This window comes from Acidovorax facilis (assembly GCF_023913775.1).
In the GTDB taxonomy this organism is placed as follows: domain Bacteria; phylum Pseudomonadota; class Gammaproteobacteria; order Burkholderiales; family Burkholderiaceae_C; genus Acidovorax; species Acidovorax facilis.
Genome location: NZ_JAMXAX010000013.1, coordinates 1 through 56,701, shown reverse-complemented (window position 1 = coordinate 56,701; position 56,701 = coordinate 1). Strand labels below are relative to the sequence as shown.

Here is a 56,701-nt window from a genome sequence, read left to right as displayed (position 1 = left end):
GGCGGTAGTGACGATGACAACAATGGCACGCCGCCGCCTACCGCAGGCGCGTTCAGCATTGGCGGTGTGGTCACGGGCCTGGGCGCTGGCAAGACGGTGACGCTGCAAAACACCGGCAAGGACGACCTGACGATCAATGCCAACGGCAACTTCGTCTTCGTGACGCGCCTGGACAGTGGCATTGCCTATGCCGTCACCGTCAAGACCCAGCCCAGCGGCCAGCGATGCACGGTGACCCAGGGCACGGGCACCGCTACCGCCAACGTCAGCAACGTGCAGGTGCGCTGTGAGAACCTGGCGGCCGCCACCTATACGGTTGGCGGCTCAGTGACTGGTCTGGCGGGTGGCACGTTGGTGCTGCAGAACAACGGGGGCGACGACCTCTCGGTCTCCAGCAACGGCGGCTTCACGTTCGGCACTGCGCTGGCCGGCGGCACGGGCTATGCGGTCACCGTGCGCACGCAGCCTTCCGGCCAGAGCTGCACGGTGCGCAATGGCACCGGCAGCGTGGTCTCTGCCAACGTGGGCTCGGTGGAGGTGAGCTGCGGCACGGTGGTGGCCTTGCCCGAAGGCGACTGGAAGCAGGAGCTGTGCGTAGTGGTGCGGCCCGGCACCTGGGGCCGCTCGCTGTGGCGCATCACCCGCCAGGGGGACAATCGCGTGGCGGGACAGATCGGTGTGGCCACCTATGCTGACGCCAACTGCACGGGCGCTGGCACGGTGGCAGGCCCTCTGACCGGTGTGGGCAATGTGGCGTTCGACCGTAACGGCAGCACGGCTACTCTGACCGCGTTCTGGGGCTTGTGGACCCAGCCGTCAGGCCTGACATCGCGTGCCGTCTGGGCCCGCAAGGGGAGCCGCCTGTGCATCTTTGGCGACCAGATACCCACGGCCTTCCCAACGGCGGTCAGTGTGGAGAGCTACGTGGACACCGTTCTGCCCAACAAGACCTGCTACACGCAAAACTGAGCCTAGGACAACGCCGTGCTTTGCAATTGCGCCAGCGTCACGAACTCCAGCGCGCGCGCATGTGTGCATTCCAGGATCACGGGAGGCGCCACACCCGCCTCGTAGGCCTCCTTCCAGCGCAAGACGCACAGGCACCAACGGTTGTTGGGCTGCAGCCCTGCAAAGCGGGACTCGGGCCGGGGGGTGATGAGGTCGTTGCCCCGCGACAGCGAAAAGTCCAGAAACGCCTGTGTCATGCGTGCGCAGATCACGTGGGTGCCGTGGTCTTGCTCGTCGGTGTTGCAGCAGCCGTCGCGGTAGTAGCCGGTCAGTGGGTCGTAGGAGCAGGGCATCAGCAAGGTGCCCAGAACGTTCAGTGCAGTCATATCGGGTCGCGTAAGTCGCGTGGGTTGTGAGGGGCGGTGAGTGGGCAGACCGTTGGCGTGGGCGCGGGGCGGGTCAGCCAACCTCGCCACGACGGCGCAGCACTACGGTGATCTGCCCGTTGGTCTCGATGGTGGCGCGTTCCACTTCGTGCGCGTGCAGGCAGCCGCCTGCGCGCAGTGCGGCCTCCACGTCGTCGCGGGTCAGCAGCTCCTTGCGCATCAGCGCCTGGTTCAGTTCGCCCTGCTGGATCAGCACCTGGGCCTTGCCGTCCACCCAGCGCCCGATGCGCGGGAAGTGGAACGCCAACCGCGCCAGCGCCACATGCAGCAGCATGAGCGTGCTGGCCGAGATCAGCCCGCCCACCAGCGAGTTGTCGCCAGCGTTCATCGAGTTCTGCACCGCGTTCGACAGGATCAGCAACAGGATCAGGTCAAACGGCTCGTACTGCCCCGTCTGCCGCTTGCCCGACAGGCGCATGAACACCAGCAAGAACAGGTACACCACCACGCCGCGCAGCACAAACTCCCACCACGGCACGCTCATTTGCCACATTGCAAGGTTCCTTGTTGGATGCTTGGGTGGGGGCAGTCTACGGCCTGCGGCTTGCCCCTCATTCGCTGAGCGAAAATCCCGCCAATTCCCCGCACGGCTCCGGCACAGTGCGCCACTCACTGCAGTGGTGGCCGAGTGGGCATCATCTGCCGTCCCCCACCGAAAGTACCGCACCATGCAACGCCGCCAATTTCACCAAACCAGCCTCGTGGCTGCCCTGCTGTGCGCCACCGGCCAGCGGGCCTGGGCCCTGTCGCTGGGTGACCTTACCAATGCCGATGCCGCCAGCGGCCTCAAAGCCGCGCTGGGCCAGGGCGCCCAGGCGGCGGTCGCCCTGCTGGGGCGGCCTGACGGGTTTCTGGGCAACCCCCAGGTGCGCATCGGCCTGCCGGGCTCCCTGGACGACGCCGCCAAGGTCATGAAGTCGCTGGGCCAGGGGCGGCGCATCGACGAGCTGGTCACCTCCATCAACCGCGCCGCCGAAGCCGCCGTGCCCATGGGCAAAGACCTGCTGGTGGGCGCCGTGCAGAAGATGACGGTGACCGATGCCAAGAACATCCTGACCGGCGGCAGCACCTCGGTCACCGCCTTTTTTGCCGACAAGACGCGCACGCCGCTCTCCGAACGCTTCCTGCCCGTGGTGAACCAGGCCACCGAAAAAGTCGGCCTGACCCAGAAGTACAACGCCTTTGCGGGCAAGGCAGCGAGCTTTGGCCTGCTCAAACCCGAGGAGGCCAACCTTGCGCAGTACGTCACCGGCAAGACGCTCGACGGCCTGTACTTCATGATCGGCGAGGAAGAGCGCCGCATCCGTCAGAACCCGGCCGGTGCAGGCAGCGCCATCGCCCGCAAGGTCTTTGGTGCGCTGAGATGAAGCTCCCCCTGAGTCGCTTCGCGCCATCCCCCTCTCTCGCTGCGCGGGAGGGGGACGCACCCAGTGGCCTGGCAAAGCCAGTTCCACGGGTGCACTCGCCTCGCGCAGCGCCCGTTTCCATCGGTGGGGCGCGCGCATCGCCTGCGTGCCTTCCTGCACCCGTCCATGAACCATAACGACCCCTGCCCCTGCGGCCGTACCCAAGCCGCACCCGGCAAAAGCGCCAAGGCTGCGGCCTTGTCCTATGGGGACTGCTGCGGCCGCTACCTCGACCACTGGGACGACGCAGCCGCGCCCGACGCCGAGAGCCTCATGCGGTCACGCTACACCGCCTTTGTCCTCGAACGTGGCGACTACCTGCAGGCCACCTGGCACCCCGGCACCCGGCCAGCGGACCTCGATTTCGACCCCGGCACGAAGTGGCTGGGTCTGGAAGTGCGCAGCCACCGCAGCACGGGCGAAGACCGCGCCGAGGTGGAGTTTGTCGCGCGCTACCGCGTGGGCGGCCGCGCCGTGCGCCTGCACGAGACCAGCCGCTTCGTGCGCGAAGACGGGTGCTGGTTCTATGTGGATGGCGATATCCACTCCTGAAAATTTAATAAAAATGACCTCCAGCGCTTTACCGATAAGCGCGAGCAGCTATGAAATTTGAAGCAATCTTGTTTGACTGCGATGGTGTGCTGGTCGACAGCGAACCCATCACCAACGGCGTGCTGCGCGACATGCTCAACGAAGCGGGCTGGGCCCTGAGCGCCGACGAATGCATGCGCATCTTTATCGGCAAAACGGTGCGCAGCGAGGCCGCCCGCATCGAGGCCCACACCGGCCGCCCGCTGACCGATGCGTGGATGGCCGACTTCTATGCACGGCGCAATGCCGAGCTGGACCAGCGCCTCACGGCCATCGAACACATCCACGGAACCATCGAAAGGGTGCACGCCCACCACGGCGGGCGCATTGCCTGCGCCTCGGGTGCCGACCGGCACAAGGTCGAGATGCAGCTGGCCAAGGTGGGGCTCACGCCGTACTTTGCCGGGCGGGTGTTCAGCGGCCACGAGATGCCCGCCACCAAGCCCGCGCCCGACGTCTATCTGGCGGCGGCTGCGGCCCTGCAGGTGGCGCCCGGGCGCTGCGCCGTGGTGGAAGACACCGTTACGGGCGTGACCGCTGGCGTGGCCGCAGGCGCCACGGTATTTGCCTATGCGCCGCTGGACGATGGCGAGCCCCTGCGTGCCGCAGGCGCAGCGCAGGTGTTTCGCAGCATGGCCGAGTTGCCTGCGCTGTTGGGCTGCTGACACAGGCAAGAAGATTCCCAACAGCCCTGTAACCATGGGAGAAGCGCAATGCCGGGACAACGCATGAAGCAGTGGATGCGGCGATGCGCCGTGGTGGCGGCCCTGGCCCTGCTGGCGGGCTGCTCGTCGGTGCGGCCCTGGATCAACGAACCCCTGAAGCCCGAAGACCAGTCCATCCCCGAGCGCAAGTCCGAGCGCGACCCTACCATCCTGGTGGCCGTCACGCTCTCGGGCGGCGGCGCAAGGGCGGCCGCCTTCGGCTTTGGCGTGCTGACCGAAATGCAGGCCACGCGGTTTGACTGGAACGGGCGCCCCACCACGCTGCTCGACGCCACCGATGTGATCAGCGGCGTCTCGGGCGGCAGCATCGTGGCCGCTTACCTGGCGGCACACGGCATCGAGGGGCTGCCCCGCTTCGAGCAGGACTTTCTGCGCCAGAACTTCCAGAACAGCCTCATCACCCAAGCCCTGCGCCCCGGCAACCTGGTGGACCTGACCTCGCCCTGGTTCGGCCGCACGCACCTGCTCGCGCGGCGGCTGGACGAGCTGTATGGCGGGCGCACCTTTGGCGATGTGGCGCGGCGCCCGCGCCACCCCCAGCTGTTCATCACCGCCACCGACATGTCGTTGGGCACCGGCTTTGAATTCACGTGGGACCAGTTCGCGCTGATCTGCTCCGACCTGCGCAAGGTGCCGCTGTCGTTCGCGGTGGCGGCATCGTCCGCCGTACCGCTGCTGCTGAGCCCCGTCACCCTCAAGAACTACGCCGACCAGTGCCCCCAGTACCAGACCGTGTCCCGCGCTGCCACCCTGGCCGCGGGCGGCGACTACCGCGCGCGCCTGTACCGCGCGCATGAGTTGAGCTATCTGGACGCGCAGCGCCGCCCCTACATACACTTGGTGGATGGCGGCCTGGCTGACAACCTGGGCGTGCAGCGTCTGCTCGACCGGGCCCTGGCCGGTGGCGGACTGCGCGAAACCTTCAGCGAAGTGGGCATCCCCCCCGGCACCATCCGCAAGCTGGTGCTCGTCACCGTCAACGCCGAGCGCGACCCATCCGAGAACATCGACATGAGCGACAAGGTGCCCAACATGGCCCAGGTGGTGGACTCGCTGCTGTTTGGCACCGGCGCCCGCGCCACGCGCGAGACGCAGGAGTTCTTGCGCGACATCACCCAGCAGTGGCGCCAGTCGCTGGCGGCGGGCCCCACCGGCAGCAGCGATGCCTTTGCGCCCGGTGCCGAGGTCCATGTCATTTCCGTCAACCTGCGCGATGCCCACGACGACGTGGCGCGCCGCCGCCTGCTGCAGGTGCCCACGGCGTTCTCCATCACGTCGGAAGAAGTCACAGACCTCATCGAGGCAGGTGGCAGCGTGCTGCGCCACTCGCCGGAGTTCCGCGCACTGGTGCAGTCGCTGGCGCGGCAGGCTCCGACGACACCTTCACCCACGCCCGGACCTGCATCTACACCAGCGAAGTCCGAGTAGCCGCGTGAGCCCGGCTAGCCCCCACCTCCGCATCACGGCTTGGTGTCGGGGGCCGGGGTGGTGGGCACGTCCTGGTCTTGGGCCGCCTCCGTCTGTGCGGCCATCGCCCGCTGGTAGCCGGGTCGCTGTTGCAGCCGCTGCCAGTAGGCCTGCGTGGCCGGGCCAAATTGTTCGTTCAGCCCCAGGTGCTGCGCCAGCAGCAGCGCATACCCCACCGCCACATCCGCCGCCGTAAAGCGGCCCGCGCACAGATAGTCGCTGCGGCCGTGGGTCATCGCGGTTTCTACCGCGCGCAGCCGGGCCAGGAACCAGCGGCTGTAGTCCTCCACCACCTGCGGCAGCTTGCGCTCTGCGGTCTCAAACCGGCCATAGCGCAGCACCAGCGTCTGCGGAAAAGTCAGCGTCGCATCGCTCATGTGCAGCCAGTTCAGGTACGCGCCATACGCCGGGTGTGTGGGCGCCACATCCAGCCCCGCGTCGGGGTGCGTGGCGGCCAGGTACTGGCACATGGCCGCCGATTCGGTCATGCGCACATCGCCCTGCACCAGCAGCGGCACCGTGCCCAGCGGATTCTCGTCCAGAAACCACCGGGCCTTGGCGCGGGGCGGGAAGGGCAGCATGTGGAGCTGGTAGGGCAGTTGCAGCTCTTCGAGCATCCACAGGGGACGGAAGGAGCGGGCGCTGATGCAGTGGTGGAGGTGGAGCATGAAGGCAAGCGGCAAGCGGCAAGAGGGCGGGCGGGAGCGCTGGTCAGTGTAGTGGTGGCTGGCTGCGGACGCAGCCCCGTGGCAGCCATGCAGGGTGCAGATCGCGCCATTGGGCCACTTCCTATCACGCTGGGCTCGCTTGGCGCCGAAACTCCGCCGGCGACTGCCCCGTCCACCCCCGGAACGCCCGGATAAAACTCTTCTCGTTCTCAAACCCCGCTGCCTCCGCCACCTGCTTGATGGGCCGCTGTGTGCGGTGCAGCAGCTCCACCGCGCGGGTGCGGCGAACCTCGTCTTTCAAGCCCTGCAGCGTGGCGCCTTCTTCCTTCAACTGCCGGTGCAGCGTGCGTGGCGAGACATGCAGCAGCGCGGCCAGCGATTCGGCGCTGTGCTGGGGCAGGGCGTGGGCCGGCTGGCCGGGCAGGGGCGCGGCCAGCAGCTGGCGCACGCGCTGCACCAGCAGGCGGTCGCGGCGGTAGTGCAGCACCGTCAGGGGCAGGGCGTGCTGCAGCATCTGGCGCAGGGCCTGTTCGTCGCGGCGCAGGGGCAGGTGCAGGTAGCGGGCGTCGAAGTGAATGGCGGTGCGCGGCGCGTGGAAGGTGACGGGGCCTCGGAACAGCACGGCATACGCATCGGCGTGCGGGGGCGCATCAAAGGCAAATTCTGCGGCAATGAGCGGAATGCGCGAGTCCACCATCCAGCACGCCAGGCCATGCGCATTGCGCAGCACGGATACCAGGCAGAACTCGCGCAGCGCGCCCAGGTCGCGGGCCTCGGTGATGGCCAGGGTGGCAGTGTCGCCCTGGGTGGTGAGATGCAGGGCAATGTCGTCCGCCAGCAGGCCGTGGTGGCGGCACCAGCGGGCCAGGGCCACCTGCAGCGTGGGCGAGCTGATGCTGGCACGCGCCAGCATGCCGTAGCTGCCCCAGGGCAGGCGGCGGCTGAACCAGCCCAGGGCTTCGTCGTCCAGTTCCTGCATGGCGGCGTCGGAGATCTGCTCCATCTGCCAGGCGGTGATGCGGGCGCTGTCGTCGGGCAGCAGCTGCGGCGCAATCTGTGCCTGGGCCAGGGCACGTTCCGGGCTCAGGCCGCGCTGCTCGTACGCCAGAACAATGGCACGCACAAAGGCGATGGGCGTGGCTGCAGGTGCGATGGGCGTGGCGGCGAAGGCAGATGGTGTGGCTGGGAGACGGTGGTCGGTGGGGGCGGTGGTCTTCACGCCACAGAGTGTGCCAGCCATGGCACGATTTGCAACCATTGTGTCCACCCGCCAGGGGTTCAGGCTTCTATGCTTACGGATCGCCCGCCCGCATGTTCTTGCGGCGCAGGCCGCATGACAGAGCCGAGGAGACAAACCCGTGACGAGTGCAGCCGCAACGAACTTCGCACCGCTGGTGGACAGCCACGCCCGTGGCGCCACCGACGTTCCCCTGATCGAGCAGACCATCGGCGCCTTTTTTGCCGATATGGTGGCCCGCCAGCCCGACCGCGAGGCGCTGGTCAGCGTGCACCAGGGCCGCCGCACCACCTACGCCCAGCTGCAGACCGAGGCGCACCGGCTGGCGAGTGCGCTGCTGGGCATGGGGCTCACGCCCGGCGACCGCGTGGGCATCTGGTCGCACAACAACGCCGAATGGGTGCTGATGCAGCTGGCCACCGCGCAGGTGGGCCTGGTGCTGGTCAACATCAACCCGGCCTACCGCACGTCCGAGGTGGAATACGCGCTCAACAAGGTGGGCTGCAAGCTGCTGGTGACCATGGCGCGCTTCAAGACCAGCGACTACCTGGGCATGCTGCGCGAGCTGGCGCCCGAGTGGCAGCACCAGCAGCCCGGCCAGCTGGGCTCCGTGAAGCTGCCCCACCTGAACACCGTAGTGTGGATCGATGAGGCGGGGCAGGGCGCCGACGAACCGGGCCTGATGCGTTTTACCGACCTGCTGGCACGCGGCAACGCAGCCGACCCGCGCCTGGCGCAGATCGCAGCCACGTTGAAGGCCACCGACCCCATCAACATCCAGTTCACCAGCGGCACCACCGGCTTCCCCAAGGGCGCCACGCTCACGCACCGCAACATCCTGAACAACGGTTTCTTCATTGGCGAGTGCATGAAGCTCACGCCCGAAGACCGCCTGTGCATCCCCGTGCCGCTGTACCACTGCTTCGGCATGGTGCTGGGCAACCTGGCCTGCCTGACGCACGGTGCCACCATCGTGTACCCCAACGACGGGTTTGACCCGCTGACCGTGCTGCAGACGGTACAGGACGAGCGCTGCACCGGCCTGCACGGCGTGCCCACCATGTTCATCGCCGAGCTGGACCACCCGCGTTTTGCCGAGTTCAACCTCAGCACCCTGCGCACCGGCATCATGGCCGGCTCGCCCTGCCCCACCGAGGTGATGAAGCGCGTGGTGGAGCAGATGAACCTGCGCGAGATCACCATTGCCTACGGCATGACCGAGACCAGCCCCGTGAGCTGCCAGAGCAGCACCGACACGCCGCTGGACAAGCGCGTCTCCACCGTGGGCCAGGTGCAGCCGCACCTGGAGATCAAGATCGTGGACCCCGACAGTGGGGCGGTGGTGCCCATCGGCCAGCGGGGCGAGTTCTGCACCAAAGGCTATTCCGTCATGCACGGCTACTGGGGCGACCCGGCCAAGACCCGCGAGGCGATTGACGAAGGCGGCTGGATGCACACCGGTGACCTCGCCACCATGGACGCCGAGGGCTACGTGAACATCGTTGGCCGCATCAAGGACATGGTGATCCGTGGCGGCGAGAACATCTACCCGCGCGAGATTGAAGAGTTTTTGTACCGGCACCCGCAGGTGCAGGACGTGCAGGTGGTGGGCGTGCCCGACCAGAAATACGGCGAGGAACTCTGCGCCTGGATCATTGCCAAGCCCGGCACCCAGCCCACCGAGGACGACATCCGCGTCTTCTGCAAGGGCCAGATCGCGCACTACAAGGTGCCGCGCTACATCCGCTTTGTCACCAGCTTTCCGATGACGGTGACGGGCAAGATCCAGAAGTTCAAGATCCGCGACGAGATGAAGGATCTGCTGGGCCTGGAAGAACAAAAGACTGCTTGAAGAGCCACACCGTATGACCATTCTCGACACCCAACTCAATGCCCGCTCGGCGGACTTTCTGGCCAACGCCGCCGCCATGCGAACACTGGTGGATGACCTGCGCGCCCAGCTCGACAAGGTCGCCCAGGGCGGCGGCGAAGCGGCCCGCGCCAAGCACACCGCGCGCGGCAAGCTGCTGCCGCGCGAACGCGTGCAGATGCTGCTGGACCCGGGCACGCCGTTCCTCGAACTGGCGCCGCTGGCCGCGCTCAACATGTACAACAACGACGCGCCCAGCGCGGGGCTCATCGCGGGCGTTGGCCGCGTGAGCGGCGTGGACTGCATGATCGTGTGCAACGACGCCACGGTGAAGGGCGGCACCTACTACCCGCTCACCGTCAAGAAGCACCTGCGTGCACAAGAGGTGGCGCAGCAGAACCACCTGCCGTGCATTTACCTGGTGGACTCGGGCGGCGCCAACCTGCCCAACCAGGACGAGGTTTTTCCTGATCGCGACCACTTCGGCCGCATCTTCTTCAACCAGGCCAACATGAGCGCCATGGGCATTTCGCAGATCGCCGTGGTCATGGGATCGTGCACGGCGGGCGGCGCCTACGTGCCGGCCATGAGTGACGAGTCCATCATCGTCAAGAACCAGGGAACCATCTTTTTGGGTGGCCCGCCGCTGGTCAAGGCCGCGACGGGCGAGGTCGTGACGGCCGAAGACCTGGGCGGCGGTGACGTGCACACCCGCCTGTCGGGTGTGGCCGACCACCTGGCGCAGAACGATATGCACGCGCTCCAACTGGCACGCAATGCAGTGCGCAATTTGAATAAAAACAAGCCGCAGGCGCCCGCAGATCATGCGCCGGTAGCTCCTAAATTCGCAGCAGACGAGCTGTACGGCGTGATCCCCGTGGACACGCGCAAGCCGTTTGACGTGCGCGAGATCATTGCGCGCATCGTGGACGGCAGCGAGTTCGACGAGTTCAAGGCACGCTACGGCACCACGCTGGTCACGGGCTTTGCGCGCATCGAGGGAATGATAGTCGGCATCATCGCCAACAACGGCATCCTGTTCAGCGAGTCGGCGCTCAAGGGCGCGCACTTCATCGAGCTGTGCTGCCAGCGCAAGATCCCGCTGGTGTTCCTGCAGAACATCACCGGCTTCATGGTGGGCCGCAAGTACGAGAACGAAGGCATCGCCCGCAACGGCGCCAAGATGGTCACGGCCGTGGCCACGGCCAGCGTGCCCAAGTTCACCATCATCATCGGCGGCAGTTTTGGCGCGGGCAATTACGGCATGTGCGGTCGTGCCTACTCGCCGCGCTTCTTGTGGATGTGGCCCAATGCGCGCATCAGCGTGATGGGCGGCGACCAGGCTGCGGGCGTGCTGGCCACGGTCAAGCGCGACGGCATCGAAGGCAAGGGCGGCCAGTGGAGCATGGAGGAAGAAGAAGCCTTCAAGGCCCCCATCCGCCGCCAGTACGAAGACCAGGGCCACCCCTACTACGCCACCGCCCGCCTGTGGGACGACGGCGTGATCGACCCCGCCGATACGCGCCGCGTGCTGGCGCTGGGCCTGGCGGCCACGCGCAATGCGCCCATCGAAGACACCAAGTTCGGCCTGTTCCGCATGTAACCCGACAGGGAGCCGTCATGGACGCTGTTGCCCACTTCACCCAGTTCGCGCGCTACAACGTGTGGGCCACGGCGCGCCTGCTTGATGCAGTGCGGGCGCTGCCGGAAGAGGACTACCGGCGCGATGTGGGTTTGTTCTTCCACAGCATCCACGGCACGCTCAACCACCTGCTGGTGGGCGAACACCATCTGTGGTTCGTGCGCTTTGCCGACGGCATTTCGCCCAAGGTGGCGCTGGACGCCGAGTTGGAATCTGACCGTGTGCGGCTGGATGCCCGGCTGCGCGAAGGCGCGGCCCGCTGGGCACCGCTGATAGCCTCGTTCAAGCCGGACCGCTGGAGCGGCACGCTCGACTACACCACCATGCGCGGCACAGCGGCATCGCTGCCGTTTGCGGCCACGCTGGCGCACGTGTTCAACCACGGCACCCACCACCGGGGCCAGATCACCGCAGCATTGACCGCCCTGGGCCAGCCCAGCCCCGAGCTGGACCTTGTCTACTTCCTGCAAAACCCGTCCACGCCATGAGCCAGAACCTGTCCATCACCCAAACCGGCGCCGTGGCGCGCATCACGCTCACGCAGCCCGAAATCCGCAACGCCTTCAGCGATGAGGTCATTGCCGAGATCACCGCCGCCTTCACCGATGTGGGTGGGCGTGCCGATGTGCGCGCCGTGGTGCTGGCTGCGGAAGGCCCGGCCTTCTGCGCCGGTGCCAACCTCAACTGGATGCGCCGCATGGCCGACTACACGCGCGACGAGAACATCGCCGACGCGGGAAAGCTGGCCGAGATGCTGCGGGTGATCTACGAGTGCCCCAAGCCCACGGTGGCACGCGTGCAGGGCGATGTATATGCAGGCGGCATGGGCTTGGTGGCCGCGTGCGACATGGCCGTGGCCGTGGACACGGCGGGCTTTTGCCTCAGCGAGGTGAAGCTGGGGCTTATCCCCGCCACCATCAGCCCCTATGTGATCCGTGCCATGGGCGCACGCGCTGCGCACCGCTACTTCCTCACGGCCGAACGTTTTGGCGCGGCCGAAGCCTTGCGCATTGGCTTTGTGCACGAGGTCGTGGCCGCTGACCAGCTCGACGCCAAGGTGGACGAACTGCTCAAGGCCCTGACCAGCGCCAGCCCCAACGCTGTGCGCGTCTGCAAGAAGCTGGTGATGGATGTGGCAGAGCGGGAGATCAACGCGGGCCTCATCGCCGCCACGGTGCAGGGCATTGCCGACATCCGTGCCAGCGACGAGGGCAAGGAAGGTGTGCAGTCGTTCCTGAACAAGCGCAAGCCCAACTGGCTGAGCTGATCGCTACTTAACGGCCATGGACACACTCTGGTTCAACATCGTGCAGTGGCTCCACACGCTTGGGCTGCATGTGGATGGCGGCACCGCGCGCGCAGTGGGCGACGCGGCAGCCACGGCAACTGCGAAGCTCGACATGCCCAGCCTGCTGGCGCTGGCCGCCGCACTGGGCTGGGCCAGCGGCTTTCGGTTGTATGCCGTGGTGTTCCTGGTCGGCATGATGGGGGTGCTGGGCTGGATGCCGCTGCCCCCCAGCCTGGCCATGCTGCAGCACCCGCTGGTGCTGATGGTCAGCGGCTTCATGCTGATGGTGGAGTTTTTTGCCGACAAGGTGCCCTGGGTTGACAGCGCCTGGGATGCCGTGCACGCCTTCATTCGCGTGCCTGCGGGCGCCGCCTTGGCCTATGGCGTGTTTGGCGCCGACAACGCCACCATGGCCGTGGTGGCGGGGCTACTGGGTGGATCGCTTTCGGCCACGGCACTGGCCACCAAGATGACCACACGGGGGGCGGTGAACACCTCGCCCGAGCCGTTTTCCAACTGGGGTCTGTCGTTCTTGGAAGACGGCCTGGTGGTGGCCGTGGTGTGGCTGGCCACACAGCACCCAGTGGCGTTTGGTGTTGCGTTGGTCGTAATGGTGGTGGTGTCGGTACTGCTGCTCGTGGTGCTGTTCAAGTTTCTGCGCGCCGTGGTGCGGCGCTTGTCTTCATTCTTTTCTGGTTCTGCCAAGGTGGCTTAAAAATGTTCAACAAGATACTCATCGCAAATCGAGGCGAGATCGCTTGCCGTGTGGCCGCGACCGCCAAGCGCCTGGGCGTGAAGACCGTCGCCGTGTATTCCGATGCCGACGCCAACGCCAAACACGTCGCCGTGTGCGACGAGGCCGTGCACATTGGGGGCAGCGCGCCCAAGGACAGCTACCTGCGCTGGGAGCGCATCATCGACGCCGCCAAGGCCACGGGCGCGCAGGCCATCCACCCGGGCTACGGTTTCTTGAGCGAGAACGAAGACTTTGCCAAGGCCTGTGCCGACGCAGGCCTTGTCTTCATCGGCCCCCCCGCCAGCGCCATCAATGCCATGGGGCTGAAGGCCGAGTCCAAGCGCCTGATGGAGCAGGCCCAGGTGCCCCTGGTGCCCGGCTACCACGGCGCTGACCAGGACCCGGCACTGCTGCAACGCGAGGCGGACCGCATTGGCTACCCGGTGCTCATCAAGGCCAGCGCGGGCGGCGGTGGCAAGGGCATGCGCGCCGTGGACAAGGCCGAGGATTTTGCGGCGGCGCTCGACTCCTGCAAGCGCGAGGCCATCAACAGCTTTGGCGACGACGCGGTGCTGGTGGAGAAATACGTGCAGCGCCCCCGCCACATCGAGATCCAGGTGTTTGGCGACACGCACGGCAACTGCGTGTACCTGTTTGAGCGCGACTGTTCGGTGCAGCGCCGCCACCAGAAGGTGCTGGAAGAAGCGCCCGCCCCCGGCATGACGCCGGAGCTGCGCGCCCGCATGGGCGAGGCTGCCGTGGCCGCCGCCAAGGCTGTGAACTACGTAGGCGCGGGCACGGTGGAGTTCATCGTCGAGCAGCCCGGTGGCTACGACGCGCCCGAGCAGATGAAGTTCTACTTCATGGAGATGAACACCCGCCTGCAGGTCGAGCACCCCGTGACCGAGGCCATCACGGGTCTCGACCTGGTGGAGTGGCAACTGCGTGTGGCGTCTGGCGAGCCCTTGCCACAGAAGCAGGAAGACCTCCGTATCCAAGGTCACGCCATCGAGGCGCGCATCTGCGCCGAGAACCCCGACAACAACTTCCTGCCTGCCACCGGCGCGCTCAACGTGTATGCGTTGCCCGAGTGCGTGACCTTCGAACGGGGCGCGGTGCGCGTGGATTCCGGCGTGCGCCAAGGCGATGCGATCAGCCCGTTCTACGACTCCATGGTGGCCAAGCTCATCGTGCACGGCGACACGCGTGCGCAAGCCCTGGCCCGGCTCGATGAAGCGCTGGCGCAGACCCACATCGTGGGCCTGGCCACTAACGTGCAGTTCCTGCGCCGCGTGGCTCGCACCGAGGCATTTGCCAGCGCCAAGCTGGACACCGCGCTGATTCCGCGCGAGCAGGCGGTGCTGTTCCACCAGGAAAGCGTGGGCCTGCCGCTGGCCGCTGCGGCGGCCGTGGCCCAGACCCTGCTGCGCGAGCGCGCCAGCGAGGGCGTGGACCCCTTCAGCCGCCGCGATGGTTTCCACACCCATGGCGTGGTGCAGCGCCGGTTTGAGTTCGAGTTTGGTGGCGAGCACGCCAAGGCGCTGCTGACCTACGAGCGTGGTGGCAGCCTGCATCTGGCCGTCGGCGAGGGCGATGCCGCAGTGGCCGGGCCGTTGGTGTTCGGCGCTGTGGGGCAGGGCATCGAATTGCAGTTTGCAGGTCAGCGCACGCGTGCGGCTGTGTATGCCCAGGGCGAGGTGGACCACGTATTCACCCCGCTGGGCGCCACGCAGATCACTGCCATCGACCTGCTGGCCCACGCGGGCGAGGCTGCGGCCGAAGGCGGGCGCCTCACAGCCCCGATGCCTGGCAAGGTGGTGTCGTTTGCCGTGAAGGCGGGCGACGCGGTAACCAAGGGCCAACCGCTGGCAGTGATGGAAGCCATGAAGATGGAACACACCATTGCTGCCCCTGCGGATGGTGTGGTGCAGGAGCTGCTGTATGCGCCGGGCGACCAGGTGACCGAGGGGGCAGAACTGCTCAAGCTGGTAGCCGTCGACAAGGCCTGAGCCCACGCAGTGTCCCGAGTCGTCTGCAGGTGACAGCGCAGGGGGCCCAATGCGGCTACGCTTGGGCCCCATGAAAATCACCTTTTGCTGTACCGACACCAAGGCCGAACCCTGGCTGCAGGGCCTGGCCGCCGCGCTGCCCGGCGCTGACATTTCCGTGTGGCAACCCGGCGCCCCGCAGGCCGACTACGCCGTGGTCTGGGCACCACCCCAGCAGTTCATGGACGAACAGCCAGCGCTCAAAGCCCTGTTCAACATTGGCGCGGGGGTGGATGCCCTCCTCAAGCTGCGCCTGCCTCCCAAGGCCCTGGTGGTGCGCCTGGACGACGCGGGCATGGCCGTGCAGATGGCCGAATATGTATGCCACGCGGTCATCCGCCACTTCCGCGAGTTTGACGGCTATGAGGCCGACACCCAGGCGGGCCGCTGGGGCTACCGCAAGCCGCGCCTGCGCAGCGACTACCCCATCGGCGTGATGGGCCTGGGCGTGCTGGGCGAGCGGGTTGCCAAGGCGCTGGCGTTGTTTGACTTTCCCATCAACGGCTGGAGCCGCAGCCCCAAGGCCATCGACGGCGTGCGCGGCTTTGCGGGCGCAGACCAATTCAATGATTTTCTGGCCGCGAGCCGCGTGCTGGTCAACCTGCTGCCCCTCACGCCCGATACGACCAACGTCATCAACAAGGGCACGCTCGCTCGCCTGCAGCCGGGTGCCTACGTGATCAATGTGGCGCGCGGCGCGCACCTGGTGGACGAAGACCTGGTGGCCGCCATCGACAGCGGCCACGTGGCAGGCGCCACGCTCGATGTGTTCCGCACCGAGCCGTTGCCCGCAGGCCATGCGTTCTGGACGCACCCCCGGATCACCGTCACGCCTCACACCTCGGCGCGCACGCTGCGCGACGAGAGCATTGCCCAGATCGCGCGCAAGATGGTGGCGCTGGAGCGCGGCGAGGCCGTGGCAGGCATTGTGAACCCGGCGCGCGGCTACTGAGGCCGCCGGTCCACGCGCTTGCCAGCGTGGAGAATGGCAGGCATGAGCACCTCCACGTTCCGTCGTTTCTTTGGCCTTTTGGGCTGGATCCTGCTGGTGCCCAGCGCCTTGACCGCGCTGGGCGCGGCGTGGTTGTTGGCCTCTGGCATGAACATGCTGGGCGACACACACACCGCCAGGGGCCGGGTGGTTGCGCATGAAGAAATCATGACGGGCGCGACCCACCGCCGGGGGCTTGCCAAGAAAAGCATTGTGGAGTTTGCGGCGGGCGATGGGCGAAGATTCCGGTTCACAGACTCGGTCGCACGCCAGCAGCAGGCCATCCACGAGGTGGGTGAGACCGTCTCGGTGCGCTACTCCGCCCAAGACCCGTCGCAGGCCGAAATCAGCAGCTCCACCGCCGTGAAGATCGTGACCGGTACGGTGATGCTGCTGTCCAGTGCCATCGGTATGGCAGTGGGCTGGCTGTTGCTGCGCTTGCGACCCAGGTCTGTCGCATAGCCCTCTGTGCACGGGCACAGAGGGTGTGCCTTTTCAATCCACCGTCACGCCGGCATCGCGCACCAGCTTGCCTAGGCGCTGCGCGTCGGCCTTGATGAGCGCCCCGAAATCTGCCGCCGTGCCCCCCACCGCAGGCGTGCCAATGGCTTCCCATTTGGCGCGGAAGGCGGGTTCCTTGAAGATCGCATTCACCGTGGCGTTGAGCTTGTCGATGGTGGCCTGGGGTGTGCCAGCGCGCACCGCAATGCCATGCCAGCCGGTGATCTGGTAGCCCGCAATGCCAGCCTCCGCCATGGTGGGCACATTGGGCAGCACCTTGGCGCGTTCGGTGGATGTGACGGCCAGCGGGATGAGCTTGCCCGCCTGAATGTGGGGCAGGGAGCTACCGACGATGTCAAACATCACGTTCACCTGTCCGCCGATCAGGTCATTGAGCGCGGGGCCAGCACCCCGGTAGGGGATGTGCCCCATCTTTACGCCCGCAGTGGTGTTGAACAGCTCGCCCGCAAGGTGCTGCGGGGTGCCGTTGCCGGCCGACGCGTAGTTCAGCACCGGCTTGCCGGCCTTGGCCATGGCCAGGAACTCGGCAAACGTCTTGACGCCCAGCGAGGGATGCACTTCCAGCACCAGCGGGAATGCCGACAGCTGGATCACCGGCGCCAGATCGGTCAGCGGGTTGAACGGCATGCTGGCGTACAGCGAGGGGTTGACCGCCATCGGGCCGCTGGCCGCCAGCAGCAGCGTGTGGCCGTCCGCTGGCGCCTGCTTGGCCACCTCGGCGCTGCCGGTGTTGCCACCGGCGCCGCCCTTGTTGTCCACCACCACGGTCACGCCCAGGCGGCTTTGCAGCTCGGGTTGCAGCATGCGGGCCATCAGGTCGGTGGGGCCACCGGGCGGGTAGGGCACCACAAAGCGGATGGTCTTGGTAGGGAAGGCGGTGGCCGCCGTCTGCGCTGCTGCGTGACCTGCGATGCCCAGGGCCAGGGGCACGGCAAGGGCTGCGTGCAGCACGGCGCGCCGGGCGGTGCGAGGCGTGGACGAGTAAAGATGGCGGTGGTGCATGTCTGTCTCCTGTGGGGATGGATAAAGCCCGTCTGCTGCGGGTTGATGTCAATGGATAGGGGGCGCGATGGAGCGGTGCCGATCAGCCTGCGCCAAAGCGCTGCCGGATGTCGGCGGCGGTGGCCAGCGGGCGGCCCAGCGCGGCGGCGGCTTCGACGGCCTGGCGCACCAGCGCGGTGTTGTCGGGGGCCACGCTGCCGTCCTTGCACAGCAGGTTGTTTTCAAACCCCACGCGGGCGTGGCCGCCAAACACGGCAGCGGCAGCCACGCAGGCGTTCTCTGCCGCCCCGAAGGCGCACACGGCCCAGGGCTCGTTGCCGTCATGGGCGTTCAGAAAAGGCAGCAGGTCGCGCGGGCTGGAGGTCTGGCCCGCGCTGTAGCGGCCCAGCACAAACAGCAGGAACCACGGCGCATCGGGCACCACGCCACTGGCGCGCAGTGCCTGCCAGCGGCGCAGGTCTGCTACGTCATACAGGATGACCTGCACCATGGTGTGGCGCTGGGCTAGGCCAGTGAAGAAGCGCTGCAGTCCGGCTTCGCCGATCTCGGGCTTGTCCACTTCGCGCAGTCCGATGGACACGGCCTCGGGTTGCAGCGCCTCCACCATGGCGATCTGCGCCGGGGCCTGGTACACGCCTGCGGCTTCGCTGGTGATCTGGATGACCATCGCGTCGCCCACGGCCTGGCGCACCACGCGCTGGGCCTCGCGGTAGCCCTCCACGTCGAGGCTGTGGCGGCCTTGCGCTTCGCGGATGTGCATGTGCAGCATGGCCGCTCCCGCGTCCAGGCAGGCCTTGGCCGTGGTGGCCAGCGTGGCGGGTGTGATGGGCACGGCCGGGTGATCGGTGGGCTGCTTGTAGGCGCCGTTGGGCGCCACGGTCACGATCAGCGGGTCGGCCCACTGGCTGGCAATGGTGGGTGATGCGGGCGATGCACTCATGCGCGGGCTCCGGTGGTCGATGGGGTGTCTGTCGATGATGTGTCGGTGGGGGGGCTCGATGGTGGGCAACTCGCTGGCAAGCAAGGCCAGGCCCTGGCGCAGCAGCGTGTCGTAGCGCGCGCGCTCGGCCTGCTTGCGGTCTTCGGGCCAGTCGAAAAAGCCCTTGCCGGTCTTCATGCCGAGCTGGCCCTGGGCCACCTTGTCGCGCAGGGCCTGGGCGGGGATGTCGGTGTTCGAGAGCGTGGGGTACATGGTGGCTGCGGCGGCGGTGTGCACCTCGATGCCTGCGTGGTCGCGCTGCAGCACCGGCCCGGCCGCCAGAAAGCGGAAGCCGAAGCCAAAGCGCACGGCGGCGTCCACGTCTTCGGGCGAGGCAATGCCTTCGTCGATGAGCGCAAACGCCTCGCGCGAGAGCGCGTGCTGCATGCGGTTGGCCAGAAAGCCGGGCTTGTCCTTCTTGACCAGCACCGGCACGCTGCCGCAGCCGCGCATGAAGGCGTGCAGCCAGGTACCCAGTGCGGGGTCGCTGCGCTCGCCTAGCACCACCTCCACCAGCGGCACCAGGTGGGCGGGCATGAAGAAGTGCAGGCCCAGCATGCGCTGTGCCGTAGCCAGCCCCTGGGCAATGGCGCTGATGGGAAAACCCGAGCTGTTGCTGGCCAATACGGCCTGGGCGGGGGCCACGGCTTCCAGCTCGGCAAACAGGTGTTGCTTGGCCGCCAGTTGCTCGGTGATGCATTCGACCACCAGCACCACGCCGCTCCAGTCCACATCCTGCAGGCTGGCGCACACCTGCACCGGGCCGGCGTGGGTGGCCTGGCCGGCAGCGGCCAGCTCCTGCGCAATGTGGGGCAGCAAGTGGTCGCGTCGTGCGGCGTGGGGGTCCACCACCGTGACCTGCGCGCCGCCCCGGGCCAGGACCACAGCCACGTCGGCCCCCATGGTGCCTCCGCCTACCACCACGGTGCGCGCGTTGCGCGGCGAACTGTTCTCCATCGTGTCTCCTCGTTGCTCTTAACCTGCTCAAGCGGTGTGCTTGCATTGAATTCAGTCTAGGGGGCTCGCATTGCGCGGTCCAGACGTCTTTTTCGATAGACTGATCGGCTATGAAGATCAATTGGTCTGCCCGCGAGGTGGATGTGTTCCTCTCCCTGGCCGAGACGCTGAGCTTTCGGCGCACGGCCTTGCAGATGCACCTGTCGCAGTCGGCGGTGTCGGGCACGGTGGCGCGGCTGGAGGAGATGCTGGATGTGCGCCTGTTCGAGCGCACCACGCGCACGGTGCAGCTCACGCTGGCGGGCGAGGTGTTTGCGGAGCAGGCGCGGTTTCTGCGCCACCAGATGGAGGAGACTGTGCGCCGCGTGCAGGAGGTGGCGCAGCTGCAGGTGGGCCGCATTGCGCTGGCGGCGCTGCCGTCGTTGGCCGCCGGGGCCGTGCCGCGCGCGTTTGCCCGGTTTGCTGTGCAGCATCCGGGCGTGCAGCTGGAGCTGTTTGACAGCCTGGCCGGCCCGGCGTTTGACATGGTGCGCGCCGGGCGCGTGGACTTTGCACTCACCGCTGCCAACCCCGCCTATGCCGACCTGGACTACACCCCGCTGGTGTCCGACCGCTTTGTGCTGTTGATGGGGCGCACGCACCCGCTGGCCCGAGGGCGCAGCGCCATTGCCTGGGCGGATGTGGCCGAGCTGCCGCACATCTCCATGCCCGCAGGTACCAGCGTGCGGCAGTATGCGGAAGAAGCCTTGCTGACCCACCGCATCCGTTTTGCGCCGCGCTATGAGGTGGAACACCTGGCCACCATCGCGGCCATGGTGGCTGCGGGGCTGGGCGTGAGCGCGCTGCCCGAACTGGCCGCCCAGGTGGTGCGCAGGCCCGAGGTGGTCACGCGAGCGCTCAAGGCGCCCGTGCTGCACCGGCCCATCGGGCTGATCACGCTCCGGGGGCGGCCGCTGTCGCTGGCGGCGCAGGCCATGGTGGCCCTGCTGCGGCAGGAGGTCGAGGGTGATCACACTCGGGCTGGCTGATGGCGCGTCCGGCGAATGGTCTGGCACGATATGGGGTGGCCCTGTGGAGGCGCAGGCGAGACAATGGCGGATTCGTTGATCCACCCTTGGTAGCCCCATGAGCATTCCCTCCCGCGTCCGCCTCATCGACGTTGGCCCCCGCGACGGCCTGCAGAACGAAAAGACCCCAGTCCCAGCCGCCGTCAAGATCGAGCTGGTGCACCGCCTGCAGCAAGCGGGCCTGAAAGAGATCGAAGTCACCAGCTACGTCAGTCCCAAGTGGGTGCCGCAGATGGCCGACAACCATGAGGTGATGGCCGGTATCACCCGCCAGAGCGGCGTCGCGTATTCGGTGCTCACGCCCAACCTCAAGGGCTTTGAGGCTGCCGTGCTGGACAAACCCGACGAGATCGTTGTCTTCGGCTCGGCCAGCGAGGCCTTCAGCCAGCGCAACATCAACTGCAGCATTGCCGAGAGCATTGAGCGTTTTGCGCCCGTTGTAGAGGCGGCATTGGCCGCCGGCATCCGTGTGCGCGGCGCCATGAGCTGCACCGTGGGCTGCCCGTACGAAGGCGACATTGCCCCTGAGCGTGTGGCGTACCTCGCGGGCCTGCTCAAGGGCATTGGCGTGCAGCGTGTGGACGTGGCTGACACCATCGGCGTGGGCACACCGCGCAAGGTGCAGAAGGCGCTGGAGGCCACGTTGCAGCACTTCGGCATCGACGACGTGTCGGGCCACTTTCATGACACCTACGGGCAGGCGCTGTCCAACACGCTGGCCGCGCTGGAGCTGGGCGTGTGGAACTTCCAGTCGTCCGTGGCCGGGCTGGGCGGCTGCCCCTATGCCAAGGGAGCCACCGGCAATGTGGCCACCGAAGACGTGGTGTACATGCTGCAGGGCATGGGCATCGAGACGGGCATCGACCTCGACAAGCTCATCGACGCGGGCGCGTACATCAGCGATTTCCTGGGCCGCAAGCCCAACTCCCGCGCTTCCAACGCGCTGTTGACCAAACGTGCGGGGTAATAGGCCACTGCCGCTGAGACGCTGACGCATCTCAGCGGCCTCGCTCCCTGTGCGGAAGGGGCGCGCCCGCTGGTCCGGCAGGGCCCGTGCAGCGGGCGCGTCGGCCGGGGCTGGCACCATGCGGTCAAAATACCCGGGACGATTGTGATTTCGGAGTAAGAAACGATGTGTGGAGCTGAACTGAAAAACCTGCCCGAAGGTGTGCAGCGCGTGGCTGCAGCGCTGGAATCCCTGGGCCACCCCCACCGGCCGCAGATGCTGGACGACGCAGCGCGCACCGCGCAGCAGGCGGCCGATGCGCTGGGCATTGCCGTCGGGCAGATTGCCAAGAGCATCATCTTTCGCCGCAAGAGCGACGATGTGGCCGTGCTGGTGGTCACCTCGGGCGACCGGCGGGTGGACGAGAAAAAGGTGGAGGCCCACGTGGGCGGCAAGATCGGCCGCGCCGATGCCGACTTCGTGAAAAGCCGCACGGGCTTTTCCATCGGCGGTGTGTCGCCCGTGGCGCACGCCACGCCGCCCGTCACGCTGATCGACCAGGACCTGCTGCGCTTTGAGGTGGTGTGGGCGGCGGCGGGGCATCCGCATGGTGTGTTTGCGCTGCACCCCAGCGATCTTCAGCGGCTGACGGGTGCACCCGTGGTGGATGTGGTGCAGGTGGTTGCACCTGAGTCTGCGGCATGAGTGCTATTGAATTACTAGCTGTTCGCGCTTTGCAGATAAGCGCTGACGGTCATTTTGATGCTGAAAACACCGAGGCCGTGCCCTCGCCCTGCATCTCGGTCTGCCGTATGTCACCCGACCGCAGCCACTGCGAGGGCTGCTTTCGCTCCCTCGACGAGATCCGCATCTGGTCGCGTGCCGACTCGCACCTGCGGCGGGGCATCTGGCGGCAGCTGCTGGACCGGGCGGGCATTGCCGTGCCGGTGCAGCCAGAAAGCGCAGAAGGCTGAGCCATGAAACACATCACGTTCTACCTCGACTTCATTTCGCCTTACGCCTGGCTGGCCTTTGAGCGCCTGCCCGAGGCGCTGGTGGACCTGAGCTACAGCGTCGAATACCGCCCGGTGCTGCTGGGAGCTTTGCTGCAGCAGCACGCCAACCCGGGGCCCGCGGGCATTGCGCCCAAGCGCGCCTGGACCTACCGCCACGTGACCTGGCTGGGCCACGCGCAGGGCACGCCGCTGCAGATGCCAGCACGCCACCCGTTCAACCCGCTGCCCTTGCTGCGCCAGGCGCTGGCCTGCAGCTACGACGGTTGCATCAACCGCTATGTGGCGGGCACCGTGCTGCGCCATGTGTGGCAGGGCGGGCACGACGCGCTGGACGCCGAGCGCCTTGCCGCGCTGGCGGCCGATCTGGCCGAGCAAATCCGCCCCGGGCATGACGCGAACAGCGAAGGCCCCAAGGCGCTGCTGCGCGCCAACACCGAGGCCGCGCAGGCGGCGGGTGTGTTTGGTGTGCCTGCGTTTGTGGTGGACGGCAAGGTTTTCTGGGGGCTCGACAGCCTGCCCATGCTGCGCGCCTACCTGGAGGGCGATGACTGGTTTGATGGCCCGGGCTGGAATGCTGTCAGCCAGCTCCCATCGGGTTTACCCGCGAAGCCCTGAGCTGTTTCCGGATGCTGAAAGAGGTGCTGCGGGTTTCTCCCTAAGTTGTCAGAGAGCGGTCAGTTTGATGAAAGCTCTTGTTGGTTTCGCGTCAGAGCGTGGTCAGTGCCATCTCCAAGAATGCGTACAGCCCGCCGCAGTGCGGTCTGCACAACCAATAGGAGACTAGACACCATGGCAACCATCCATCCCGCACCGCGGCCGATGTCGCCCGAAGAGCGCAAGGTTATCTTCGCTTCGTCGCTCGGCACCGTTTTTGAGTGGTACGACTTTTACCTGTACGGCTCGCTCGCAGCCATCATCGCCAAGCAGTTTTTCAGCGGACTGGATGCGGGCTCTGCCTTCATCTTCGCGCTGCTGGCGTTTGCTGCGGGCTTCATCGTCCGGCCATTTGGCGCCATCTTCTTCGGCCGCCTGGGCGACATGATCGGCCGCAAGTACACGTTCTTGGTCACCATCCTGATCATGGGCCTGTCCACCTTCATCGTGGGTATCTTGCCGACCTATGCCTCCATCGGTGTGGCGGCCCCCGTCATCCTGATCATCCTGCGCTTGCTGCAAGGCCTGGCGCTGGGTGGTGAGTACGGCGGCGCAGCCACCTATGTGGCCGAGCATGCTCCGCACGGCAAACGCGGCGCCTACACCGCCTGGATCCAGACCACGGCCACGCTGGGTCTATTCCTGTCGCTGATGGTGATTCTGGGCACCCGCACCGTGCTGGGCGAAGAAGCCTTTGGTGACTGGGGCTGGCGCATCCCGTTCATCGTGTCGATCCTGCTGCTGGCCATCTCGGTCTGGATCCGTCTGTCGATGAACGAATCGCCTGCCTTCCAGAAGATGAAGGCCGAGGGCAAGACCTCCAAGGCCCCACTGACCGAGTCCTTCGGCCAATGGAAGAACCTGAAGATCGTGATCCTGGCACTGGTAGGCTTGACCGCCGGCCAGGCCGTGGTGTGGTACTCGGGCCAGTTCTATGCGCTGTTCTTCCTGACACAAGCCCTGAAGGTTGATGGCGCCACCGCCAACATCTTTGTGGCCGTCTCGCTGCTGATCGGCACGCCGTTCTTCATCGTGTTCGGTTCGCTGTCGGACAAGATCGGCCGCAAGCCCATCATCCTGGCAGGCTGTCTGCTGGCCGCGCTGACCTACTTCCCTGTGTTTGGCGCACTGACCAAGGCGGCCAACCCCGCCCTGGCTGAAGCCCAGGCCAAGAACCAGGTGATCGTTACGGCAGACCCCAAGGAATGCTCGTTCCAGTTCAACCCCACCGGCACTTCCAAGTTCACCAGCTCGTGCGACATCGCCAAGCAGGTGCTGGCTGGCGCTTCGGTGAGCTACGAGAACGCTGTGGGCGCCGCCGGCACCCCCGCCTCCATCAAGATCGGTGAAACCGTCATCGCCTCGTACACCAGCAAGGGCCTGCCCGCTGACGAAGCCAAGAAGAAAGATGGCGAGTTCAAGAAGGCTGTGGCCGATGCGCTGAAGGCTGCGGGCTACCCCACCAAGGCAGATCCTGCCCGCATCGACAAGGTCATGGTCACCGTGATTCTGACCTACCTGGTGCTGCTGGTGACCATGGTGTACGGCCCCATTGCAGCCATGCTGGTCGAAATGTTCCCCACCCGCATCCGCTACACGTCGATGTCCCTGCCGTACCACATCGGTAACGGCTGGTTCGGCGGTCTGCTGCCCACCACGGCGTTCGCCATCGTGGCCCAGACCGGCAACATGTACAACGGCCTGTGGTACCCCATCATCATTGCCGGTGCCACGGTGGTGATCGGTGGCCTGTTCATCAAGGAAACCAAGGACGTGGACATCTACGCCAACGACTGATCGGTTCTGACCGGTGTACAGGGCCCGCCCCGCAAGGGTCGGGCCCTGTGTTCCATCAAGGGGCTTGTCCGCGCACCAGTACAACCCATAACCCTGCGCGCCAGCCAGGCCCCTTGATTGAACAAACCCATCCCAGGAGATATTGATATGTGGAAGATTGTTGTTGGCTTCGTCTTGTTTGCTGCGTTGTCGATGTACGTGATCATCACGGCGGGCGACAAGGCCGACATGGGTGGTGAAAAACACGGCGCAGATGCCGTGCATGCGCCCGAACCCGCTGCCAGTGCACCCGCAGCGGCGCCTGCGTCGGCACCAGCATCTGCGGCCAGCGCGCAGTAAGCTGCCGGGCCTCATCCCGAGCCCATCAAAAAAAGCCTGCAGCCGAAAGGCCGCAGGCTTTTGTTTTGTGCGGTGCCGTCACGGTGGGCCGCACACTCCACACCCCTATCGCTCCTGGCGTGGCGCAGGGCAAAAGCCCGCGCAGCGCCTCAGTTTCTTAGGGTGTCATCGCTTGAAGCGCCCGTCACTCCCGATGATGGAAAGGTCGGCGAACACCAGACCGCTGTGGTCCGTGGGGCCGTAGCTCAGCTCCACGCCACCCAGGTCCCACTTCTTGATGCTCTCCAGGCCTGTGTGCAGCTTGGCGCGGTCCGGCTTGGGGCCCGCGCGTTTGATACCTTCCAGCAGCACCTTGGCGCTGACGAAGCCCTCCACCATCGCGGGCGTGAGATCGGAAATGTTCTTGGCGCGGGCCAGCTCCATGGCTTCCTTGACCACCGGGTAGTTCACCGACCGCTCGGAGGGAAAGACCTGCGTGACCACAACCCCCCGGGCCTGGTCGCCCAGCAGTTTGACAAAGCCGCCCGAGGCATTGTTCGACAGTGTCACGATCTGCCCCGTGACCCCTGCAGCGCGCAGCGCCTTGATGCCGTCCACCACCGCCGCGCCCGTGCCGATGAAGACCACGGCCTGGGGCTGCTTTTGCGCCACACGCGGTGCAATCGCGCTGTAGTCGGGCTTTGCACGGTCAAATTTCTCGACAAAGAGGGCTTCCAGCTGGTTGGCCTTGAAGCCCAGCTGTGCACCTGCCAGGCCATCTGCGCCAAAGGTGTCGTCCACATGCACCACGCCAATGCGCTTGATGCCCAGGGTGTTGAGGTGGGTGATGGCCTTTTCCACCTCGCGCTGGTAGGGCGCGCGCACGTTGAAGATGAACTTGTGCACCGGCTGGTGGAGCACCATGGCGCCGGTGGAGGGGCCGACCAGCGGCACGCCGTGCTGCTCCAGCAGCGGCATGATGCCCTGGGTGTGGGGCGTGCCCCGTGTCATGAACAGCCCGATCACGCCTTTTTCCTCAATCAGAATGCGGGTGTTTTCGAGGGTCAGCTTGGGGTCGAATTTGTCGTCCAGGGATATGACCTCCACCTTCTGCCCCGCGATACCGCCCCGGGCGTTGATGTGATCAATGTAGAGCGCCGCGCCCTGCATGGATTCGGCCACCGTGGCCGCTGCCGAGCCCGTGATGCCCACCGTCTGTCCAATGAGAATCTGTCCGTGGGCTGCGCCCACCATTGCGAAGATGGAGGCCAGGGTGGCGCCCCCGCGAAGCCAGTGTGTCAATCTCATGTTTGTCCCAAGATGCCTGTTTGTTGGAGGCGTCAATATAGATACAAACGGTGACAAATAAACTGTAGAAATACGTAGGCCCGGACGGAGCCGGGCCTGCGCAACCTATGGCCATCGGGTGGAAGGCTCTTAGCGGCGGAACCTGCCGTCCGTACCAATGATGGAGAGGTCGGCAAAGTCCAGGCCCGTGTGGTCGTCTGGGCCGTAGCTCACCTCCAGCCCGCCCAGGTCGAATTTCTTGATGCCTTCCAGGGCCGCGTGGATCTTGTCGCGGCTGGGTTTGGGGCCGGCGCGCTTGAGCCCTTCCACCAGCACCTTGGCGGCTGCAAAACCTTCGAGCATGGCGGGGCTGATCTCCTGCAAGCCCTTGGCCCGGGCCAGCTCCTGGGCTTCCTTGACCATGGCGTAGGTCACCGCGCGCTCATTGGGGTACACCTGGGTCACGATCACGCCGCGCGCGTTGTTGCCCAGGCTCTTGATGAAGCCGCCCGAGGCATTGTTGGACAGCGTCACGATCTGTGCGGCAGAGCCTGCGGCGCGCAGCGCATTGCTGCCATCGACCACGGCAGAGCCGGAGGCAATCATCAGCACGGCCTGGGTGTCTGCCTTGGCCACTTTGGCCGCAACCGGGGCGAAATCAGGCTTGGCACGGTCAAACTTCTCCAGCACCACGGGTGTGAGCTTGGCCGCCGCCAGGCCCTTTTGTGCCCCCGCCACGCCATCGGCACCAAAGCTGTCGTCGGCATACACCACGGCAATGCGGGTAATGCCCATGGAGGCCAGGTGGGTCATGGCCTTTTCTGCCTCGCGCTGGTAGGTGGCACGCACATTGAAGATGTATTTGCGCACGGGCTGGTGCAGCACCATGGCGCCCGTGGAAGGGCCGACCAGTGCCACGCCGTGCTTTTCCAGCAGGGGAACGATGGCCTCGGTGTGGGGCGTGCCGCGTGTGAGGAACAGCGCTGACACATTGTTCTCCTCGATCAGCTTGCGCGCGTTTTCTGCGGCCAGCTTGGGGTCGAACTTGTCGTCCAGCGAGGTCAGTTCGATCTTCTGGCCGTTGACGCCGCCCTTGGCGTTGACCGCATCGATATAGAGCAGGGCGCCGTCGGTGGTTTCCTTCACGCCTGCCGCCACCTGCCCGGAGAAGCCGGCGGTTTGCCCGATCAGGATCTGGGCATGACCAGCGCCGCACAGCGCGGCGGCCAGAGCGACTGCGGCTCCCCATTGTGTCCATTTGTACATGGTCGTCTCCTTGGATTGACTGGCTACTCTAGACAAATGTGCCCTGTTTGCGAACCGGCATAACCCGATGTTGTGACAGCACCTGTCAGCAGACCCGCAATCAAAGGGTATTGCGGCAAGGCCGGACGGGCGCCACTGCGGTGCCTAGAATGTTCCGCCTCACCCTCGAAAAAGACTGCCTCCATGACCCAGGGACTGATCCGTATCCGCGGCGCACGCCAGCACAACCTCAAGAACCTGGACCTGGACATCCGCACCGGCGAGCTCACGGTGGTCACGGGCCCCAGCGGCTCGGGCAAATCGAGCTTGGTGTTCGACACGTTGTATGCCGAGGGCCAGCGCCGGTACGTAGAGACCTTCAGCGCCTACGCGCGCCAGTTCCTCGACCGCATGGATAAGCCCGCTGTGGACAAGGTCGAAGGTGTGCCCCCGGCCATTGCCATCGACCAGACCAACCCCGTGCGTTCCAGCCGCTCCACCGTGGGCACGATGACGGAGCTGAACGACCACCTGAAGCTGTTGTTTGCGCGCGCGGGCCAGTTGTTTGACAAGCAGACGGCGCAATCGGTGCGGCATGACACGCCGGAAACCATCTACGCCGAGCTGGCCGCGCGTTGCGCTGGGGCGGGTGACCCACGCATCGTCCTGACGTTTCCGGTTGAGCTGCCTGGGGGTACGTCGGCCGAGCAGGTTGAGCAATGGCTGTCCGCCAGCGGCTTCACCAAGGTGCAGGCGGAGCGCGAAGTGGGCACGCCCACGGGGCCGCGCAAGGTGCTGGATGTGGTCGCGGACCGGTTCCGGCTGGGCAATGCTGAGAAGGCGCGTGTGATCGAGGCCATCGAGGTCGCGCTTAAGCGCGGCACGGGGCGCTTGAATGTCTATCGTCTCGTGGAGGAGGGTGAGCCAGAGCTGTGGAGGTTTTCGACGGGCCTGCACTGCCCGGACAGCGACCTGCGCTACAGCGACCCTATTCCGTCGGCCTTCTCGTTCAACTCCGCCGTGGGCGCCTGCGACAGCTGCCGGGGTTTTGGCCGCGTGATCGGGGTGGACTATGGCCTGGTCATCCCCAACGACAAGCTCACGCTGCGCGCTGGCGCGATCAAAACCATCCAGACTCCCGCGTGGAAAGAGGCCCAGGACGACCTCATGCGCCACGCCGAGACGGCCGGCATCCCGCGCGACACGCCCTGGTACAAGCTGACCGACGACCAGAAAAAGTGGGTGATCGGCGGCACGCCGGGCTACAAGGACGGGCAGTGGAGCAAGCAGTGGTACGGCATCAAGCGCTTCTTCGAGTACCTCGAAAGCAAGGCCTACAAGATGCACATCCGCGTGCTCTTGTCCAAGTACCGCAGCTATACGCCGTGCCCCACCTGCGCGGGTGCGCGGCTCAAGACCGAAAGCCTGCTCTGGCGCATCGGCCGCAAGGAAGACGCCGATGCGGTGCTGGAGCCCGGCAAACGTTTTCTGCCCGAAGGCGTGTCGTGGTCGCGCGAGCAGCTCGAAGCGCTGCCCGGCCTGTGCCTGCACGACCTGATGCTGCTGCCCATCGACCGCCTTCGAAAGTTCTTTGACCGCATGCAGTTGCCGGTGGGCGACGACGCCAAGGGTGGCGATGCGCAAGCGCTCAAACTGCTGCACGAAGAAATCACCACGCGCCTCAAGTACCTGTGCGATGTGGGCATTGGCTACCTCACGCTCGACCGGCAAAGCCGCACGCTGAGCGGCGGCGAGGTGCAGCGCATCAACCTCACCACCGCGCTGGGCACATCGCTCGTCAACACACTGTTCGTGCTCGACGAGCCCAGCATTGGCCTGCACCCGCGCGACATGCACCGCATCACCGAGGCCATGCTGCGCCTGCGCGATGCGGGAAACACCCTGGTGGTGGTGGAGCACGACCCGGCCGTGATGCTGGCAGCTGACCGCATGATCGACATGGGCCCTGGCCCGGGGCGCCTGGGCGGGCAGATTGTGTTCGACGGCTCCACGGCCGATTTGCGCAACGCCGACACGCTGACCGGCGCCTACCTGGGTGGGCGCAAGCACGTGGGTTTTGGGTTCAAGCGCATGGTGACGGAATCGACGCCTCGCCTCATTCTGGAGGGCGCACGCGAGCACAACCTGCAGAACGTGTCGGTGGAGTTCCCGCTGCAGCGCCTGGTCACCGTGACCGGTGTCAGTGGCTCGGGCAAGTCGAGCCTGATCCAGGACGTACTGGCCCCCGCACTGCTGCGCCACTTTGGCAAGGCCACCGACACGCCCGGTGCGCACGACCGCATGCTGGGCGCCGACCATCTGTCGGATGTCGTGTTTGTCGATCAATCCCCCATCGGGAAAACCGCTCGATCCAACCCCGTGAGCTACGTGGGCGCGTGGGACAGCATCCGCGAACTGTTTGCCGTGGCGCCGCTGTCGAAGCAGCGCAGCTACACGGCCAGCAAGTTCAGCTTCAACAGCGGCGATGGGCGCTGCCCGACCTGTGGCGGCTCGGGCTTTGAGCATGTGGAGATGCAGTTCCTGAGCGACGTGTACCTGCGCTGCCCGGACTGCGACGGCAAGCGTTACCGGCCCGAGATCCTGGAGATCACCATCGAGCGTGGTGGTCGGACGTTGAATGTGGCCGACGTGTTGGCTCTCACGGTGGCCGAGGCGGCCGACCTGTTTGCGGGCGACCGCGATGTGATCCGCGCGCTGCAGCCCATCGTGGATGTAGGGCTCGAATATGTGGCGTTGGGCCAGCCCGTGCCGACCTTGTCAGGCGGCGAGGCGCAGCGCCTCAAGCTTGCAGGCTTTCTGGCGGAGGCTGCGCGCAGCGCATCCAAATCGCGCCAGTCCGTCGCCCGCAAAGGCACGCTGTTCTTGTTTGACGAGCCCACCACGGGCCTGCACTTTGACGACATTGCCAAGTTGATGCGCGCGCTGCGCAAGCTCATCGATGCGGGGCACTCGCTCATTGTCATCGAGCACAACCTCGATGTGATCCGCGCCAGCGACTGGCTCATCGACCTGGGCCCCGAGGGCGGCTATGCAGGCGGCCTCATCGTGGCCGAGGGCACGCCTGAAGACGTGCGGGCGCATGCCACCTCGCACACCGGGCAGGCACTGCGCGACTACGAACTGGCGCTGGGCGTGGGCGGCCACTCGGTGCACGAAAAAGCTGCGGTGCTACGAAAATCAGAGCGCCTTGCGCTTATGGATAAAGCGCCAGCGGCCAAAAACGCCATTGAAATTGTCAACGCCAAGGAGCACAACCTCAAGAACCTGAGCGTGGACATCCCGCGTGGAAAGTTCAATGTGGTCACAGGCGTGAGCGGCTCGGGCAAGTCCACGCTGGCGTTCGACATCCTGTTCAACGAAGGCCAGCGGCGTTACCTCGAATCACTCAACGCCTATGCGCGTTCCATCGTGCAGCCCGCGGGTCGGCCCGAGGTGGATGCGGTCTACGGCATCCCGCCCACCGTGGCTATCGAGCAGCGCCTGTCGCGCGGCGGGCGCAAGTCCACCGTGGGCACGACGACGGAGGTGTGGCACTTCCTGCGCCTGCTGTACGTCAAGCTCGGCACGCAGCACTGCACCAAAGACGGCGCCGCCGTGCAGCCGCAAACGCCCGAGAGCATCGCCGCGCAATTGCTCACGCAGTTCCGTGGCCAGCACATCGGTCTGCTTGCGCCGCTGGTGATGAACCGCAAGGGCGTCTATACCGAGCTGGCCGACTGGGCCCGCCCGCGCGGCTACACGCACCTGCGCGTGGATGGCAACTTCTTGCCCACCACCAACTTCCCGCGCATTGACCGCTTCAAGGAGCACACCATTGAGCTGCCCGTGGCCAGCATCGACGTGTCGCCCGAGAACGAAGCCCAGCTCCGCAAGGCACTGGCCGACGCGCTCACGCACGGCAAGGGCGTGGTGCATGTGCTGAGCAGCATCGACACGCTGGCTGCGGCCATGGAGGGCGGCTTGCCCACGGCCGGTATTGGCCATCTGCAAGCCTTTTCGACCAAGCGTGCCTGCCCGGTGTGCGCCACCAGCTATGCCGAGCTGGACCCGCGCCTGTTCTCGTACAACAGCAAGCATGGCTGGTGCCCCGACTGCGTGGGCACCGGCGTCAAGCTCACCAAGGACCAGCGCAAGGTGTTTGACGACTCGGTACAAGACGACAAGGAAAAGGGCCGCGAGCAGACCTTTGCCGAGCCCGAGGTGGAAGATTTGCAGGACACCGCTTGCCCCACATGCCACGGCACGCGTCTGAACGCCACAGCCCGCGCTGTGAAGTTTGCAGGCGTGGGCATCACCGAAATCGCCGCGCTGTCGGTGACGGATGTGCGCCGCTGGATCGAGACCCTGCGCATCGAAGGCGGCATGACCCAGCGTGAAGGCGACATCGCCCGCGACTTGGTGCCCGAGATCCAGAGCCGCCTCGAATTCCTCGAAGAAGTGGGCCTGGGCTACCTCACGCTCGACCGGGGCGCGCCCACGCTCAGCGGTGGCGAGGCCCAGCGCATCCGCCTGGCCGCGCAGCTGGGCAGCAACCTGCAGGGCGTGTGCTACGTGCTCGACGAGCCCACCATTGGCCTGCATGCGCGCGACAACCAGATCCTGCTCAACGCCCTGCACAAGCTGGGTGACAAGGGCAACACGCTGGTGGTGGTGGAGCACGACGAAGACACCATCCGCCGCGCCGACCACATCATCGACATTGGCCCCAGCGCGGGCAAACGCGGCGGGCGCCTGGTGGCGCAAGGCAGCGTGGCCGACATCACGGGCGCCGAAGATTCGCAAACCGGCCGCTACCTGCTGCACGCCATGAAGCATCCGCTGCAGCTGCGCCGCAGCATGTCGGCCAGCGAGGTCAGTGCCGAGGCCACGGCCGCCTTTGCCCGTGCCGAAGCTGCGGCGCCTACCGGCCGACAGAGCGCTGCCGTCAAGAAGCGCGCGGCCCAGGCCGCATCGCTGGCTGCATACGCGCTGACCGAGGCCAAGGAACGTGCCGCCATGCGCTGGCTTACGGTGCATGGCGCGCAGTTGCACAACCTGCAGAACGTGACGGCCACCGTGCCGCTGCACCGTCTGGTGGCGGTGACGGGCGTGAGCGGTTCGGGCAAGTCCACCCTGGCGCGCGACGTGCTGCTGGCCAACGTGCAGGCCTGGGTGCAGCAGCGCAGTACCAAGGCCGGGCGCGATGCGATGGATGCAGGCAAGGCGCCGCCCCTGGTCGGTTGCACGGGCCTGTCGGGCTTCGAGAGCATTGACCGCGTGCTCGAAGTGGACCAGACGCCGATCGGCAAAACGCCACGCTCCTGCCCCGCCACCTACATCGGCTTCTGGGACACCATCCGCAAGCTGTTCGCTGAAACGCTGGAGGCCAAGGCCCGTGGCTACGCGGCCGGGCGCTTCAGCTTCAACACCGGCGAAGGCCGCTGCCCAAGCTGCGAAGGTGCGGGCGTGCGCACCATTGAGATGAGCTTCTTGCCCGATGTGAAGGTACCCTGCGAGACCTGCCACGGCGCGCGCTTCAACCCCGAAACGCTGGCCGTGACCTGGCGCGGCAAGAGCATTGGCGACGTACTGCAGATGGAGGTGGACGAGGCCGTGGGCTTCTTCGCCACCATGCCCAGCATTGCGCACCCGCTGCAGCTCTTGCAGGACGTGGGCCTGGGCTACCTCACGCTGGGGCAGCCGTCGCCCACGCTCTCCGGCGGAGAAGCGCAGCGCATCAAGCTGGTGACCGAGCTGACCAAGGTGCGCGACGAGGTGGGCCGTCGGGGCCAGAAGGCGCCGCACACGTTGTATGTGTTGGACGAGCCCACGGTAGGCCTGCACATGGCCGATGTGGACAAGCTCATCCGCGTGCTGCACCGCCTGGTGGATGGCGGCCACAGTGTGATCGTGATCGAGCACGACCTGGATGTGATCGCTGAGGCCGACTGGATTCTGGACCTGGGGCCGGAGGGCGGCAACGCGGGCGGGCGCATTGTGGCTGCAGCAACACCTGAGGACGTGGTGGCGGCGGGCACACATACTGGAAAGGCGCTGGCGGCGGTGTTGGCGCGCTGAGATACGTGAGCGGTGCGGGCGGCAGAGGCGGGGTGGCTCCATGCCAGCCATTGGTTTGGCGCACACCCCTGTCGGCCCATGTCCTACGCACAACGCGGAACATGGCGCACGCGCTGCGCGGGGTGGGCTTCCTACGATGGGTTGCAGGGGATCGGCTCCCCACCTTCCATCCACATCTACGGACGCCCATCACCATGAACGCTTTTCATTTCCTCAAGACCTGTACTGCCCTCGCGGCTGCTTCTGTGCTGCTGGTCGCCTGCGGCGGCGGCAATGACGATGACCCAACACCCAGCAACGAACCCGGTGTGCTGACCGTGACCAGCGCTACGGTGGACGGTCTTAACGGTGTGTACGGCAACGGCACGTTGAACCTCACCGGCGTGGACAAGGAAAACCCCATCGGCTCGGTGCCCGAATTGTGTGCTTTCCGCTTTGACGGGGCCAACAAGGTGGGTTCTTCGGCCACCGCCTTTGGCGACATCCGGTATCGCCCCGATGCGACGGGCCTGCACCAGGTCTTCCTGACCTTTGATGGCAAGGAATACGCCAGCGGCGAGCCGACTGACACGGCGGTGGTACGCGAGAGCGACCAGGTGCGCTTCAGCGGAAAAACGCTGACAGCCACGGATGGCTCGAACGCCACCCTGCGCGTCACCGGCATCGTGCCCATGCGCCCGAACCGGCCGCTGGGCTGCTGATCCGGCGGCAGTTTCATTCCCTCTTTACTTGTCTCCATCCCGGTCCCTTCGACCGGTTTGGCCCCCGCTGTGATCGCAGCGGGGGCTTTTTTGTTGGGGCCTGTGGTCGTGCAGCCAGTCGCGCGGCGGTAATGGGGCCGCACAATGCACCGTGGAGCGCGGGGGGCATTTGCCGCTCGCGCATGTTCCCTTTGCACCCCCATGCCCGAACAACTGCCTGCTCACCCCACCGTGGTGTGGCTGCATCCCGCAGCACCCGCCAAGCCCGCAGAAGGCGCACCCTGCAACGGCTGTGGGCTGTGCTGCCTGGCGGAGCCCTGCCCGCTGGGGATGCTGGTTTCACGGCGCCGCAAGGGGGTCTGCACGGCCCTGCGCTGGAGCGATGCCGACCAGCGCTATTGGTGTGGCATGGTGGCCGACCCCGGTGGTGTCACTGGCCTGTCCCATCCCTGGGCTGTGCGCGCACTGTCTGCGCTGGCCCGGCGCTGGATCGCATCGGGCGTGGGTTGTGATGCGCGGCTGGATGCGCAGGCCTCGCATCCCACGGATTCGTTGTGATGCAGGAGCTATGGTTTTGATAGCGTTTGATGCTTTTTAGACGGGCGCTGCCGGCCTTCTTGATCCAGATTCAGCGTGAGAAGTCGTCCGCGTTGCGCCGGGCGGAAGAAATGCCCGTGCCAGCTTGCAGGGCCACAATGCACAGAAAATTGCCGAACTGCCAGCTACAGAGCCTGCCATGACCAAACTGGACGACACCGACCGCGAAATCCTCAGCATCCTGCGCGCCGACGCACGCACCCCCGTGGCCACGCTGGCGCAGAAGCTGCGTGTATCGCGCGGCACCGTTCAGAACCGCTTGCACAAGATGGAGGAGGGCGGTGTCATCGTCGGCTATACCGTGCGGCTGCGGCCCGATTCGGAGCCCCAGCGCATCCGTGCGTGGATGAGCATCGCGGTCGAGGGCAATGCGGCGCCCGCTGTCATCCATGCGCTGCGCGGTGAGCCCACGGTGGGCACCCTGCACACCACCAACGGCCGCTGGGACATCGTGGCCGAGGTGCGCGCCGAAAGCCTGGAGGCCTTCGATGCGGCGCTGGGCCGCATCCGCCTCACGCCGGGCATTGCCAACACGGAAACCAGCCTGCTGCTGTCCACGTACAAAGTGTGACAAACGCCTGCGGTGTTGCGCGCTGCCGGCGCGTTGCGGGAACCATCCTGCCCCAGCCGCGCTGCCGCCTTGGTGACAGAGGCTAGGGGGTTTCCTGCATGCCCCGCGCGAGGGGCTGCAGTCCAATGAGCGAATCTTTTGTCTTTCGTTTTGAGGAGCTTCGCCATGCAACGTCGCCAGATCATCCAATGGGGAGCCGCCAGCCTCGCCGCCCCCGCGTTCCTGGCGCAGGCCCAGAGCTTTCCCAACAAACCCATCAAGCTGATCATCGCCTTCCCGGCCGGCGGCCCCACCGACATCACCATGCGCGCGTTGGCAGACAACGCCAGCAAGATCCTTGGGCAGACCGTCATTGTCGAAAACAAGCCCGGCGCGGGCGGCACCTTGCCTGCTCAAGCGCTGCAGACCTCGCCAGCTGACGGTTACACCGTCGCGCAGATTCCGCTGGGCGTGTTCCGCCTCCCTTACACCACCAAGATCAACTGGGACCCGGTCAAAGACATCAGCTACGTGCTCAACGTCACAGGCTACGCGTTTGGCCTGGTGGTGCCCGCCGACTCGCCGCTCAAGACCTGGACGCACTTCGTGGCCTGGGCCAAGGCCAACCCTGGCAAGCTCAGCTACGGCTCCACCGGCACCATGACCAGCCCGCACCTTACGATGGAACTCATCGCCCAGCAGCTGGGCCTGGAGTTGCTGCACGTGCCCTACAAGGGCAGCGCCGACCTGATGCAGTCCATCCTGGGCGGGCAGATCATGGCGGCTGCCGACTCCACCGGTTTTGCACCGCAGGTCGAGGCTGGCAAGCTGCGCGTGCTCAACACCTGGGGTGCCGAGCGCCTGGCCAAGTTCCCCGATGCGCCCACGCTCAAGGAGCTGGGGCTGAACCTGGTGCAGAACTCGCCCTTTGGCATCGGTGCGCCCAAGGGCACACCCGATGCGGTGGTCAAGCGCCTGCACGATGCCTTCAAGCAGGCCATGGAGCAAGAGAGCTATCGCACGGCCCTGGCGCGCTATGACATGGTGCCGATGTACATGAGCACGGCGGCGTACAAGAAGTTTGCGCAGGACACGTTCACGCGCGAGAAGGCGCTGGTAGAGAAACTGGGCTTGGCCAAACCCACCTGAGGCCACTCCCTTCGGAGGGTGCAATGCGTTCCGTGTGATGATCCGCAGCATTGAACGGAACTCACACACGATATGGCATCCCCCTCCGACAGCATCAGCATGGCCCTGTTCTGCGACTTTGAAAACGTCGCTCTGGGCGTGCGCGATGCGCAGTACGAAAAGTTCGACATCAAGCCCATCCTGGAGCGCCTGCTGCTCAAGGGCTCCATCGTGGTCAAGAAGGCCTATTGCGACTGGGAGCGCTACAAGGGCTTCAAGGCCACCATGCATGAGGCGAATTTCGAGCTGATCGAGATCCCCCATGTGCGCCAGTCGGGCAAAAACTCAGCCGACATCCGCCTGGTGGTGGACGCGCTGGACCTCTGCTACACCAAGTCGCACGTCAACACCTTCGTCATCATCAGCGGCGACTCGGACTTCTCGCCGCTGGTGTCCAAGCTGCGCGAGAACAACAAGCAGGTGATCGGTGTGGGCGTCAAGCAGTCCACGTCGGACCTGCTCATCGCCAACTGCGACGAGTTCATCTTTTACGACGACCTGGTCCGCGAGAACCAGCGCGCGCAGGCCCGCCGCCAGGCCCCAGGCAGCAACCCACCGCCCGCGCCCCGCCGCAGCCCCGAGGAGGAGCGCAGCCGAAAGGAAAGCCAGGACACGCGCCGGACCCAGGGCGTGGAGCTGGCGGCCGAAACGTTTGAAGCCCTGCTGTCCGAGCGCGGCGACACCGGCAAGATCTGGGCCTCGGTGCTCAAGGAGGCCATCAAGCGTCGCAAGCCCGATTTCAGCGAAGGCCGGTATGGCTTCCGCACCTTTGGCAACCTGCTGGAGGAAGCGCAGGCGCGTGGGCTGCTGGAGTTTGGGCGCGATGAAAAATCGGGTGCGTATGTGTTCCGCAGCCATGGTGGGCCGACTGCCGCCGCCGCGCCCGCGCGGCCTGAAGGAGCCGGTGAGCGAGCCAGCCAGGGCGGCGCCACGCGGCATGACTTTCATGCGGTGGCGACGGCACCCGATCTGCGTTCTGACAGTGGCGAAGGGCACGGCCCATCGGGCCGCAGCCGAGGGCGTCGCGGTGAGGGCGCAGACCGCCCAGACACACGCTCCACGCAGCGCAGCGAGCCGCGCAATGACTCGAACCAGGAGCCACTGGCGTCTGAGCAGGCGGATGTGCCGTCAGAGCGTCCGGCCAGCCGCTATTTCAGCCAGCCAGTGGCCCACGAGGCCGAGCCATTGGAGCGGGTGATCGACAGCAGCCCTGAGCAGGATGCGCGCGCCGAAGCGTTGGATGGCTCCGAGGCCCCGGCAGATCAGTTGCCTGCTGAGAACGATGGTGCCGAGCCTGCAGCCCCTCGCCGCAGCCGCGCCCGCAGTGGAGGAGGTGCCAAGCCAGCGGCCAGCGCCCCCAAGACTGCTGCCACGCCCCGAGCGCGTGGCGCGCGTGCCGTGGCGGATGCGGGCGGTGCTACAGGTGCCGAGGCATCGGCTTCTGCGGCCGAGGCACCAGCCGGTGAGGCACAAGGCGCGGCTCCCACCAAGGCGGCCGCTCCCCGTCCGCGCAGCCGGACCCGCAAGCCGGCCGCCAAACCCGCCGAGTAAGTGTTACTGGCCCGCTGCGGTCGCTGAGCGCCGCAACGCCAGCCGCTCTTGCACTTCTTCGTAGCGGGGCGGCGTGCAGCCCGCCCGCTCCACACAGTGGCTGGCGCTGGCCAGCGCATGGTGCAGCACGGCGCGCAGCCGGGCCTCCGAAATGGGCGCCGTCAGGCCACCCGGGCGCAAGGTCAGGGCTTCTTCGCCCCGCTCAGGCCCTGCCAGCCAGGCGGTGATCAAACCCGCCAGAAAACAGTCGCCCGCACCGACCGTGTCCACCACCGTGATCGGCGCTTCTTCGCGCGCATGCACGGCCAAGCCGTCGCGTTGCAGCAGCCAGGCACCTTCCGGCCCCAGGGTCAGGGCAAGCCATTGCGCCGGTGTTTGCTGCTGCAAACAGTGGGCGCGTTCCAATGCGTTGGCGCCCGGAACGGCCAGCGCCTCCAGGTCATCGTCGCTCACCTTGATGAGGTGGGCGTGCTGCAGCGCAGCCATCACGTTGGCGCGGTAGGCATCGGCATCGTCCACGGCCGACAGGCGCAGGTTGGCATCCACCACCACCATGCGGCCGGCTGCGCGCTGCGCTGCCAGCCAGGGCTGGTAAACGGCAGCGTCCTGTGCCACCAGCGCCAGGCAGCCCGTGGCCACCACCAGCAAGTCGGGCAAAGCAGCGCAGGCGGCAATCAGCGCAGCAGCGGTCACCTGGCGGTCGGCCACGCCGTCGCGGTAGAAGCTGTAGCTCGCCTTGCCCGCGGCATCCAGCGCGGCCAGGGCCAGCGCGCTGGGCGCACGCACCGGCGCGGGCGCTGCCAGGGCCACGCCCGCTTCGTGCAGGCCGCGCGCCAGCTGCCGCCCCAGCAGGTCGCTCGACAGCGGGTTGAGGTACTGCGTGCCCACGCCCTGCAGGCCCAGCGCGCGCGTGAGGTTGTAGACCGCGCCGCCTGCGCAGGGCTTGAGGCGGCCATCGGGCTCTTCGATCAGGTCAAACAAGGCCTCGCCCGCCGTGGCCACGCGCAGCGGCGGTGCGGTGTGGGCGGGGCTGGAGTCGGGGGACTGGATAGGGAAAACCATAAGTAAATCCACTTGATTTATTAACTCGTCGGCCACTATAGTTCGATCCCATCCACCCGACAAGAGTGGTTCACCTGCCAGCCGCGCAGCACGGGGCCGACAGGAATCTGCCATCCCAACACCCGGAGACAACACCATGCAACGCACCCCCGCCTTTGCGCTTTCTGCCCTTGCCCTCACCGGCGCCCTGGCCTGTGGCCTGGCCCAGGCGCAGACATCCGAGCCCGTCATCGGCCTCATCACCAAGACCGAGACCAACCCCTTCTTCGTGAAGATGAAAGAGGGCGCCACGGCCGAGGCCAAGAAGCTGGGTGCCAAGCTGGTGTCGGCCGCAGGCAAGACCGATGGCGACAACGCGGGCCAGGTCACGGCCATGGAGAACCTGATCGCCGCCGGTGCCAAGACCATCCTCATCACCCCCAGCGACGCCAAGGCCATCGTGCCCGCGATCAAGAAGGCGCAGGCGCGCGGCGTGATGGTGATTGCGCTCGACAGTCCCACCGAGCCCATGGATGCGACCGACGCGCTGTTTGCCACCGACAACTACAAGGCCGGCGAGCTGATCGGCCAGTACGCCAAGGCCGCCGCTGCAGGCAAGAAGCCCGTGATTGCCACGCTGGACCTGTTCCCCGGCCACCCGGTGGGCGCACAGCGGCACAACGGCTTCCTGAAGGGCTTTGGTCTGCAGGCCAACGATGCCAAGAGCAATGAGCTGTCGCGCCCCGCCGAAGTGGTCTGCATGGCCGACAGCTTTGGCGACCGCGCCAAGGGCCAGACCGGCATGGAAAACTGCTTGCAGAAGAACCCTGACATCAACATCGTCTACACCATCAACGAGCCCGCTGCCGCCGGTGCCTACAACGCGCTCAAGGCCGCAGGCAAGGAGAAGAACGTGCTCGTCGTCTCGGTGGACGGTGGCTGTGCGGGCATTGCCGACGTGGGCAAGGGTGTGATCGCCGCCACCAGCCAGCAGTACCCACTGCGCATGGCCGCGATGGGCGTGGCGGCAGGCGTGGAATACGCCAAGACCGGCAAGAAGGTCAGCGGCTACACCGACACCGGTGTGACGCTGATCGCTGCCAAGCCCCTGGCGGGCGTGGACAGCAAGGATGTGAAGACCGGCACCGACCTGTGCTGGGGCGCCAAGTAAGCCGCCTCTGCTGAATAGGCGCCAGGCAAGTCGCAACGGGCCTGCCTGAGCGTCCCCTTTGTCCACCCGCACGGAGCCGCCATGTCCTCGACCGCTTCCAAACTACCGCCCCTGGCCACGCTGGGGCCGTTCATCGCGCTGATCCTGGCGTGCGCCTTTTTTGCCACGCAGAGCGAACGTTTTCTGTCCGCGCAGAACTTCGCGCTCATCCTGCAGCAGGTCATGGTCGTGGCCGTAATCGCAATTGGCCAGACGCTGGTCATCCTCACGGCGGGCATTGATCTGTCGTGTGGCATGGTGATGGCGCTGGGCGGCATCGTGATGACCAAGATGGCGGCGGACTACGGCCTCTCGGCCCCCGTGGCGATTGCGTGCGGCATGGCGGTGACCATGCTGTTCGGCCTGATCAACGGCCTCTTGGTCACGAAGATCAAGCTGCCTCCCTTCATCGTGACGCTGGGCACGCTCAACATCGCGTTTGCCGCCACGCAGTTGTACTCGGGCGCGCAGACCATCACCGACATCCCCGCTGGCATGACCGCACTGGGCAACACCTTCCAGCTGGGGCAGACCGCCATCGTCTGGGGCGCGGTGCTCATGCTGGTGCTGTACCTCGTCACCTGGTTTGCGCTGCGCGAGACTGCGCCCGGCCGCCATGTGTACGCCGTGGGCAACAGCCCCGAGGCCACGCGCCTCACCGGCATTGCCACCGACAAGGTGCTGCTGGGTGTGTATGTGCTGGCGGGCCTGTTCTACGGCATCGCCTCGGTACTGTCGGTGGCGCGCACCGGGGCGGGCGACCCGAACGCGGGCCAGACCGAGAACCTGGACGCCATCAGCGCCGTGGTGCTGGGCGGCACCAGTCTGTTTGGCGGGCGCGGCATGATTTTGGGCACGCTGGTGGGGGCGCTGATTGTGGGCGTGTTCCGCAATGGGCTCACGCTCATGGGCGTGTCGTCGGTGTACCAGATCCTCGTCACCGGCATCCTCGTGATCCTGGCCGTGGCCACCGACCAACTCTCGCGCAAAGGAGTGCGTTGATCATGACCACCTCCCCACACACCACGAACGCGCCGCTGGTCATGCAGGCCAAGGGTCTGGTCAAGCGCTACGGCCAAGTTACTGCACTCGACGGCGCCGACTTTGAGCTGCGCGCCGGGGAGATCCTGGCCGTGATCGGCGACAACGGCGCGGGCAAGTCGAGCCTCATCAAGGCGCTGTCGGGCGCCACCGTGCCCGACGAAGGCGAGATCCTGCTCGACGGCCAGCGCATCCAGTTCAAGAGCCCCATCGACGCACGCCGCGCGGGCATCGAAACCGTGTACCAGGACCTGGCCGTGGCCCCGGCCATGACGATTGCCGAGAACCTGTTCCTCGGCCGCGAACTGCGCCGCCCCGGACTGCTGGGCAGCGCGCTGCGCATGCTCGACAAAAAGAAGATGCTGGAAGAAAGCGTAGCCCGCATGGCCGAGCTCAAGGTCGGCATCCGCTCCATGACGCAGGCGGTCGAGACTCTCTCGGGTGGCCAGCGCCAGTGCGTGGCTGTAGCGCGGGCGGCAGCGTTCGCACGCCATGTTGTCATCATGGACGAGCCCACCGCCGCCCTCGGCGTGAAGGAGGGCAACATGGTGCTGGAGCTGATCCGCCGTGTGCGCGACAAGGGCCTGCCCGTCATCCTCATCAGCCACAACATGCCCCATGTGTTCGAGATTGCCGACCGCATCCACATCGCCCGTCTGGGCAAGCGCGCCGCCGTCGTCAACCCCAAGAAGATCAGCATGAGCGATACCGTGGCCGTGATGACCGGTGCCATGGCCGCGTCTGACCTGCCCGCCGAATGCCTTGCCTGAAACGCCCCATGCTGAAGAACATTGACCCCCTGCTGACCCCCGACCTGCTCAAGGTGCTGGCCGAGATGGGCCACGACGACGCCATCGTGCTGGCCGACGCCAACTTCACCGCCATGAGCCTGGGCGCGCGCAAGCCCGTGCTGCGCCTGCCCGGCATTGGCATGGCGCGTGCCGTGCAAGCGGTGGCCAGTGTGTTGCCCCTGGCGCAGGACGTGCCGCACCCTGTGGCCTACATGCAGGTGGGCGGCACCGAGGCGCCGTACCGATCGGCCCTGCAGCGCGAAACCATGGACGTGCTCGCACGCGAGGGCGTGACCAGCGAGCAGGCCGAAGGCGTGGAGCGTTTTGCGTTCTACGAGCTCGTCAAAAAGGCCTATGCGATCGTTGTGACGGGCGAGCTGCAGCCCTGGGGCAACTTCCTGCTGCGCAAGGGCGTCATCGGCGACACTCTGAACGCCTGATCGTTTCATCACCATGCTGGACACCGACGCATCCCTACCCGCCGTTGACAACACTGCCGCCAGCCCCGCGCTGCTGCGCCAGCGCGGCTCCAACCATGTGGGGCTGCGTCAGTTCAACGAGCGCGTTGTGCTGCAGGCGCTGCGCACCCACGGCAGCCTGGCCAAGGCCGAGATGGCACGGGTCACGGGCCTCACGGCACAGACCATCGGCCTCATCACCGCGCGGCTGGACGAAGACCAGCTGCTGCGCCGCGAAGCCCCGGTGCGCGGCCGTGTGGGCCAGCCTTCGGTGCCCATTGGCCTCAACCCCGACGGCGCCTTTGCCATCGGCATCAAGATCGGCCGCCGCAGTGCCGACTGGCTGCTGGTCGATTTCACCGGCCACGTGCGCGAGCGCATCGTGCTCGACTACGCCTTCCCCGACATCGACGTGCTTTTGCCCGCCATCCGCACGCACCTGAACCAGCTGCTCGACGGCCTGGGCCCGCTGCGCTCGCGCGTGGTGGGTGTGGGCGTGGCCGCGCCGTTCCAGTTGGGCGGCTGGCACCGCATGCTGGGGCTGACCGAGGCGCAGTCCGAAGCCTGGAACAACATCGACCTGGCCGAGCAGGTGCAGCAGATGACCGAGCTGCCTGTGTCCTTTGCCAAGGACACCTCCGCCGCCTGCGTGGCCGAGCTGCTGCAGGGGCGCGGGCGCGACATCCCGAGCTTTTTGTACCTGTTCATGGACACCTTTGTGGGCGGCGGGCTGGTCATCAATTCGCACCTGCATCGCGGTCTGCATGGCAACGCGGGTGCGGTGGCTTCGCTGCCGCTGTCACCCGCCCAGCCGGGCCAGGCACCGGCGCAGCTCATCAGCCAGGCATCGCTGTGGGAGCTGGAGCAGCGCTTTCGCGAACATGGCCTCGACCCTATGGCCGCCTACGACAAGCGTGTGCTGCAGGCCCCGTGGCTGGAACACAGCCGGGGCTGGATTGCGCGCGCTGCGGCGGGCCTGGCGCACTGCATCGTCTCGGCCACCGCGTTTTTGGATCTGGACGCCGTGGTGGTCGATGGCGCCGCAGCCCCCGAGCTGCTGCAGGCCCTGTGCGAGAGCGCCCGCCACGCGCTGGCCGACTACAACTGGGAAGGCCTGCACCAGCCCCCCCGGCTGGAGCTGGGCACCATGGGCTCGGACGCCCGCGCGCTGGGCGGAGCGCTGCTGCCGCTGCATGCGTGTTTCGCGCCGGATACAGACATCTTCCTCAAGGCCTGAGAAGAGCATGGGACTGTGAAGGTTTGCTATTAAAAATATAGCTATTTGCGCACATCCATCAAGCGCTAGGCCGTATTTTTATTCAAATTTCTCGGCCAAGGCTGCTTCAGGCTCAGCTCCCGCCGCGATCCAGACCCGCCAGGATCGCCCGCGCCACTTCGGCAAACCCCGCGCCACGTTCGCCCTGGGTCACATAACGCGGCAGGTGCTGCAGTTGTGGCACAAAGCGCGCGATGTTGGCCACCCCCACGCTGTGGGGGAAGTGCTCGAACATGAGCTGGTCGTTGGTCGAGTCGCCCACATACACCCAGCGGTCGATCTCCGCGTCGAGGTCGCGTCCCAGCAACTCGCGCACGATCCAGCGCGCGCCCTCCAGCTTGTTGTGCGCCCCGAACCAGCCGTTGATGTGGATGCTGCTCACGGTGGCGTTCATGCCTGCGGCGCGCAGGATCGCCACGCATTGGTCGATCCGCTCTTGGGGCAGGTGTGTGAACTCGCTGTGGTCGATGGCGATGTCCGTTTCGCGTCCGGGCGAGTCGGTCGCGCGGCGGGCGCCGGGCACCCTGGCTTCGATGTCAGCCAGCACTTGCTGCATGCGGGCGAAATGGGCTGCGCGCGTGGCTGCATCCTGCTGATATCGTTTTAATAGCGCATCGCGCTTGTCCAGAGAGCGCTGCAGGGCCACAGCACCATTCTCGGCCACGATGGCATCCACAGGCCAGGCGGTCGCAAAGGGCTCGCTCCAGCCTACGGGGCGACCCGTGATGGGGATCACGGCCAGTCCCCGGGCCTTGAGCGACTCCATCGCCTGCACCACGTGCGCAGGCACAACCCCCTCCGTGGTCAGCGTGTCGTCGATGTCGGTGAGCAGGCCGACGAGGCGGGCGGGAGGATTCCAGGTACTCAACGGAAGCATGGGGGAACCAGAAGGCATAGGGATGGCGAGAGGGGGCGTTGGTGAAAGTCGCGGAGGGCTGTCGCTCGGGCTTGCACCTTTTTCTGTGGACGAAGAGATGGCTGCTTCTAACGGACACTTTGGGCAGGTTGCCCACGCGCCAGGCTCGGGAGTTTCTCTGCGACCCTTTCGGGGGGCATGGGCACCATGTCCCCACCACGGAACTCGAATAGCTGCAGGGTGGCCAAAGGGACCTGTTCCAGGCCACGGCCCTTTTCGTCCACGACATGCAAATCGCCTGGCTGCGGCTTTGGCGCAAACAGGTCGGCGGTGTTTCTGGCGCGGATCAGTACAGAGCGTTTGTATCCATCATCGGTGCCTCCGAACTCAGGGACTACGAATATGGCCTGCCGCTCTTTGTCGAGCGACAGGGCAAAGCGGTACAGCGTGTCCCAATACGCCAGGTTGGGCCTGAGCGCCTGTTTCTCCTGCGCATGCACACCTGCCAGGGCCGCAACAAGCGCTGCGCCTCCAACAAGGGCAAAAACCGGGCGCGTCTCTCGCGGCCAGACGACCGCCAGGCAGGCTGAAAACGCCACCCACGGCACGAACAGGTAACGGTCCGGACTGTGAATTCCCGGAAAGGCCGTCAGCGGTATCAGCGGCAGCAGGACGATGCCCAAGGACACGAAGAAAACAGGCGCATGGAGGCGGCGCTTCACGGCCGCAAGACACAGAAGGCCGAGAAATACAACGGCAAGGATGTTGCCGGGCGGTTTGGAGCCGAGGAGCAATTTGGGAACCCGGAGCAACTGGCGCAGGGCCTCGCTGGCATCGAAAACCCCCTGGCTGTAGCCGCCCACGAGGCGCCCCAGTAGCAGGTAGCGCCACCCTATGTAGACCAGTGCAATCAGCACAAACGGTATCAGAGCACGCACCCGTTGCGGCCGCGTGCCCACGGGCAGGAAGGGCAAGAGGACGACCAGGGGTACATAGACTTCCTTGCAGGTAGTCGCCAGCAGGTAGGCCAGGGCCGACAGCCCCAGCCAGTATCCGCGCCCGCCTTTGAGATACCGGGTCCAGCCCAGTATCGACAGCATGGCGAACACGAAGCCGGTCGCATAGTGCCCATGCATCAGGCCCGCCGCGATGTGGGCAGTGGGCTTGCCAAGCAACAGCGCAACGGCGCCGATCAGCGCGGGCAGGGGCTCCACCCACTCTCGCAACACGGCATAGAACAACGCGGCTCCCAGCCCCACGAGCAGAAGCAAGTGCGCGTAGTGGCCAGCGGCGGCCATGCCGAACAAGCTCAGGTTGATGTCGTAGAACAGCAGGTTCCATGGAGCGACATTGGCGCTGGAGTGCCCTTGGGCAATGTGGGGCTCCAAGAAATATTGCCAGGGTGTGTATTGGGCGGCGTAGCTCAGGTGAGCGCCGTCATCCCAGCGCCAAGATCCCTGGAGTGATGCGCCATGCACCAGCAGGGTGAGCAGAGACAGAAGCAGTGTGGCGCTGAGACACTCGATCCAGGGGTGGCGGTCGATGTGTGTGCGCAGCGCGAGGCGCGCGGCTTTCAATGCTGGAGCATCCATTGCCAATGACGCAGGAAGTTGAGCGCTGCAGGCGTGTAGTGGCTAGGAGTGCGGGCGGCAGAAGGCGCATCGGCTGCAACGCGCAATAAACCGGTCTCGCGTGGTACCACCTCCCGCGCCCAGGGGCCCGCACTGGGCTTGTCGGTAGCACCACGCGATCCCCGGTTTTCGCACGTTTCGCTTCGATGCCTTCTGCCGCCCACACTCCCAGGCACATCACGCCCTCTGGTCAAAGTCTTCAGCAGCAGCCAGTCCGCACCGACCAGGGCCAGTGCGGAAATGGTGGAGCCGATGCCAGTCCTGGTGCAAAGCGGCGCCATGGAGAAATTGATCGGCTGACTGCGCAAGAATTTCCCCCTCTTGTGCGGGCTATGCGCCCTGCAGCGCCAACCCCGCATGCTCGCGCAGCGGGTGGAAATGGATCTTCGGAAACCGCTCTTGCGCCAGGCGCACGTCATACGGGCTGGTGCACAGGTACGCCAGTGTGTCGGCCGCGTCGTGCGCCAGCCGCAGCGGGTAGGCGTCGGTGAACGCGCGCAGGTCGGCCGCGTTGTCGGCGGTGATCCAGCGCGCGCCGGTGTACTGGCAGCCTTCCAGGCGCACGTCGGCGTCGTACTCGGCCTTGAGGCGGTGCTGTACCACTTCAAACTGCAGCTGGCCCACGGCGCCCAGCAGCATGTTGCCGCCTGCGTCGGGCTTGAAGACCTGGATCGCGCCTTCCTCGCCCAGCTGGGCCAGGCCCTGCTGGAGCTGTTTGGTGCGCAGTGGGTTCTTGAGCACCACGGTCATGAACATTTCGGGCGCGAAGAAGGGCAGGCCGGTGAACTGCAGGTTGGCACCATCGGTGATGGTGTCGCCCAGCTGCACGCCGCCGTGGGTGGTAAAGCCAATGATGTCGCCTGCGTAGGCTTCTTCGACGGCCTCGCGGCGTTGCGACATGAAGGTCACCACGCTGGTGGGGCGCAGCTCCTTGGAGGTGCGCTGCACCTTGAGCTTCATGCCCGGCGTGTATTTGCCCGAGGCCACGCGCACAAAGGCGATGCGGTCGCGGTGGTTGGCATCCATGTTGGCCTGCACCTTGAACACCACCCCGGCAAAGCCTTCGTCTTCGGGCTGGATGGTCTTCACCACGGGTTGCTTGTTCACTTCAAGCGTGCTTACGCGCGGGCCGGGGGGAGGGGCCATGTCCACCAGGGCATCGAGCACTTCCATTACCCCGAAGTTGTTCACGCCGGAGCCGAAGAACACGGGGGTGAGCTTGCCAGCCAGGAAGGCTTCATGGTCCCACGCGGGCGATGCGCCCACGGCCAGTTCCATGCTCTCCAGCGCGGCGTCGAACTCGGCGCCAAAGCGTGCGCGCAGAGTCGCCTCGTCCGACAAGGGGATGGCCTCGAAGTCCTGTGGGCGGCGTTCGCTGCCGGACTCGAACACCGTCATGGTCTTGGTGCGCAGGTTGATGATGCCGCCAAAGCTCTTGCCCTGGCCCACGGGCCAGGTCATGGGGCAGCAGGGCATGCCCAGCTCGCGCTCCACCTCGTCCATGATGTCCAGTGGGTCGCGCACTTCGCGGTCCATCTTGTTGACGAAGGTGATGATGGGCGTATCGCGCTGGCGGCAGACCTCGATCAGGCGGCGGGTCTGTGCTTCCACACCGTTGGCCGCGTCGATCACCATGAGGGCCGAGTCCACGGCCGTGAGCACGCGGTAGGTGTCTTCCGAGAAGTCCTTGTGGCCGGGGGTGTCGAGCAGGTTGATCACGTGCTCGCGGTACAGCATCTGCATGACCGAGCTGGCCACCGAGATGCCGCGCTGCTTTTCGATTTCCATCCAGTCGGAGGTGGCGTGGCGGCTGGCCTTGCGGCCCTTCACCGCGCCTGCGATCTGGATCGCGCCCGAGAACAGCAGCAGCTTTTCCGTCAGCGTCGTCTTACCCGCGTCGGGGTGGGAAATGATGGCAAAGGTACGGCGGCGCCGGGTTTCTGGGGCGTAGGACACAGGGGGTTCCTGAATGGGATGGGTGCGGGGCAGAGCGCCCTGCGCAAGAATCTTCAGGCCGGGACCGGCGTGGGACGCAGGGGCGGCAGTGGCGGGATTTTACTGTTCCGTGCAAGGCCGAGGACGGATTCATCCCGGGGCATGGTGCGGGGAATGCACTTGCTTTTATAATCTGCCGATCCGAGGAGCGTTGCAGCGTCCCCAGCACAGGCGGGGCGTGAGGCTCGGAGTCATCTAGCAACGACGCTCATCCACTTCTCGTGTGGTGAGCTTTTTCACTCCCGCGACCAGTGGTTTTTCAAACATGCTTTGGAGCAAGAAACCATCATGAACGCACGCGTCAACGCCCCGGTCAACACCGACTGCATCATTGCCGACATCGGCCTGGCCGCATGGGGCCGCAAAGAAATCCGCATCGCCGAAACCGAGATGCCTGGCCTCATGGCCATCCGCGAGGAGTTCGCGCCCAAGCAGTCGCTCAAGGGCGCCCGCATCACGGGCTCGCTGCACATGACGATCCAGACCGCCGTGCTGATCGAGACGCTGCAGGCCCTGGGCGCTGAGGTGCGCTGGGCTTCTTGCAACATCTTCTCCACGCAAGACCACGCCGCCGCCGCCATTGCTGCCGCCGGTACGCCTGTGTTTGCCATCAAGGGCGAGACCCTGGCCGAATACTGGGACTACACCCACCGCATTTTTGACTTTGGCCCCGCCGGCACCGAAGGCGAAGGCCCCAACCTGATACTGGACGACGGCGGCGATGCCACGCTGCTGATGCACCTGGGCAAGCGCGCCGAAAAGGACGCCTCGCTGATCGCCAGCCCCACCAGCGAAGAAGAGACCTGCCTGTTTGCCTCCATCAAGGCCAAGCTGGCTGAGGACCCGACCTGGTACAGCCGCAAGAGCGCCCAGATCATCGGCGTGACCGAAGAAACCACCACCGGCGTGCACCGCTTGAAGGAAATGTCGGCCAAGGGCTCGCTGATGTTCCGCGCCATCAACGTGAACGACTCGGTGACCAAGAGCAAGTTCGACAACCTGTACGGTTGCCGTGAATCGCTGGTGGACGGCATCAAGCGCGCCACCGACGTGATGATCGCTGGCAAGGTGGCCGTGGTGGCCGGCTACGGCGACGTGGGCAAGGGCAGCGCCCAGGCCCTGCGTGCACTGAGCGCCCAGGTGTGGGTGACCGAGATCGACCCCATCAACGCCCTGCAAGCCGCGATGGAAGGCTACAAGGTCGTGACGATGGAATACGCTGCCGACAAGGCCGACATCTTCGTGACCACCACTGGCAACAAGGACGTGATCCGCCACGAGCACATGCTGGCCATGAAGGATCAGGCCATCGTCTGCAACATCGGCCACTTCGACAACGAGATCCAGGTGGCGTCGCTGGAGCAGTACGAGTGGGAAGAGATCAAGCCCCAGGTGGACCACGTGATCTTCCCGGACGGCAAGCGCATCATCCTGCTGGCCAAGGGCCGCCTGGTGAACCTGGGCTGCGGCACGGGCCACCCGAGCTTTGTGATGTCGTCGAGCTTTGCCAACCAGACCATTGCCCAGATCGAGCTGTTCACCCACAGCGACTACTACGAAAACGGCAAGGTCTACGTGTTGCCCAAGCACCTGGACGAAAAGGTGGCCCGTCTGCACCTCAAGAAGGTGGGCGCCATGCTGACGGAGCTGACCGACGAGCAGGCCGCCTACATTGGCGTGCCCAAGCAAGGCCCGTACAAGCCGGACACCTACCGCTATTGATCCCGCGCCCCAGGCGCATTGCGCGCCTTGGCGGCATGCCGCCGGTGCGCTGGTGGATCACTGCATCGTGGTTGCTACTATTGTGATAGCTGCTTGCGCTTGATGGATAAGCGCTGGAGGCTGATTTGACTCTTAAAGGATGAGCGCCATGCGTGCAGATGTATTTTTGGTGGAAGCGGGCCATGCGGCCACGCGCTCGCAAGCGCAGCGGCTGATTGCTGCGGGCGTGGAGTGGCGTCTGTCACCCCTGGCGCCCTGGCAGAAGGTGGCCAAGAACGGCGATGACATCCCGTCCGTGGCCGAGGTGAAGCTGCTGGACGATGCCGAGGCCAAGTACATCTCGCGCGGCGGCCTCAAGCTGGAAGGCGCCTTGTTGGCCACGGGGCTGTCCGTGGCCGGGCTGCGCTGCCTGGATGTGGGGCAGAGCACCGGCGGCTTTACCGATTGTCTGCTGCAGCAGGGCGCGGCGCAGGTCATCGGTGTGGACGTGGGCCATGGCCAGCTCCACGAGCGGCTGCGCAGCGATCTGCGTGTGGTCTGCGTGGAGGGCGTGAACGCGCGCTCGTTGACCGCCCAGGCGCTGCAGGAAGCCTGCGAGCTGGCGCTCTCCGAAGTCGTCGATGCTGAGGAAGACAACGAAACCCAGCCCGAGGCGCCCTACAGCTGGATGCGCAACGGCGGCCTGGTGGACGAAGCCTACGACGATAGCGGCGACGCCAAGGACCAGGACATCGAAGCCTTCAAGTCCGAGCGCGCCCTGCGCGCCGAAGCCCGCGCGCAGGGCACACTGCCCGTCCAGCGCAGACGCCGCGCCGAATGCGCGGGCGTGGACACGACACCGGCGTTCGACCTGGTGACGGGGGATCTGTCCTTCATCTCGCTGACCCTGGTGCTGCCCGCCATCGCCGCATTCCTGCGCCCTGACGGCCACCTGCTCATGCTGGTCAAGCCGCAGTTTGAACTGCAGCCGGGCCAGGTGGGCAAGGGCGGTGTGGTGCGGGATGCCGCCCTGTATGCCGTGGTGGAAAAACGCATCCGCGACTGCTGCGCCGAACTGGGTCTGGCCGTACAGGCCTGGCTTGACAGCCCTATCCAGGGCGGCGACGGCAACCATGAATTTTTTGTTTATGCGAGGAGGGCACCATGATTGCTGCCAATGCCCAGGGCACCGGTTTTCCGGTGAGTTTCGAATTTTTTCCGCCCAAAACGCCCGAAGGGGCGGACAAGCTGCGGGCCGCGCGCCAGCAGCTGTATGCGCTGCACCCGGATTTCTGCTCGGTGACCTACGGCGCCGGTGGCTCCACGCAGGAGGGCACTTTCGGCACGGTGCGCGAAATCCTGGCCGAAGGTGTGAGCGCCGCCTCGCACTTCTCGTGCATTGGTGCCACACGCCAGTCCGTGCGCGAGCAGCTCGCCACGCTCAAGGCCATGGGCGTCAAGCGCCTGGTGGCGTTGCGTGGCGATTTGCCCAGCGGCTACGGCGCGGGCGGGGAGTTTCAGTACGCCAGTGACCTGGTGGCCTTCATCCGCGCGGAGACGGGCCGGGATTTCCACATCGAAGTGGCCGCCTACCCCGAGGTGCATCCCCAGGCCAAGTCGCCCGAGGCAGACCTGAACGCCTACATCGCCAAGGTTCAGGCGGGTGCGGACTCGGCCATCACCCAGTATTTCTACAACAGCGATGCGTATTTCCGCTTTGTGGAAGACACACAGCGCCTGGGCGCCAACGTGCCCGTGGTGCCCGGCATCATGCCCATCGGAAGCTCCACGCAGCTGATGCGTTTCTCGGACGCCTGCGGTGCCGAGATTCCCCGCTGGATCCGGCTGCGCCTGCAGGCGTTTGGCGACGACACGGCCAGCATCAAGGCTTTTGGGCTTGATGTGGTGACTGACCTGTGCGACCAGCTGCGCAGCGCGGGCGTACCCGCACTGCACTTCTACACCATGAACCAGAGTACGGCCACTCTGGAAATCTGCCGCCGCCTGGGGATCTGATGGCCACGGCGTGGCTACCATTAGCACTTTGCAACATTTGCAGGGGGATGGTGGTCATGGAACGAGCTGGGGTGGCGGTATGGTGTGCGCTGTGTGTTTGGGTGTTGGGCATGTCGGGCGTTCAGGCGCAGACCCGCTACCACTGCCGGGACGGAAATGGGAACACTTTTGTCCTGTCGCGGCCGTGCCCTGAGGGCTCCCGCACCACAGCCGCTGTGGCGGGGCCTGCCCCGGCGCAATATTCATCGCCACGTTATGACAGCTATTCGCCGGCGCGGTCATCGCCCGAAACCCCGGACCACCATCAGTATCTGAGCGCGCGCTGCCGGGCCCTGGATGAAAACATCCGGGGAGCGTATGGCCGGGGCATCAAGGCCGATGTGGTGGAAGGAATGCGGCGCGAATACCGGCGCGATTGCCGGGAGGAGGAGCAGGATGCGTACTCACGGCTTTCGGCGGAGCGCCGCCACCGCGACAAGCAGCGCCGGGAAGACGAAAAGTCTGCCCAGGTCGCAGCACAGGCTTCCAGGGAGCAGCAGGAGCGGCACGCCCAGCAATGCGCCGAGTCTCGCCGCATTCTTACCAACAAACGCGCCAGAACGGATTTGACGGATGGAGAGAAAAACGATCTGCGACGGTTTGAGGAAGCATTTCTGGAGCGCTGCAAGCGCTAGCGCCCACCTGCGGCTACTGCCCCTGCTGGTTGCGGCCTGCTGTGCGTGGTTGCCTGCTGCGCAGGCAGAGGGGGCCGGTAACACGGCAGAGCCCTCCACCCCGAATGCCGTGGATGCCGCGTTGGCCGAGGCGGGGCTGCTGGATGAGGAGGTGCAACCTCTTGGTGAGCCCATTGACGCTCCATGGGCTGCGCCTTCGGGGGAGTCTGGCCGGTACGAGGTGGCGCCAGAGACCGGACTCGCGTCCTGGTACGGGCCTGGGTTTCACCGGCGCAAGACCGCCAGTGGCGAGCGGTTTGACATGCACGCAATGACCGCTGCGCACCCCACCCTGGCCTTTGGCACATTCATCTGTGTGCGCAGCCAGATCACGGGCCGAGGGGTTGTGGTGCGCGTGAATGACCGGGGGCCCCATGCGCGGGGCCGGATCGTGGACTTGAGCCGCGCTGCAGCCATTGCCCTGGGGCTGCACGGTCTGGGGCTCAAGCCGGTGGAGGTGTTTCCTGTGGCCAATGGAGAATCGACCTGCCCTGAAGAGTGAGGACGTGGGGGCGGATGGGCCGTAAGAACGACCCGCCACTTGGACGCATCAGCCGCCTGATTCCAGGGTGTGCGTGGCGTGTTTGTCCTGGGCCAGCAATTCCACCATTTGTGGCAGTGCGGTTTTGAGCGCGGCTTTCAGGGTGAAGGGCGGGTTGATCAGAAACATGCCACTGGCTGGCAAGCCTGGGCGCTTGACGTCGCCAGCAGCGTTTTCGGTGAGCTTGCTGTTCTTGACGGTCAGCGTGGCATGCAGCCAGCTTTTGCCTGCCTTGGTGGCCAGGGTCTTGAGACGGCGAGGCAGGTCGTGCGCCTCGGGGCGCGGGATGATGGGGTACCAAAAGGCGTACGTGCCGGTGGCAAAGCGCTTGAGCGAATCCGCCGCCATATCGAGCACCTTGGCATAGTCGCTCTTGATTTCATAGCTGGGATCGCACAGTACCAAAGCGCGGCGGGCCGGTGGAGGCAGGAATTTCTTGATCCCTTCGAACCCGTCTTCGTGCAGCACGGCCACTTGGCGGCCTGCTTCGAGCTGGGCCACGTTGCCCGCCAGGGCGCGCAGGTCGGTGGGATGCAGCTCAAAGAGCTTGAGCTTGTCGTGGTCGCGCAACAGGCGCTGGGTGATGAACGGGGAGCCTGGGTAAACCCGCAGCGTGTTGCCCTGGTTGAAGGCACGGACCATGTCCACATAGGCCTGCAGGGCCGGCGTGAGGGCTGGGGCCGTGGGGGCAAACAGGCGGACGATGCCGTCTGCAGCTTCGCCGCTGGTGCTGGCGTAGTCGCCGTCGAGCCGGTACAGGCCCGCGCCCGCATGCGTGTCCAGCACGGTGAGGGCCGCGTCTTTCTCGGTAAGGTGTTGCAAGGCGGCGATCAAGACCGTGTGCTTGAGCACATCGGCATGGTTGCCTGCGTGGAAGGCGTGGCGATAACTGAACATGGCTCTATGGTAACGAGTGCGCCCTGTCGCCTCCCTGGGCCGGGTCGAGGGGGGGCTGCGCTGGGTGGCGTGCACCACAGAGGCCGGGTCATGGTTCCATGCGAATTTGTCATGGGCTGAGGGCGGCCAGGAATCATGGCGCGGCACAATCGGCGTATCTCTGACCAGGGTGTGTAACTTTTTTGGCAGACGGGAAGCCTTTTGTTTCTGTAGCGCGTGCTGGCATGCTTCATGATTGCGTTCGGAGCGGTGTTGGCACCCGTTCACCCACAATCTCTGTCGAAACAAGCCCGCACGCCACACCCTTTCCACCATGATCGCAAGTTCCAGCCAAGCCCCAGCCAGCGGTGTCAGCCATGTGGATGCGCTGCCGCCAGGCACCCGCCTCGCTGAGTTCGAGATCCTTGCGCTCCTGGGGGTTGGCGGGTTTGGCATGGTCTACAAGGCCTTTGACCACTCCCTGCACCGGGCCGTGGCGATCAAGGAATACATGCCTTCGGCGCTGGCGGGGCGTGCGCAGGGCCAGTCGCTCTGGGTGAGATCGTCGTCGGACCAGCAAACGTTCCAGGCCGGGCTGGCCTCTTTTGTGGGTGAGGCGCGCCTGCTGGCGCAGTTTGACCACCCTTCGCTGGTCAAGGTGTTCCGCTTCTGGGAGGCCAACAACACGGCCTACATGGTCATGCCCCTCTACAGCGGCATGACCTTCAAGCAGGCCCGTGCCCAGATGCGCACCCCGCCGCCCGAGATCTGGCTGCGCAAGGTGCTGTGGTCGGTGCTGGGTGCCCTGCGGGTGCTCCATGACGGTAAGACCCTGCATCGGGATATTTCGCCCGACAACATTTTTCTGCAGGACATCGGCCCCCCGGTGCTGCTCGACCTGGGCGCTGCCCGGCACGCGATCAACGACCAGGACCGCAAACACACCGCCGTCCTCAAGGTCAACTACGCGCCCATAGAGCAATATTCCGATGGCGACGAGGATCTGCGCCAGGGCCCCTGGAGCGACCTGTATTCCCTGGCTGCGGTAGTGCATGGCTGCTTGTGCAACGACACGCCGCTGCCTGCCACGTTGCGCTCCATCCGCGATCGCATGGTGTCGTTCTCCCGCGTGGCCAGAACCGTCAAGCGCCAGTTTGGCGTGGAGTATTCCGCGCCTTTCGTGGCGGCGATCGCGCAGTCGCTGGCGCTCAAGCCGGAGGACCGGCCGCAGAGCATCGACGCATTCCTGCAGCTCATGGAGATGACGTCTGCGCCGGAGGGGAGCGAGCACTTCGACTTCCGGAACGACCTGGGGGATATCTGGGTGGAGCCTGCCGATCAGCCGGGCCCGGGCTTGGTAACGCCCACGGTGGATGTGACCTCAGCACCCAGCATCGTGGCAGAGATGCACGCCCAGGCGCAGCGCGCCACCGGGAACGGAGTGGCCCACGAGGCCGGAGGGCGTGCCACTCCCGCGGGCGAAGCGAATGTTGGCGGAGACACCGTGATGCTGGGCGGCCCGGACACTGTGGCTGCCGATGCGGGTGATACGGTCTTCATCGACGCAGGAGACACGGTGGTGGTCGATGACTCCCGCTACGACGATCCCGCGGGCGACCCCAAGCTGGGGAACACCACCCGCCATGCGTCCGACCATCGACCACGGCCCCTGGAGCGGGAGATCGCCCGCCCCCACGGCAAGGCGGTGAAAACAACACGGCGCTCGCCGGTTGTGGTGTGGCTCGGGGTGGCTGTGGTGGCCGTGGTGGTTTCTGCCGCTGGCCTGCGCTGGGCCCAGAGCAGCAAGGCGCCGCAGGACGACATCATCACCGAGATGGCAGAGCCGCCCGCAGCGCCGCCACCTGCAGTGATGGAGACGGCGCTGCAGGACCCGGCCGCAGCGGCCTCTGCTGCTGTGGACGGCGCTGCGAGCGATACGGTGGCTGCTGCATCCATGCCTGCGCCAGCACTTGTCCCTGCTTCTGCTCCGCGCGCCCCCACTCGTGCGCGACGGGCCGCCCCTGAGCCGGCTCCGAC

Annotated in this window: 50 protein-coding genes, 1 pseudogene and 1 riboswitch (1 of these 52 cut by a window edge); of the genes and pseudogenes, 37 read left to right on the top strand and 14 right to left on the bottom strand. The window is 66.0% G+C overall.

Annotation, left to right across the window (positions count from 1 at the left end):
* On the top strand, positions 1–969 hold the 3' portion of the coding sequence (locus NFX52_RS06810; protein WP_055393010.1) for a hypothetical protein. The gene continues 108 nt to the left of window position 1, outside the view; the window shows 969 of its 1,077 coding nt (coding positions 109–1,077); the start codon falls outside the window, past its left edge; it ends in the stop codon at positions 967–969.
* A gap of 2 nt (positions 970–971) precedes the next feature.
* Here the strand turns inward: NFX52_RS06810 and NFX52_RS06805 are convergent, their stop codons facing one another.
* Together NFX52_RS06805 and NFX52_RS06800 are read right to left on the bottom strand one after the other, a co-directional pair.
* Positions 972–1,334, bottom strand: a complete 363-nt coding sequence (locus NFX52_RS06805) for a DUF2237 family protein (RefSeq protein ID WP_055393012.1) — start codon at positions 1,332–1,334, stop codon at positions 972–974.
* Between the two features lie 73 nt (positions 1,335–1,407).
* Positions 1,408–1,887, bottom strand: a complete 480-nt coding sequence (locus tag NFX52_RS06800; RefSeq protein ID WP_055393014.1) for a DUF421 domain-containing protein — start codon at positions 1,885–1,887, stop codon at positions 1,408–1,410.
* A 175-nt stretch (positions 1,888–2,062) separates the two neighbouring features.
* On the opposite strand from NFX52_RS06800, the gene NFX52_RS06795 reads away from it, so the two are divergent.
* The 4 genes from NFX52_RS06795 to NFX52_RS06780 all read left to right on the top strand — a co-directional run bounded on the left by NFX52_RS06795 (position 2,063) and on the right by NFX52_RS06780 (position 5,544).
* On the top strand, positions 2,063–2,761 hold the full coding sequence (locus tag NFX52_RS06795) for a DUF4197 domain-containing protein (RefSeq protein ID WP_055393096.1): 699 nt from the start codon (positions 2,063–2,065) through the stop codon (positions 2,759–2,761).
* Positions 2,762–2,926: 165 nt separating this feature from the next.
* Positions 2,927–3,352 (top strand): YchJ family protein, encoded by a 426-nt coding sequence (locus NFX52_RS06790; RefSeq protein ID WP_055393016.1) that lies wholly within the window; start codon positions 2,927–2,929, stop codon positions 3,350–3,352.
* Positions 3,353–3,402: 50 nt separating this feature from the next.
* On the top strand, positions 3,403–4,056 hold the full coding sequence (locus NFX52_RS06785; protein ID WP_055393018.1) for an HAD family hydrolase: 654 nt from the start codon (positions 3,403–3,405) through the stop codon (positions 4,054–4,056).
* 48 nt (positions 4,057–4,104) lie between these two features.
* Entirely contained in the window at positions 4,105–5,544 is a 1,440-nt protein-coding gene (locus NFX52_RS06780) for a patatin-like phospholipase family protein (protein ID WP_238385441.1), read from the top strand.
* A gap of 32 nt (positions 5,545–5,576) precedes the next feature.
* On the opposite strand, the gene NFX52_RS06775 is transcribed toward NFX52_RS06780, so the two are convergent.
* Both NFX52_RS06775 and NFX52_RS06770 read right to left on the bottom strand, forming a co-directional pair.
* Entirely contained in the window at positions 5,577–6,251 is a 675-nt protein-coding gene (locus tag NFX52_RS06775) for a glutathione S-transferase family protein (protein WP_055393020.1), read from the bottom strand.
* 124 nt (positions 6,252–6,375) lie between these two features.
* Complete coding sequence (locus tag NFX52_RS06770; RefSeq protein WP_242701171.1) at positions 6,376–7,491, bottom strand: AraC family transcriptional regulator; 1,116 nt, start codon at positions 7,489–7,491, stop codon at positions 6,376–6,378.
* A 118-nt stretch (positions 7,492–7,609) separates the two neighbouring features.
* On the opposite strand from NFX52_RS06770, the gene NFX52_RS06765 reads away from it, so the two are divergent.
* From NFX52_RS06765 to NFX52_RS06730, 8 genes are all read left to right on the top strand, one after another.
* Positions 7,610–9,340, top strand: a complete 1,731-nt coding sequence (locus NFX52_RS06765) for an AMP-binding protein (protein ID WP_055393022.1) — start codon at positions 7,610–7,612, stop codon at positions 9,338–9,340.
* 13 nt (positions 9,341–9,353) lie between these two features.
* A complete protein-coding gene (locus NFX52_RS06760) occupies positions 9,354–10,961 on the top strand; it encodes a carboxyl transferase domain-containing protein (protein ID WP_055393023.1) in 1,608 nt (535 codons plus the stop codon).
* A gap of 17 nt (positions 10,962–10,978) precedes the next feature.
* Positions 10,979–11,488, top strand: a complete 510-nt coding sequence (locus NFX52_RS06755) for a DinB family protein (protein WP_055393024.1) — start codon at positions 10,979–10,981, stop codon at positions 11,486–11,488.
* On the top strand, positions 11,485–12,267 hold the full coding sequence (locus tag NFX52_RS06750; protein WP_055393025.1) for an enoyl-CoA hydratase/isomerase family protein: 783 nt from the start codon (positions 11,485–11,487) through the stop codon (positions 12,265–12,267). Before NFX52_RS06755 ends, NFX52_RS06750 begins: the two co-directional genes overlap by 4 nt.
* 16 nt (positions 12,268–12,283) lie before the next feature.
* Positions 12,284–13,003: a DUF4126 domain-containing protein gene (locus tag NFX52_RS06745; RefSeq protein ID WP_252635588.1), complete on the top strand. Its 720-nt coding sequence runs from the start codon at positions 12,284–12,286 to the stop codon at positions 13,001–13,003.
* A 2-nt stretch (positions 13,004–13,005) separates the two neighbouring features.
* Positions 13,006–15,033, top strand: coding sequence for an acetyl/propionyl/methylcrotonyl-CoA carboxylase subunit alpha (locus NFX52_RS06740; RefSeq protein ID WP_055393028.1), 2,028 nt, complete (start codon positions 13,006–13,008; stop codon positions 15,031–15,033).
* A 70-nt stretch (positions 15,034–15,103) separates the two neighbouring features.
* Entirely contained in the window at positions 15,104–16,024 is a 921-nt protein-coding gene (locus NFX52_RS06735; RefSeq protein ID WP_055393029.1) for a 2-hydroxyacid dehydrogenase, read from the top strand.
* Positions 16,025–16,066: 42 nt separating this feature from the next.
* Entirely contained in the window at positions 16,067–16,525 is a 459-nt protein-coding gene (locus tag NFX52_RS06730; protein ID WP_055393030.1) for a DUF3592 domain-containing protein, read from the top strand.
* Positions 16,526–16,558: 33 nt separating this feature from the next.
* Here the strand turns inward: NFX52_RS06730 and NFX52_RS06725 are convergent, their stop codons facing one another.
* The 3 genes and pseudogenes from NFX52_RS06725 to NFX52_RS06715 form a co-directional block, all read right to left on the bottom strand.
* Positions 16,559–17,587, bottom strand: a complete 1,029-nt coding sequence (locus tag NFX52_RS06725) for a Bug family tripartite tricarboxylate transporter substrate binding protein (RefSeq protein WP_055393031.1) — start codon at positions 17,585–17,587, stop codon at positions 16,559–16,561.
* An 82-nt stretch (positions 17,588–17,669) separates the two neighbouring features.
* The gene (locus NFX52_RS06720; RefSeq protein WP_055393032.1) at positions 17,670–18,527 is read right to left on the bottom strand and encodes a beta-keto acid cleavage family enzyme; all 858 of its coding nucleotides are present in this window, start codon (positions 18,525–18,527) and stop codon (positions 17,670–17,672) included.
* A 54-nt stretch (positions 18,528–18,581) separates the two neighbouring features.
* Positions 18,582–19,523: pseudogene (locus NFX52_RS06715) on the bottom strand (3-hydroxyacyl-CoA dehydrogenase family protein); the annotation flags it as partial.
* A gap of 110 nt (positions 19,524–19,633) precedes the next feature.
* Here NFX52_RS06715 and NFX52_RS06710 point away from each other — a divergent pair.
* The 7 genes from NFX52_RS06710 (at position 19,634) to NFX52_RS06680 (ending at position 25,342) form a co-directional block, all read left to right on the top strand.
* Positions 19,634–20,551 (top strand): LysR family transcriptional regulator, encoded by a 918-nt coding sequence (locus tag NFX52_RS06710; RefSeq protein ID WP_055393037.1) that lies wholly within the window; start codon positions 19,634–19,636, stop codon positions 20,549–20,551.
* 97 nt (positions 20,552–20,648) lie between these two features.
* Positions 20,649–21,557, top strand: a complete 909-nt coding sequence (locus NFX52_RS06705) for a hydroxymethylglutaryl-CoA lyase (RefSeq protein WP_055393039.1) — start codon at positions 20,649–20,651, stop codon at positions 21,555–21,557.
* 165 nt (positions 21,558–21,722) lie between these two features.
* Positions 21,723–22,241 carry a YbaK/EbsC family protein gene (locus NFX52_RS06700; RefSeq protein WP_055393041.1) on the top strand — a complete coding sequence of 173 codons (519 nt, stop codon included), beginning with the start codon at positions 21,723–21,725 and terminating at the stop codon, positions 22,239–22,241.
* Positions 22,238–22,510, top strand: coding sequence for a DUF1289 domain-containing protein (locus tag NFX52_RS06695; protein WP_055393047.1), 273 nt, complete (start codon positions 22,238–22,240; stop codon positions 22,508–22,510). Before NFX52_RS06700 ends, NFX52_RS06695 begins: the two co-directional genes overlap by 4 nt.
* A gap of 3 nt (positions 22,511–22,513) precedes the next feature.
* Entirely contained in the window at positions 22,514–23,167 is a 654-nt protein-coding gene (locus NFX52_RS06690) for a 2-hydroxychromene-2-carboxylate isomerase (protein WP_055393049.1), read from the top strand.
* Between the two features lie 174 nt (positions 23,168–23,341).
* Positions 23,342–25,003 carry an MFS transporter gene (locus NFX52_RS06685; RefSeq protein WP_055393050.1) on the top strand — a complete coding sequence of 554 codons (1,662 nt, stop codon included), beginning with the start codon at positions 23,342–23,344 and terminating at the stop codon, positions 25,001–25,003.
* Between the two features lie 147 nt (positions 25,004–25,150).
* Positions 25,151–25,342, top strand: a complete 192-nt coding sequence (locus NFX52_RS06680; RefSeq protein WP_055393051.1) for a hypothetical protein — start codon at positions 25,151–25,153, stop codon at positions 25,340–25,342.
* Positions 25,343–25,507: 165 nt separating this feature from the next.
* Here the strand turns inward: NFX52_RS06680 and NFX52_RS06675 are convergent, their stop codons facing one another.
* Entirely contained in the window at positions 25,508–26,629 is a 1,122-nt protein-coding gene (locus NFX52_RS06675) for an ABC transporter substrate-binding protein (RefSeq protein ID WP_055393052.1), read from the bottom strand.
* A 129-nt stretch (positions 26,630–26,758) separates the two neighbouring features.
* Entirely contained in the window at positions 26,759–27,874 is a 1,116-nt protein-coding gene (locus NFX52_RS06670; protein WP_055393053.1) for an ABC transporter substrate-binding protein, read from the bottom strand.
* A 183-nt stretch (positions 27,875–28,057) separates the two neighbouring features.
* Here NFX52_RS06670 and uvrA point away from each other — a divergent pair, with 183 nt between their 5' ends.
* The 6 genes from uvrA to NFX52_RS06640 all read left to right on the top strand — a co-directional run bounded on the left by uvrA (position 28,058) and on the right by NFX52_RS06640 (position 38,518).
* Complete coding sequence (gene uvrA, locus NFX52_RS06665) at positions 28,058–33,931, top strand: excinuclease ABC subunit UvrA (protein ID WP_055393054.1); 5,874 nt, start codon at positions 28,058–28,060, stop codon at positions 33,929–33,931.
* Positions 33,932–34,125: 194 nt separating this feature from the next.
* On the top strand, positions 34,126–34,632 hold the full coding sequence (locus NFX52_RS06660; protein WP_055393055.1) for a hypothetical protein: 507 nt from the start codon (positions 34,126–34,128) through the stop codon (positions 34,630–34,632).
* 201 nt (positions 34,633–34,833) lie between these two features.
* Positions 34,834–35,190, top strand: coding sequence for a hypothetical protein (locus NFX52_RS06655; protein ID WP_055393056.1), 357 nt, complete (start codon positions 34,834–34,836; stop codon positions 35,188–35,190).
* Between the two features lie 178 nt (positions 35,191–35,368).
* Positions 35,369–35,800 carry an Lrp/AsnC family transcriptional regulator gene (locus tag NFX52_RS06650; RefSeq protein WP_055393104.1) on the top strand — a complete coding sequence of 144 codons (432 nt, stop codon included), beginning with the start codon at positions 35,369–35,371 and terminating at the stop codon, positions 35,798–35,800.
* Positions 35,801–35,965: 165 nt separating this feature from the next.
* The gene (locus NFX52_RS06645) at positions 35,966–36,928 is read left to right on the top strand and encodes a Bug family tripartite tricarboxylate transporter substrate binding protein (protein ID WP_055393058.1); all 963 of its coding nucleotides are present in this window, start codon (positions 35,966–35,968) and stop codon (positions 36,926–36,928) included.
* 72 nt (positions 36,929–37,000) lie between these two features.
* Positions 37,001–38,518, top strand: a complete 1,518-nt coding sequence (locus tag NFX52_RS06640) for an NYN domain-containing protein (protein ID WP_055393059.1) — start codon at positions 37,001–37,003, stop codon at positions 38,516–38,518.
* 3 nt (positions 38,519–38,521) lie between these two features.
* Here NFX52_RS06640 and NFX52_RS06635 read toward each other — a convergent pair whose 3' ends face one another.
* Positions 38,522–39,580 (bottom strand): PfkB family carbohydrate kinase, encoded by a 1,059-nt coding sequence (locus NFX52_RS06635; RefSeq protein WP_055393060.1) that lies wholly within the window; start codon positions 39,578–39,580, stop codon positions 38,522–38,524.
* 136 nt (positions 39,581–39,716) lie between these two features.
* On the opposite strand from NFX52_RS06635, the gene NFX52_RS06630 reads away from it, so the two are divergent.
* The 5 genes from NFX52_RS06630 (at position 39,717) to NFX52_RS06610 (ending at position 44,296) form a co-directional block, all read left to right on the top strand.
* On the top strand, positions 39,717–40,730 hold the full coding sequence (locus NFX52_RS06630) for a sugar ABC transporter substrate-binding protein (RefSeq protein WP_055393061.1): 1,014 nt from the start codon (positions 39,717–39,719) through the stop codon (positions 40,728–40,730).
* Positions 40,731–40,811: 81 nt separating this feature from the next.
* Complete coding sequence (locus tag NFX52_RS06625) at positions 40,812–41,771, top strand: ABC transporter permease (RefSeq protein WP_055393070.1); 960 nt, start codon at positions 40,812–40,814, stop codon at positions 41,769–41,771.
* A gap of 2 nt (positions 41,772–41,773) precedes the next feature.
* Positions 41,774–42,580, top strand: coding sequence for an ATP-binding cassette domain-containing protein (locus NFX52_RS06620; RefSeq protein WP_055393072.1), 807 nt, complete (start codon positions 41,774–41,776; stop codon positions 42,578–42,580).
* An 8-nt stretch (positions 42,581–42,588) separates the two neighbouring features.
* Positions 42,589–43,041 carry an RbsD/FucU family protein gene (locus NFX52_RS06615; protein ID WP_055393075.1) on the top strand — a complete coding sequence of 151 codons (453 nt, stop codon included), beginning with the start codon at positions 42,589–42,591 and terminating at the stop codon, positions 43,039–43,041.
* Between the two features lie 13 nt (positions 43,042–43,054).
* Positions 43,055–44,296: an ROK family transcriptional regulator gene (locus NFX52_RS06610; protein WP_055393077.1), complete on the top strand. Its 1,242-nt coding sequence runs from the start codon at positions 43,055–43,057 to the stop codon at positions 44,294–44,296.
* Positions 44,297–44,408: 112 nt separating this feature from the next.
* On the opposite strand, the gene NFX52_RS06605 is transcribed toward NFX52_RS06610, so the two are convergent.
* The 3 genes from NFX52_RS06605 to NFX52_RS06595 all read right to left on the bottom strand — a co-directional run bounded on the left by NFX52_RS06605 (position 44,409) and on the right by NFX52_RS06595 (position 48,778).
* Positions 44,409–45,212 carry an HAD-IIB family hydrolase gene (locus NFX52_RS06605; protein WP_055393079.1) on the bottom strand — a complete coding sequence of 268 codons (804 nt, stop codon included), beginning with the start codon at positions 45,210–45,212 and terminating at the stop codon, positions 44,409–44,411.
* 107 nt (positions 45,213–45,319) lie between these two features.
* Positions 45,320–46,768, bottom strand: coding sequence for a hypothetical protein (locus tag NFX52_RS06600; RefSeq protein WP_055393085.1), 1,449 nt, complete (start codon positions 46,766–46,768; stop codon positions 45,320–45,322).
* Between the two features lie 384 nt (positions 46,769–47,152).
* On the bottom strand, positions 47,153–48,778 hold the full coding sequence (locus NFX52_RS06595) for a peptide chain release factor 3 (protein WP_055393087.1): 1,626 nt from the start codon (positions 48,776–48,778) through the stop codon (positions 47,153–47,155).
* 176 nt (positions 48,779–48,954) lie between these two features.
* Positions 48,955–49,034, top strand: a riboswitch (S-adenosyl-L-homocysteine riboswitch).
* Between the two features lie 71 nt (positions 49,035–49,105).
* Here NFX52_RS06595 and ahcY point away from each other — a divergent pair.
* The 5 genes from ahcY (at position 49,106) to NFX52_RS06570 (ending at position 53,749) form a co-directional block, all read left to right on the top strand.
* Positions 49,106–50,539: an adenosylhomocysteinase gene (ahcY, locus tag NFX52_RS06590; RefSeq protein ID WP_055393105.1), complete on the top strand. Its 1,434-nt coding sequence runs from the start codon at positions 49,106–49,108 to the stop codon at positions 50,537–50,539.
* Positions 50,540–50,687: 148 nt separating this feature from the next.
* Positions 50,688–51,686, top strand: coding sequence for a TlyA family RNA methyltransferase (locus tag NFX52_RS06585; RefSeq protein ID WP_055393107.1), 999 nt, complete (start codon positions 50,688–50,690; stop codon positions 51,684–51,686).
* A complete protein-coding gene (metF, locus tag NFX52_RS06580) occupies positions 51,683–52,534 on the top strand; it encodes a methylenetetrahydrofolate reductase [NAD(P)H] (protein ID WP_055393090.1) in 852 nt (283 codons plus the stop codon). The genes NFX52_RS06585 and metF overlap by 4 nt, the downstream gene beginning before the upstream one ends.
* Before the next feature lie 110 nt (positions 52,535–52,644).
* Positions 52,645–53,208: a hypothetical protein gene (locus NFX52_RS06575; protein WP_082437230.1), complete on the top strand. Its 564-nt coding sequence runs from the start codon at positions 52,645–52,647 to the stop codon at positions 53,206–53,208.
* 109 nt (positions 53,209–53,317) lie between these two features.
* Complete coding sequence (locus NFX52_RS06570; protein ID WP_369801306.1) at positions 53,318–53,749, top strand: septal ring lytic transglycosylase RlpA family protein; 432 nt, start codon at positions 53,318–53,320, stop codon at positions 53,747–53,749.
* A gap of 48 nt (positions 53,750–53,797) precedes the next feature.
* On the opposite strand, the gene NFX52_RS06565 is transcribed toward NFX52_RS06570, so the two are convergent.
* On the bottom strand, positions 53,798–54,685 hold the full coding sequence (locus NFX52_RS06565; RefSeq protein ID WP_055393092.1) for a 23S rRNA (adenine(2030)-N(6))-methyltransferase RlmJ: 888 nt from the start codon (positions 54,683–54,685) through the stop codon (positions 53,798–53,800).
* 313 nt (positions 54,686–54,998) lie between these two features.
* Here NFX52_RS06565 and NFX52_RS06560 point away from each other — a divergent pair.
* Positions 54,999–56,701 (top strand): serine/threonine protein kinase (locus NFX52_RS06560; protein ID WP_252635587.1); only part of this gene is annotated, 1,703 nt, incomplete at its 3' end.

Coding starts and splice junctions, on each gene's coding strand:
- NFX52_RS06720 (WP_055393032.1), bottom strand. CDS start 18,527: ATGAGTGCATCGCCCGCATCACCCACCATTGCCAGCCAGTGGGCCGAC.
- NFX52_RS06770 (WP_242701171.1), bottom strand. CDS start 7,491: ATGGCTGGCACACTCTGTGGCGTGAAGACCACCGCCCCCACCGACCAC.
- NFX52_RS06620 (WP_055393072.1), top strand. CDS start 41,774: ATGACCACCTCCCCACACACCACGAACGCGCCGCTGGTCATGCAGGCC.
- NFX52_RS06725 (WP_055393031.1), bottom strand. CDS start 17,587: ATGCACCACCGCCATCTTTACTCGTCCACGCCTCGCACCGCCCGGCGC.
- NFX52_RS06625 (WP_055393070.1), top strand. CDS start 40,812: ATGTCCTCGACCGCTTCCAAACTACCGCCCCTGGCCACGCTGGGGCCG.
- NFX52_RS06710 (WP_055393037.1), top strand. CDS start 19,634: ATGAAGATCAATTGGTCTGCCCGCGAGGTGGATGTGTTCCTCTCCCTG.
- NFX52_RS06790 (WP_055393016.1), top strand. CDS start 2,927: ATGAACCATAACGACCCCTGCCCCTGCGGCCGTACCCAAGCCGCACCC.
- NFX52_RS06755 (WP_055393024.1), top strand. CDS start 10,979: ATGGACGCTGTTGCCCACTTCACCCAGTTCGCGCGCTACAACGTGTGG.
- NFX52_RS06655 (WP_055393056.1), top strand. CDS start 34,834: ATGCCCGAACAACTGCCTGCTCACCCCACCGTGGTGTGGCTGCATCCC.
- NFX52_RS06635 (WP_055393060.1), bottom strand. CDS start 39,580: ATGGTTTTCCCTATCCAGTCCCCCGACTCCAGCCCCGCCCACACCGCA.
- NFX52_RS06650 (WP_055393104.1), top strand. CDS start 35,369: ATGACCAAACTGGACGACACCGACCGCGAAATCCTCAGCATCCTGCGC.
- NFX52_RS06805 (WP_055393012.1), bottom strand. CDS start 1,334: ATGACTGCACTGAACGTTCTGGGCACCTTGCTGATGCCCTGCTCCTAC.
- metF (WP_055393090.1), top strand. CDS start 51,683: ATGATTGCTGCCAATGCCCAGGGCACCGGTTTTCCGGTGAGTTTCGAA.
- NFX52_RS06585 (WP_055393107.1), top strand. CDS start 50,688: ATGCGTGCAGATGTATTTTTGGTGGAAGCGGGCCATGCGGCCACGCGC.
- NFX52_RS06670 (WP_055393053.1), bottom strand. CDS start 27,874: ATGTACAAATGGACACAATGGGGAGCCGCAGTCGCTCTGGCCGCCGCG.
- NFX52_RS06685 (WP_055393050.1), top strand. CDS start 23,342: ATGGCAACCATCCATCCCGCACCGCGGCCGATGTCGCCCGAAGAGCGC.
- NFX52_RS06745 (WP_252635588.1), top strand. CDS start 12,284: ATGGACACACTCTGGTTCAACATCGTGCAGTGGCTCCACACGCTTGGG.
- NFX52_RS06780 (WP_238385441.1), top strand. CDS start 4,105: ATGCCGGGACAACGCATGAAGCAGTGGATGCGGCGATGCGCCGTGGTG.
- uvrA (WP_055393054.1), top strand. CDS start 28,058: ATGACCCAGGGACTGATCCGTATCCGCGGCGCACGCCAGCACAACCTC.
- NFX52_RS06640 (WP_055393059.1), top strand. CDS start 37,001: ATGGCATCCCCCTCCGACAGCATCAGCATGGCCCTGTTCTGCGACTTT.
- NFX52_RS06735 (WP_055393029.1), top strand. CDS start 15,104: ATGAAAATCACCTTTTGCTGTACCGACACCAAGGCCGAACCCTGGCTG.
- NFX52_RS06760 (WP_055393023.1), top strand. CDS start 9,354: ATGACCATTCTCGACACCCAACTCAATGCCCGCTCGGCGGACTTTCTG.
- NFX52_RS06680 (WP_055393051.1), top strand. CDS start 25,151: ATGTGGAAGATTGTTGTTGGCTTCGTCTTGTTTGCTGCGTTGTCGATG.
- NFX52_RS06740 (WP_055393028.1), top strand. CDS start 13,006: ATGTTCAACAAGATACTCATCGCAAATCGAGGCGAGATCGCTTGCCGT.
- NFX52_RS06615 (WP_055393075.1), top strand. CDS start 42,589: ATGCTGAAGAACATTGACCCCCTGCTGACCCCCGACCTGCTCAAGGTG.
- NFX52_RS06675 (WP_055393052.1), bottom strand. CDS start 26,629: ATGAGATTGACACACTGGCTTCGCGGGGGCGCCACCCTGGCCTCCATC.
- NFX52_RS06705 (WP_055393039.1), top strand. CDS start 20,649: ATGAGCATTCCCTCCCGCGTCCGCCTCATCGACGTTGGCCCCCGCGAC.
- NFX52_RS06645 (WP_055393058.1), top strand. CDS start 35,966: ATGCAACGTCGCCAGATCATCCAATGGGGAGCCGCCAGCCTCGCCGCC.
- NFX52_RS06575 (WP_082437230.1), top strand. CDS start 52,645: ATGTCGGGCGTTCAGGCGCAGACCCGCTACCACTGCCGGGACGGAAAT.
- ahcY (WP_055393105.1), top strand. CDS start 49,106: ATGAACGCACGCGTCAACGCCCCGGTCAACACCGACTGCATCATTGCC.
- NFX52_RS06565 (WP_055393092.1), bottom strand. CDS start 54,685: ATGTTCAGTTATCGCCACGCCTTCCACGCAGGCAACCATGCCGATGTG.
- NFX52_RS06730 (WP_055393030.1), top strand. CDS start 16,067: ATGAGCACCTCCACGTTCCGTCGTTTCTTTGGCCTTTTGGGCTGGATC.
- NFX52_RS06660 (WP_055393055.1), top strand. CDS start 34,126: ATGAACGCTTTTCATTTCCTCAAGACCTGTACTGCCCTCGCGGCTGCT.
- NFX52_RS06690 (WP_055393049.1), top strand. CDS start 22,514: ATGAAACACATCACGTTCTACCTCGACTTCATTTCGCCTTACGCCTGG.
- NFX52_RS06800 (WP_055393014.1), bottom strand. CDS start 1,887: ATGTGGCAAATGAGCGTGCCGTGGTGGGAGTTTGTGCTGCGCGGCGTG.
- NFX52_RS06695 (WP_055393047.1), top strand. CDS start 22,238: ATGAGTGCTATTGAATTACTAGCTGTTCGCGCTTTGCAGATAAGCGCT.
- NFX52_RS06605 (WP_055393079.1), bottom strand. CDS start 45,212: ATGCTTCCGTTGAGTACCTGGAATCCTCCCGCCCGCCTCGTCGGCCTG.
- NFX52_RS06750 (WP_055393025.1), top strand. CDS start 11,485: ATGAGCCAGAACCTGTCCATCACCCAAACCGGCGCCGTGGCGCGCATC.
- NFX52_RS06785 (WP_055393018.1), top strand. CDS start 3,403: ATGAAATTTGAAGCAATCTTGTTTGACTGCGATGGTGTGCTGGTCGAC.
- NFX52_RS06630 (WP_055393061.1), top strand. CDS start 39,717: ATGCAACGCACCCCCGCCTTTGCGCTTTCTGCCCTTGCCCTCACCGGC.
- NFX52_RS06610 (WP_055393077.1), top strand. CDS start 43,055: ATGCTGGACACCGACGCATCCCTACCCGCCGTTGACAACACTGCCGCC.
- NFX52_RS06795 (WP_055393096.1), top strand. CDS start 2,063: ATGCAACGCCGCCAATTTCACCAAACCAGCCTCGTGGCTGCCCTGCTG.
- NFX52_RS06700 (WP_055393041.1), top strand. CDS start 21,723: ATGTGTGGAGCTGAACTGAAAAACCTGCCCGAAGGTGTGCAGCGCGTG.
- NFX52_RS06775 (WP_055393020.1), bottom strand. CDS start 6,251: ATGCTCCACCTCCACCACTGCATCAGCGCCCGCTCCTTCCGTCCCCTG.